The 57,671-nt window shown below is 32.0% G+C and carries 56 protein-coding genes and 1 tRNA gene (2 of these 57 only partly in view); 34 read left to right on the forward strand and 23 right to left on the reverse strand.

Annotated elements, in window-relative coordinates; genetic code table 11:
* The 7 genes from AX016_RS08200 to AX016_RS08230 all read left to right on the forward strand — a co-directional run.
* Positions 1-3,692: the 3' end of a hypothetical protein gene (locus tag AX016_RS08200; RefSeq protein ID WP_198519416.1), read on the forward strand. Its footprint begins 5,881 nt before the window's first position; 3,692 of the gene's 9,573 nt are visible here — the last part of the coding sequence; its start codon lies beyond the left edge, outside the window; the stop codon is at positions 3,690-3,692.
* 31 nt (positions 3,693-3,723) lie between these two features.
* Positions 3,724-5,742: a gliding motility-associated C-terminal domain-containing protein gene (locus AX016_RS08205; RefSeq protein WP_100895142.1), complete on the forward strand. Its 2,019-nt coding sequence runs from the start codon at positions 3,724-3,726 to the stop codon at positions 5,740-5,742.
* Between the two features lie 10 nt (positions 5,743-5,752).
* Positions 5,753-6,703 (forward strand): PorP/SprF family type IX secretion system membrane protein, encoded by a 951-nt coding sequence (locus AX016_RS08210; RefSeq protein ID WP_100895143.1) that lies wholly within the window; start codon positions 5,753-5,755, stop codon positions 6,701-6,703.
* Between the two features lie 107 nt (positions 6,704-6,810).
* The gene (idi, locus tag AX016_RS08215) at positions 6,811-7,338 is read left to right on the forward strand and encodes an isopentenyl-diphosphate Delta-isomerase (protein ID WP_100895144.1); all 528 of its coding nucleotides are present in this window, start codon (positions 6,811-6,813) and stop codon (positions 7,336-7,338) included.
* A 1-nt stretch (position 7,339) separates the two neighbouring features.
* On the forward strand, positions 7,340-7,750 hold the full coding sequence (locus AX016_RS08220; RefSeq protein WP_100895145.1) for a 6-pyruvoyl trahydropterin synthase family protein: 411 nt from the start codon (positions 7,340-7,342) through the stop codon (positions 7,748-7,750).
* A gap of 27 nt (positions 7,751-7,777) precedes the next feature.
* The gene (locus tag AX016_RS08225; protein WP_100895146.1) at positions 7,778-8,740 is read left to right on the forward strand and encodes a type I phosphomannose isomerase catalytic subunit; all 963 of its coding nucleotides are present in this window, start codon (positions 7,778-7,780) and stop codon (positions 8,738-8,740) included.
* 77 nt (positions 8,741-8,817) lie between these two features.
* The gene (locus AX016_RS08230; RefSeq protein WP_100895147.1) at positions 8,818-9,087 is read left to right on the forward strand and encodes a hypothetical protein; all 270 of its coding nucleotides are present in this window, start codon (positions 8,818-8,820) and stop codon (positions 9,085-9,087) included.
* 58 nt (positions 9,088-9,145) lie between these two features.
* Here the strand turns inward: AX016_RS08230 and AX016_RS08235 are convergent, their stop codons facing one another.
* From AX016_RS08235 to AX016_RS08260, 6 genes are all read right to left on the reverse strand, one after another.
* On the reverse strand, positions 9,146-9,856 hold the full coding sequence (locus AX016_RS08235; protein WP_100895148.1) for a DUF4369 domain-containing protein: 711 nt from the start codon (positions 9,854-9,856) through the stop codon (positions 9,146-9,148).
* Between the two features lie 84 nt (positions 9,857-9,940).
* Complete coding sequence (locus tag AX016_RS08240) at positions 9,941-11,242, reverse strand: DUF819 family protein (RefSeq protein ID WP_100895149.1); 1,302 nt, start codon at positions 11,240-11,242, stop codon at positions 9,941-9,943.
* Between the two features lie 40 nt (positions 11,243-11,282).
* A complete protein-coding gene (locus tag AX016_RS08245; protein WP_100895150.1) occupies positions 11,283-12,083 on the reverse strand; it encodes a Cof-type HAD-IIB family hydrolase in 801 nt (266 codons plus the stop codon).
* Positions 12,084-12,103: 20 nt separating this feature from the next.
* Positions 12,104-13,042 (reverse strand): alpha/beta hydrolase, encoded by a 939-nt coding sequence (locus AX016_RS08250; protein WP_100895151.1) that lies wholly within the window; start codon positions 13,040-13,042, stop codon positions 12,104-12,106.
* A 2-nt stretch (positions 13,043-13,044) separates the two neighbouring features.
* Positions 13,045-13,215, reverse strand: coding sequence for a DUF4177 domain-containing protein (locus AX016_RS08255; RefSeq protein ID WP_100895152.1), 171 nt, complete (start codon positions 13,213-13,215; stop codon positions 13,045-13,047).
* A 43-nt stretch (positions 13,216-13,258) separates the two neighbouring features.
* Positions 13,259-15,505, reverse strand: a complete 2,247-nt coding sequence (locus AX016_RS08260) for a transglycosylase domain-containing protein (protein ID WP_100895153.1) — start codon at positions 15,503-15,505, stop codon at positions 13,259-13,261.
* Positions 15,506-15,609: 104 nt separating this feature from the next.
* On the opposite strand from AX016_RS08260, the gene AX016_RS08265 reads away from it, so the two are divergent.
* A complete protein-coding gene (locus AX016_RS08265; protein WP_100896830.1) occupies positions 15,610-16,383 on the forward strand; it encodes a S1/P1 nuclease in 774 nt (257 codons plus the stop codon).
* 229 nt (positions 16,384-16,612) lie between these two features.
* Here AX016_RS08265 and AX016_RS08270 read toward each other — a convergent pair whose 3' ends face one another.
* On the reverse strand, positions 16,613-17,485 hold the full coding sequence (locus AX016_RS08270; RefSeq protein WP_100895154.1) for an AraC family transcriptional regulator: 873 nt from the start codon (positions 17,483-17,485) through the stop codon (positions 16,613-16,615).
* A gap of 238 nt (positions 17,486-17,723) precedes the next feature.
* On the opposite strand from AX016_RS08270, the gene AX016_RS08275 reads away from it, so the two are divergent.
* Complete coding sequence (locus AX016_RS08275) at positions 17,724-18,314, forward strand: hypothetical protein (protein ID WP_157811114.1); 591 nt, start codon at positions 17,724-17,726, stop codon at positions 18,312-18,314.
* Positions 18,315-18,370: 56 nt separating this feature from the next.
* Here the strand turns inward: AX016_RS08275 and AX016_RS08280 are convergent, their stop codons facing one another.
* The gene (locus tag AX016_RS08280) at positions 18,371-18,730 is read right to left on the reverse strand and encodes a DoxX family protein (protein ID WP_100895156.1); all 360 of its coding nucleotides are present in this window, start codon (positions 18,728-18,730) and stop codon (positions 18,371-18,373) included.
* Between the two features lie 5 nt (positions 18,731-18,735).
* Positions 18,736-19,368 carry an MOSC domain-containing protein gene (locus tag AX016_RS08285; protein WP_232732609.1) on the reverse strand — a complete coding sequence of 211 codons (633 nt, stop codon included), beginning with the start codon at positions 19,366-19,368 and terminating at the stop codon, positions 18,736-18,738.
* Between the two features lie 232 nt (positions 19,369-19,600).
* Between AX016_RS08285 and AX016_RS08290 the strand changes: the two genes are divergently transcribed.
* From AX016_RS08290 to AX016_RS08300, 3 genes are read left to right on the forward strand one after another with little or no spacing between them, the layout of a single operon-like run.
* Entirely contained in the window at positions 19,601-20,167 is a 567-nt protein-coding gene (locus tag AX016_RS08290; RefSeq protein WP_232732610.1) for an RNA polymerase sigma factor, read from the forward strand.
* A 5-nt stretch (positions 20,168-20,172) separates the two neighbouring features.
* A complete protein-coding gene (locus AX016_RS08295) occupies positions 20,173-20,700 on the forward strand; it encodes a hypothetical protein (protein ID WP_100895159.1) in 528 nt (175 codons plus the stop codon).
* Positions 20,684-21,736 (forward strand): hypothetical protein, encoded by a 1,053-nt coding sequence (locus tag AX016_RS08300; RefSeq protein ID WP_100895160.1) that lies wholly within the window; start codon positions 20,684-20,686, stop codon positions 21,734-21,736. Before AX016_RS08295 ends, AX016_RS08300 begins: the two co-directional genes overlap by 17 nt.
* Positions 21,737-21,813: 77 nt before the next feature.
* Here AX016_RS08300 and htpG read toward each other — a convergent pair whose 3' ends face one another.
* A complete protein-coding gene (gene htpG / locus AX016_RS08305; RefSeq protein ID WP_100895161.1) occupies positions 21,814-23,703 on the reverse strand; it encodes a molecular chaperone HtpG in 1,890 nt (629 codons plus the stop codon).
* A gap of 235 nt (positions 23,704-23,938) precedes the next feature.
* Here htpG and AX016_RS08310 point away from each other — a divergent pair, with 235 nt between their 5' ends.
* Together AX016_RS08310 and AX016_RS08315 are read left to right on the forward strand one after the other, a co-directional pair.
* Positions 23,939-24,949 carry a 3-oxoacyl-ACP synthase III family protein gene (locus tag AX016_RS08310; RefSeq protein ID WP_100895162.1) on the forward strand — a complete coding sequence of 337 codons (1,011 nt, stop codon included), beginning with the start codon at positions 23,939-23,941 and terminating at the stop codon, positions 24,947-24,949.
* A gap of 217 nt (positions 24,950-25,166) precedes the next feature.
* A complete protein-coding gene (locus tag AX016_RS08315) occupies positions 25,167-25,526 on the forward strand; it encodes a CoA-binding protein (RefSeq protein ID WP_100895163.1) in 360 nt (119 codons plus the stop codon).
* An 84-nt stretch (positions 25,527-25,610) separates the two neighbouring features.
* Here the strand turns inward: AX016_RS08315 and AX016_RS08320 are convergent, their stop codons facing one another.
* Positions 25,611-27,074 carry a sodium:solute symporter gene (locus AX016_RS08320; RefSeq protein ID WP_100895164.1) on the reverse strand — a complete coding sequence of 488 codons (1,464 nt, stop codon included), beginning with the start codon at positions 27,072-27,074 and terminating at the stop codon, positions 25,611-25,613.
* A 109-nt stretch (positions 27,075-27,183) separates the two neighbouring features.
* Here AX016_RS08320 and recR point away from each other — a divergent pair, with 109 nt between their 5' ends.
* From recR to AX016_RS08380, 12 genes are all read left to right on the forward strand, one after another.
* The gene (gene recR, locus AX016_RS08325; RefSeq protein ID WP_100895165.1) at positions 27,184-27,804 is read left to right on the forward strand and encodes a recombination mediator RecR; all 621 of its coding nucleotides are present in this window, start codon (positions 27,184-27,186) and stop codon (positions 27,802-27,804) included.
* Between the two features lie 95 nt (positions 27,805-27,899).
* Positions 27,900-29,228 carry a dihydrolipoamide acetyltransferase family protein gene (locus AX016_RS08330; RefSeq protein WP_100895166.1) on the forward strand — a complete coding sequence of 443 codons (1,329 nt, stop codon included), beginning with the start codon at positions 27,900-27,902 and terminating at the stop codon, positions 29,226-29,228.
* Between the two features lie 121 nt (positions 29,229-29,349).
* On the forward strand, positions 29,350-30,126 hold the full coding sequence (locus AX016_RS08335) for a 3'-5' exonuclease (RefSeq protein WP_100895167.1): 777 nt from the start codon (positions 29,350-29,352) through the stop codon (positions 30,124-30,126).
* A 3-nt stretch (positions 30,127-30,129) separates the two neighbouring features.
* Positions 30,130-31,044 (forward strand): carboxypeptidase-like regulatory domain-containing protein, encoded by a 915-nt coding sequence (locus AX016_RS08340; RefSeq protein ID WP_100895168.1) that lies wholly within the window; start codon positions 30,130-30,132, stop codon positions 31,042-31,044.
* Positions 31,045-31,058: 14 nt separating this feature from the next.
* Complete coding sequence (locus AX016_RS08345) at positions 31,059-31,670, forward strand: fumarylacetoacetate hydrolase family protein (protein WP_100895169.1); 612 nt, start codon at positions 31,059-31,061, stop codon at positions 31,668-31,670.
* A complete protein-coding gene (locus AX016_RS08350) occupies positions 31,671-32,009 on the forward strand; it encodes an Hpt domain-containing protein (protein WP_100895170.1) in 339 nt (112 codons plus the stop codon). It begins immediately after the preceding gene.
* On the forward strand, positions 32,009-33,256 hold the full coding sequence (locus tag AX016_RS08355) for a competence/damage-inducible protein A (RefSeq protein WP_100895171.1): 1,248 nt from the start codon (positions 32,009-32,011) through the stop codon (positions 33,254-33,256). The genes AX016_RS08350 and AX016_RS08355 overlap by 1 nt, the downstream gene beginning before the upstream one ends.
* A 118-nt stretch (positions 33,257-33,374) precedes the next feature.
* The gene (gene rpmB, locus AX016_RS08360; protein WP_077400145.1) at positions 33,375-33,611 is read left to right on the forward strand and encodes a 50S ribosomal protein L28; all 237 of its coding nucleotides are present in this window, start codon (positions 33,375-33,377) and stop codon (positions 33,609-33,611) included.
* 21 nt (positions 33,612-33,632) lie between these two features.
* Positions 33,633-33,815: a 50S ribosomal protein L33 gene (gene rpmG / locus AX016_RS08365; RefSeq protein ID WP_024481505.1), complete on the forward strand. Its 183-nt coding sequence runs from the start codon at positions 33,633-33,635 to the stop codon at positions 33,813-33,815.
* Between the two features lie 42 nt (positions 33,816-33,857).
* On the forward strand, positions 33,858-34,010 hold the full coding sequence (locus tag AX016_RS08370; protein ID WP_072304899.1) for a DUF4295 domain-containing protein: 153 nt from the start codon (positions 33,858-33,860) through the stop codon (positions 34,008-34,010).
* Positions 34,011-34,100: 90 nt separating this feature from the next.
* Positions 34,101-35,063, forward strand: a complete 963-nt coding sequence (ftsY, locus tag AX016_RS08375; protein ID WP_100895172.1) for a signal recognition particle-docking protein FtsY — start codon at positions 34,101-34,103, stop codon at positions 35,061-35,063.
* Positions 35,064-35,110: 47 nt separating this feature from the next.
* The gene (locus tag AX016_RS08380) at positions 35,111-36,781 is read left to right on the forward strand and encodes an amidase family protein (protein WP_100895173.1); all 1,671 of its coding nucleotides are present in this window, start codon (positions 35,111-35,113) and stop codon (positions 36,779-36,781) included.
* Here AX016_RS08380 and AX016_RS08385 read toward each other — a convergent pair.
* On the reverse strand, positions 36,778-37,866 hold the full coding sequence (locus tag AX016_RS08385) for a serine hydrolase domain-containing protein (protein WP_100895174.1): 1,089 nt from the start codon (positions 37,864-37,866) through the stop codon (positions 36,778-36,780). The two genes, AX016_RS08380 and AX016_RS08385, sit on opposite strands and share 4 nt — an antisense overlap.
* A 125-nt stretch (positions 37,867-37,991) precedes the next feature.
* Here AX016_RS08385 and rimO point away from each other — a divergent pair, with 125 nt between their 5' ends.
* Positions 37,992-39,293: a 30S ribosomal protein S12 methylthiotransferase RimO gene (gene rimO / locus AX016_RS08390; protein ID WP_100895175.1), complete on the forward strand. Its 1,302-nt coding sequence runs from the start codon at positions 37,992-37,994 to the stop codon at positions 39,291-39,293.
* Positions 39,294-39,362: 69 nt separating this feature from the next.
* Here rimO and aqpZ read toward each other — a convergent pair whose 3' ends face one another.
* The 5 genes from aqpZ to AX016_RS08415 form a co-directional block, all read right to left on the reverse strand.
* Positions 39,363-40,052 (reverse strand): aquaporin Z, encoded by a 690-nt coding sequence (gene aqpZ / locus AX016_RS08395; protein ID WP_100895176.1) that lies wholly within the window; start codon positions 40,050-40,052, stop codon positions 39,363-39,365.
* A 119-nt stretch (positions 40,053-40,171) separates the two neighbouring features.
* Positions 40,172-41,410 (reverse strand): DUF3999 family protein, encoded by a 1,239-nt coding sequence (locus AX016_RS08400; protein WP_100895177.1) that lies wholly within the window; start codon positions 41,408-41,410, stop codon positions 40,172-40,174.
* Complete coding sequence (locus AX016_RS08405; RefSeq protein WP_100895178.1) at positions 41,391-43,778, reverse strand: DUF2339 domain-containing protein; 2,388 nt, start codon at positions 43,776-43,778, stop codon at positions 41,391-41,393. Before AX016_RS08405 ends, AX016_RS08400 begins: the two co-directional genes overlap by 20 nt.
* A gap of 167 nt (positions 43,779-43,945) precedes the next feature.
* On the reverse strand, positions 43,946-45,085 hold the full coding sequence (locus tag AX016_RS08410; protein WP_100895179.1) for a serine hydrolase: 1,140 nt from the start codon (positions 45,083-45,085) through the stop codon (positions 43,946-43,948).
* Positions 45,082-45,324 (reverse strand): hypothetical protein, encoded by a 243-nt coding sequence (locus AX016_RS08415; RefSeq protein ID WP_100895180.1) that lies wholly within the window; start codon positions 45,322-45,324, stop codon positions 45,082-45,084. The genes AX016_RS08410 and AX016_RS08415 overlap by 4 nt, the downstream gene beginning before the upstream one ends.
* A gap of 222 nt (positions 45,325-45,546) precedes the next feature.
* Here AX016_RS08415 and AX016_RS08420 point away from each other — a divergent pair, with 222 nt between their 5' ends.
* The 6 genes from AX016_RS08420 (at position 45,547) to AX016_RS08445 (ending at position 52,491) form a co-directional block, all read left to right on the forward strand.
* Positions 45,547-46,428: a peptidyl-prolyl cis-trans isomerase gene (locus AX016_RS08420; protein WP_232732611.1), complete on the forward strand. Its 882-nt coding sequence runs from the start codon at positions 45,547-45,549 to the stop codon at positions 46,426-46,428.
* Complete coding sequence (locus AX016_RS08425) at positions 46,412-47,842, forward strand: peptidylprolyl isomerase (RefSeq protein WP_100895182.1); 1,431 nt, start codon at positions 46,412-46,414, stop codon at positions 47,840-47,842. The genes AX016_RS08420 and AX016_RS08425 overlap by 17 nt, the downstream gene beginning before the upstream one ends.
* Before the next feature lie 9 nt (positions 47,843-47,851).
* Positions 47,852-48,805, forward strand: a complete 954-nt coding sequence (locus AX016_RS08430) for an AAA family ATPase (protein ID WP_100895183.1) — start codon at positions 47,852-47,854, stop codon at positions 48,803-48,805.
* Positions 48,806-49,003: 198 nt separating this feature from the next.
* Positions 49,004-51,271 (forward strand): aconitate hydratase, encoded by a 2,268-nt coding sequence (locus AX016_RS08435; RefSeq protein WP_100895184.1) that lies wholly within the window; start codon positions 49,004-49,006, stop codon positions 51,269-51,271.
* Positions 51,272-51,373: 102 nt separating this feature from the next.
* Positions 51,374-51,928 (forward strand): TlpA family protein disulfide reductase, encoded by a 555-nt coding sequence (locus AX016_RS08440; protein WP_232732612.1) that lies wholly within the window; start codon positions 51,374-51,376, stop codon positions 51,926-51,928.
* A gap of 2 nt (positions 51,929-51,930) precedes the next feature.
* A complete protein-coding gene (locus AX016_RS08445; protein WP_100895185.1) occupies positions 51,931-52,491 on the forward strand; it encodes a TlpA family protein disulfide reductase in 561 nt (186 codons plus the stop codon).
* A gap of 48 nt (positions 52,492-52,539) precedes the next feature.
* Here the strand turns inward: AX016_RS08445 and AX016_RS08450 are convergent.
* Positions 52,540-52,623 (reverse strand) — tRNA-Leu (locus tag AX016_RS08450).
* Between the two features lie 155 nt (positions 52,624-52,778).
* Between AX016_RS08450 and AX016_RS08455 the strand changes: the two genes are divergently transcribed.
* Positions 52,779-54,068, forward strand: a complete 1,290-nt coding sequence (locus AX016_RS08455; RefSeq protein WP_100895186.1) for a cryptochrome/photolyase family protein — start codon at positions 52,779-52,781, stop codon at positions 54,066-54,068.
* Here AX016_RS08455 and AX016_RS08460 read toward each other — a convergent pair.
* The 5 genes in view from AX016_RS08460 to AX016_RS08480 are tightly spaced (at most 52 nt apart) and all read right to left on the reverse strand, a layout consistent with a single transcriptional unit that may run on beyond the window.
* The gene (locus AX016_RS08460) at positions 54,065-54,757 is read right to left on the reverse strand and encodes a lycopene cyclase domain-containing protein (RefSeq protein WP_100895187.1); all 693 of its coding nucleotides are present in this window, start codon (positions 54,755-54,757) and stop codon (positions 54,065-54,067) included. The two genes, AX016_RS08455 and AX016_RS08460, sit on opposite strands and share 4 nt — an antisense overlap.
* A complete protein-coding gene (locus tag AX016_RS08465; protein WP_100895188.1) occupies positions 54,757-55,215 on the reverse strand; it encodes a sterol desaturase family protein in 459 nt (152 codons plus the stop codon). The genes AX016_RS08460 and AX016_RS08465 overlap by 1 nt, the downstream gene beginning before the upstream one ends.
* The gene (locus tag AX016_RS08470) at positions 55,215-55,673 is read right to left on the reverse strand and encodes a hypothetical protein (RefSeq protein WP_100895189.1); all 459 of its coding nucleotides are present in this window, start codon (positions 55,671-55,673) and stop codon (positions 55,215-55,217) included. The genes AX016_RS08465 and AX016_RS08470 overlap by 1 nt, the downstream gene beginning before the upstream one ends.
* Before the next feature lie 52 nt (positions 55,674-55,725).
* Complete coding sequence (locus tag AX016_RS08475; protein WP_100895190.1) at positions 55,726-56,562, reverse strand: phytoene/squalene synthase family protein; 837 nt, start codon at positions 56,560-56,562, stop codon at positions 55,726-55,728.
* Positions 56,562-57,671, reverse strand: the 3' portion of a protein-coding gene (locus tag AX016_RS08480) for a phytoene desaturase family protein (RefSeq protein WP_100895191.1). 351 nt of this gene lie beyond the right edge of the window; only the last 1,110 of its 1,461 coding nucleotides appear in the window; its start codon lies beyond the right edge, outside the window — the gene reads right to left on this strand; the stop codon is at positions 56,562-56,564. The genes AX016_RS08475 and AX016_RS08480 overlap by 1 nt, the downstream gene beginning before the upstream one ends.

Consider the following 57,671-nt stretch of genomic DNA (forward strand, 5'->3'; position numbering starts at 1 on the left):
CAACAACATTTACAGAAACATTATCTACATTGGTAGACAATGCAGACGGTACATTTACATACACAAATGAAGATGGTATAGCTACAACTTTTGATGCAAAACGTTCTACAGTTTTAGATAATGGAGATGGAACATTTACATTAACAGATGATTCAGGAAACTCAGCAACAGTAGATACCAACAATACTATAACTACATTAGTAGACAATGGTGATGGTAGCTTTACTTATACATCAGAAAACGGAACAGCAACAACATTTACAGAAACATTATCTACATTGGTAGACAATGCAGATGGTACATTTACATATACAAATGAAGATGGTGTAGCTACAACTTTTGATGCAAAACGTTCTACAGTTTTAGATAATGGAGACGGAACATTTACATTAACAGATGATTCAGGAAACTCAGCAACAGTAGATACCAACAATACTATAACTACATTAGTAGACAATGGTGATGGTAGCTTTACTTATACATCAGAAAACGGAACAGCAACAACATTTACAGAAACATTATCTACATTGGTAGACAATGCAGATGGTACATTTACATACACAAATGAAGATGGTGTAGCGACTACTTTTGATGCAAAACGTTCTACAGTTTTAGATAATGGCGATGGAACCTTTACATTAACAGATGACTCAGGAAACTCAGCAACAGTAGATACCAACAATACTATAACTACATTGGTAGACAATGGTGATGGTAGCTTTACTTATACATCAGAAAACGGAACAGCAACAACATTTACAGAAACATTATCTACATTAGTAGACAATGCAGATGGTACATTTACATATACAAATGAAGATGGTGTAGCTACAACTTTTGATGCAAAACGTTCTACAGTTTTAGATAATGGAGACGGTACATTTACATTAACAGATGACTCAGGAAACTCAGCAACAGTAGATACCAACAATACCATAACTACATTAGTAGACAATGGTGATGGTAGCTTTACTTATACATCAGAAAACGGAACAGCAACAACATTTACAGAAACATTATCTACATTGGTAGACAATGCAGATGGTACATTTACATATACAAATGAAGATGGTGTAGCTACAACTTTTGATGCAAAACGTTCTACAGTTTTAGATAATGGAGATGGAACATATACGATTACTGATGATTCTGGCAACTCAGCAACAGTAGATACCAACAATACCATAACTACATTAGTAGATAATGGAGATGGTAGTTTTACTTATACATCAGAGAATGGTACAGTAACTAACTTTGTAGGTACAGACAGTCAAGATTTATCATTAACTGGAGATAACTTAACGTTAACTAATGATCCAACAGCTACACCAATTGATTTATCAAATTACAGGGAGACAGTAGTAGGAGCAGGAGATATTAGTGTAACTAATGATGGATCTGGTAATTATACTGTTACATATACTGATGGGGATAAAGACGATCAGAATGAAATAGAGTTACCGACTGGAGGTATAAATGGACAAGTATTATCAACTGATGGGTCAGGAGTATATACATGGGTAGATCCAGACTCTGGTCCACAAGGAGAAAAGGGAGATAAAGGAGATAAAGGAGATCAGGGTGATCAGGGTCCACAAGGATTAAAAGGAGACCAAGGAGATCAGGGAATTCAAGGTATTCAAGGAGAAACTGGAGCACAGGGTCCTCAAGGATTAAAAGGAGATCAGGGTGATCAAGGAATCCAAGGAGAAAAAGGAGACCAAGGAGAAAAAGGAGACCAAGGTGATCAGGGAATTCAAGGTATTCAAGGAGAAACTGGAGCACAAGGACTAAAAGGAGATAAAGGAGATCAGGGTGACCAAGGAATCCAAGGAGAAAAAGGAGACCAAGGTGATCAGGGAATTCAAGGTATTCAAGGAGAAACTGGAGCACAGGGTCCTCAAGGATTAAAAGGAGATCAGGGTGACCAAGGAGAAAAAGGAGATCAAGGAGATCAGGGAATTCAAGGTATTCAAGGAGAAACTGGAGCACAAGGTCCTCAAGGATTAAAAGGAGATCAGGGTGACCAGGGAATCCAAGGAGAAAAAGGGGACCAAGGTGATCAGGGAATTCAAGGAGAAACTGGAGCACAGGGTCCTCAAGGATTAAAAGGAGATCAGGGTGACCAGGGAATCCAAGGAGAAAAAGGAGACCAAGGAGATCAGGGAATTCAAGGTATTCAAGGTATTCAAGGGGAAACTGGAGCACAGGGTCCTCAAGGATTAAAAGGAGATAAAGGAGATCAGGGTGACCAGGGAATCCAGGGAGAAAAAGGAGACCAAGGTGATCAGGGAATTCAAGGTATTCAAGGAGAAACTGGAGCACAGGGTCCTCAAGGATTAAAAGGAGATAAAGGAGATCAGGGTGACCAGGGAATCCAAGGAGAAAAAGGAGACCAAGGAGATCAGGGAATTCAAGGTATTCAAGGAGAAACTGGAGCACAGGGTCCTCAAGGATTAAAAGGAGATAAAGGAGATCAGGGTGATCAAGGAATCCAGGGAGAAAAAGGAGACCAAGGTGATCAAGGTATTCAAGGAGAAACTGGAGCACAAGGTCCTCAAGGATTAAAAGGAGATCAGGGTGATCAGGGAATCCAAGGAGAAAAAGGAGATCAAGGAGACCAAGGTGATCAAGGTATTCAAGGAGAAACTGGAGCACAAGGTCCTCAAGGATTAAAAGGAGATCAGGGTGATCAGGGAATCCAAGGAGAAAAAGGAGATCAAGGAGATCAGGGAATTCAAGGTATTCAAGGACCACAGGGTCAAAAAGGAGACAAGGGAGATCAAGGTGATAGAGGAGTAACAGGAGCACAAGGCCCGCAAGGTCCACAAGGACCTCAAGGTCAACCTGGACAAAATGGTCAAAATGGTCAAAAAGGAGATAAAGGAGATCAAGGGGATAGAGGTGCAACAGGAGCACAGGGACCTCAAGGCCCAGCAGGAGCAAAAGGTGATGCAGGTGACCCAGCAACTGATGATCAGACTTTAAGTTTATCTGGTACTGATTTAACTATTTCAGGTGGTAATACTATAGATATTAGTAGTATTGATACAGATAATCAAAGTATACGTAATTTAGGTTTTTCTGGAACAACATTAACTGTAGGTATAGAAGATGGTTCTTCACAAACAGTTAGTTTAGCAGCATTAGCAGATAATCAAAGTATACGTAATTTAGGTTTGTCTGGCACAACATTAACTGTAGGTATAGAAGATGGTTCTTCTCAAACAGTTAGTTTAGCATCATTAGCAAATACAGATGATCAGTTTGATGATGAAGTTGATTTGCGTACACCAATTGATGTTGATGAAGGTGGTGAAGCATCTCCAACAGCAGAAACTAATGTGCAAGAAGTAATACAAGCAATTGCACCTATTACATCTAAAGCAGCACGTATATTTTACCCGCCTTCTGTAGAAGTAGATGTTGCAACAAATGGTACTAAGACATTAGATTTATATGATGAGTATATTAAGCAATATGGTACACCAACTATTGGTAGTGCAGGTGCACCATCAGCTTTACCAACATATACTAGAACAGAATTATACTACTATGTAACTTATGCAGATCCTACAGTATTTAACACGGCTACAATGTCTATTAATGCTAACGGAGTGTTAACATACACAGTAACTAATCAACCTACAGACTATAACACGTTAATTAACGTTGTATTTGTAGTAAAGTAAGCTAAAGCGAATAAAAACTTATCCTAGAAATTTGAAATCAATTAACACATATAAATTTTTATTCGTTCTGCTACTTGGCTTGTTCTGCGCTAATGTAGTTAGTGCTCAATTTTTATTGCAAGCACCTAATAGTACAGATGAGAATAATTACAAATGGTATAACGCGGCAGATACAAGTACTGTTTTGGGTACAGACTTCTTTTATGAGGTAAGTCAGCCTGGAGTATATTTTGCAACTTATGACGGTACGTTGTGCGGTAAAAACGCGAGTACCTACTTTATATTAACCGACTGTAACACTCCAGATAATGAGGTTACATTAGATGTTTCACCTAATGTGCCACCAGGAGCAACAGTTAGTTGGTCTCCAATTTTAACAGGAGATCAAACAGCGCCACAAGTAATAGCGACTAAAGATGTTATAAAATATGTGGCAACATTATTAAAAGCAGGTAACTCTGTTAAATTACCAAGTTTTACGGTAGTTTGTATGAGCGAGGCTAGTGATTTGCAAGACGATATTGTTTCTGTAGATGAAGACGATTCTATAGTTATAGATGTTTTTGATAACGATAATGGGCTACCTAATCCAGGAACCTTAACAACGTCAGATCCCGTAAACGGAACTGTTACCATTAATGATAACGGTACTCCTAACGACCCATCTGATGATATTGTTACCTACGCACCAAACCCAGATTACAATGGTCCAGATTCTTTTACATATACTGTGTGTAATACGTATGGAGATTGTAGTACAGCAACAGTAGATATTACAGTAGTACCTATTTTAGATACACAAGATGATGTTGTTGCAACTAATGAAGATGAAACAATTGTAATAGATAATTGGCATTTAAATGATAATGATTTACCAACAGATGGTACGTTTACAACAACAAATCCAACTAACGGAACAATTGTGGTAGATGATAATGGTACGCCTAACGATCCGTCTGATGATGTAATTACATACACACCTAACCCAGGATACATAGGTCAAGATACCTTTACATATACAATTTGTGATACACTTAGTAACTGTAGCACGTCTACAATAACAGTACTTGTTAATGAAGCTGCAATGACAGATTTAGATGCAGATAATGATGGTATTCTAGATAGTTTTGAAGATCTTAATTTAGATGGTGATAATGACCCAGCAACAGATGCAACAGACACAGATGGTGATGGTATTCCAGATTATTTAGATATAGATTCTGATGACGATGGTATCCCAGACAATGTAGAAGCACAAACAACAAACGGTTACATACAACCAAGTGGTTTAGATGAGAACGGTAATGGTTTAGATGATGCTTATGAAACTGATGGTAATTTAGGAATATTCCCTGTAGATACAGATGGTGATAGCTTACCAGATTATCTAGATGAGGATAGTGATAATGATGGTGTTCCAGATGTAATAGAAGCTAACGATACAGATAGTAATGGTATCCCAGATGATACATTTGTAGGCTCTGATAAGGATAATGATGGTCTAGATGATGGTTTTGAAGGAGCAACTACTATTGATGATGATAAAAACGATGAAATAGATGATCCTATAAACGACTTACCAAACTCAGATGGTGATGGTGAGCTAGATTATAGAGATACTGATGATGATGGTGATGGTATACCAACTATTGATGAAGATATTAATAAAGATGGTGATTTTGCAAATGATGATGCAGATGGTGATGGTATTCCAGATTATTTAGATTTTCCAGAATCAGAAGAAGATGGTATAGAAATATTTAATGTAGTAACTCCAAACGGAGATGGTATTCATGATGTACTTAAAATAACAGGGCTAGAGAGATTCCCTAATAACACTGTTAGAATTTATAACAGATGGGGAGTTCAAGTATTTGTAACTAAGTCTTATGATACTCAAAATAATAATTTTGATGGTACATCTCACGGTAGAGTTACCATAAATAAAGACAAAAAACTTCCGGTTGGTACGTATTTCTATGTATTAGATTATACTACACCAGCAGGTAAAACTAAACAGCTTAGCGGCTACATATATTTAAACAAATAGCATTAAGTTTATGAGCGCAAAAACAAAACAGTACAAACTAATAGTAGCAACTATGCTACTGTTAGCTCTTGGTACACTATCAGGTTGGGCACAGCAAGATGCGCAATACACACAGTATATGTATAACACTATAAGTATAAATCCGGCTTATGCAGGTTCTCGTGGTCATATGAGTGTTGGTTTATTGCACAGATCTCAGTGGGTTGGCTTAGACGGTGCACCAAAAACGCAAACTTTTAATTTTCACACACCTTTAGGATATAGAGGTGTTGGAGTAGGTTTTTCTGTAGTTAACGATGTTATTGGTCCAACTTCAGAAACATATTTTGATGGTGATTTTTCATACACAATATATACTTCTTTAGAAGGTAAGTTGTCATTTGGTTTAAAAGCAAGTGCACATTTATTGGATGTTCGTTTTTCAGAATTAAACCAGGATAATAGTAATGGTGTAGATCCTACTCTACAAGAAGATATTAATAATAAATTTTCTCCTAATGTAGGAGCGGGTATCTATTACCATACAGAAAAATTTTATGTTGGTTTGTCTGCGCCAAGAATTTTACAGACGAAACATTTTGATGAGTCTTCTTTTTCTACTGCTAATGAGCAAATGAATATTTACTTAATGACAGGTTATGTTTTTGACCTTAATCCCAACTTAAAATTTAAACCAACGATATTAACTAAAGGAGTAAAAGGAGCGCCGTTACAGGTAGATGTTTCTGCTAACTTTATGCTTAATGATAAGTTTATTATAGGAGGAGCTTACCGTTGGAGTGCAGCATTTAGTGGTATGTTTGGTTTTCAGGTGTCTGAGGATTTTATGATTGGTTTGGCTTATGATAAAGAAACTACAGAGTTAGGAAGTACATCTTTTAATGATGGTTCTTTTGAAATAATGTTACGTTACGACTTTATAAAAACAAAGAAAAATTTAAAATCACCTAGATTCTTTTAACACATAATCTTAGTTTAAAACATACGAAAAACACTTTTACTTGTAAAGGTGTTTTTTCTTTTTTATAGTGCTCATAAATAACATAAAGGTCTTATTTTTGTAAGACTATGATTGAAGAACAGGTAATATTAGTTAACGAGCAAGACGAGCAGGTTGGTACTATGGGTAAAATGGAAGCGCATGAAAAAGCACTTCTTCATAGAGCATTTTCTGTTTTTGTTATGAATGATAAAGGGGAAACAATGCTGCAACAACGTGCATCAGAAAAATACCATTCACCATTATTATGGACAAACACTTGTTGTAGTCACCAAAGAGTAGGTGAGTCTAACCTAGAAGCTGGAAAAAGAAGGCTACAAGAAGAAATGGGTTTTGTTACAGAGCTTAAAGAGTTATTTTCATTTATTTATAAAGCTCCTTTTGATAATGGTTTAACAGAACATGAACTAGATCATGTAATGATTGGTAAATTTAATGCAGAACCCAATATTAATAAGGAAGAGGTACAAGACTGGAAATGGATGGCTCTTGATGATATTAAAAAAGATATCAGTAATAATCCAAAAAACTATACAGAATGGTTTAAGATAATTTTTGACCGTTTTCATAAATACACCCTGCAAAACCAATACTAGTATGAAAGTAAAAGTAAGTAGAAAAGCGCATTTTAATGCAGCTCACAGGTTGCATAACAAAAAATGGGATGCAGATAAAAACAAAGCTATTTTTGGTTTGTGTAGCAATCCTAATTACCATGGCCACAACTATGAGCTTATAGTTAGTGTAGAAGGAGAAATAGATCCAGAAACTGGTTTTGTTATGGATATGAAGGTTTTAAAAGACCTTATTAAAGAGAAAGTAGAAAACGCTTTAGATCATAAAAACTTAAATGTTGAAGTGTCAGATTTTAAAGAGCTTAATCCTACAGCAGAAAACATAGCTGTGGTTATTTGGAACAAGCTTAGACCAGAGATTGATGCCTCAAAAAAATTAGAAGTAGTATTGTATGAGACACCACGTAATTACGTAACATACACAGGACAGTAAAAAATAATAAACCAAAACAACACATATATGTATCCGTTAAAATTTAATCCTATTTTAAAAGAAAGACTTTGGGGTGGTACCAAGTTAAGAGATGTTTTAAATAAATCTATAGAAAATGATATTACTGGAGAAAGCTGGGAGCTGTCTACGGTAAAAGGAGATGTTTCTGTGGTTTCTAACGGAGATTTAGCAGGTACATCTTTACAAGAATTGATAAATACGAAAACTGATGACCTTTTAGGAAAAAGTGTTGCAGAACGTTTTGGAACAGAATTTCCTATACTAATTAAGTTTATAGACGCAAAACAAGACCTATCTATACAGCTACATCCTAATGATGAGTTAGCTAAAAAAAGACATAACTCTTTTGGTAAAACGGAGATGTGGTACGTTATGGATGCAGACAAAGACGCTGAGCTTATTGTTGGTTTTAATAAAGATGTAGCTAAAGAAGAGTACGCTGCAAGTATTAAAAATGATACGTTGCTAAATTTATTAAATTACGAAAAGGTAAAAGAAGGTGATACTTTTTTTATTAATACAGGAAAAATACACGCAATTGGTGCAGGGGTTCTATTAGCAGAAATTCAGCAAACATCTGATGTTACTTATAGAGTATTTGATTTTAACCGTAAAGATAAAAACGGCAATCTAAGAGAGCTACATACAGAACAAGCTTTAGATGCTATAGATTATACTAAAAAGGACGATTTTAAAGTGGCATACAATACACAGTCAAACGCTGTAAATACAATGGTAGATTGCCCTTACTTTAAAACTAATTTTATAGAGTTAACAGATAATATTAAGCAAGATGTAATAAATAGAGATTCTTTTACTATTTATATGTGTGTTGGTGGTTCTGCAACTGTAAAAAACGAATTTGGAGAAGCTGATTTAGTAAAAGGGGAAACTATTTTAGTGCCAGCACTTTCAAAATCTATAGAAATAATTTCTAGTGGGGCTAAGTTATTAGAAGTTACAATTTAATACTTAATCTAATATATTAAGGGTAAGAAACTCTTTGTATAAGTTAAATATGTATTTTTGCATAAAAATAAATACAAATGGCAAGCATTAAAGATTTAAAAAAAGATATCAATTTTGTTTTAGGAGATATTATTGAAGCAGTTTACTTTTGGGAAGCAACTTCAAACTCTAAAGATTCTAAAGAAGGTTCTAAAGTTATAGATTCTGCAATTGCTACTTTTGATGAGTTAATCGCAAAGGTAAATAAGAAAGACGTAGATAACAGAAGTAAGCATTTAAATGCTGTACGTAAAGAACTAGAAACTAAAGCTACAGAGTTAGTAGCAGAGGTTAACAAATTAGGTTAATTTTTACGATACTTATAGAATAAAAAAACATCCGCCATTGGCGGATGTTTTTTTATGTTTATTTGTTAGCAGCTTTTACTTTGCTAATATGTTCCTTTAGCTCTTTACCGTATTTGGATACAGACACACTATCTGCCAGTGAATTGTAAATAGAGTCTAAATATTTTACGTTAACATCTGGTACTTCTGTTAATGCTAAATATGGTGCTACGTAAGACTCTTTATGGTTTAATGAGTAGTTTAAAGCATATAAATAACCACGCAAATTATTTTTAGATAACATTTTGTTTAAAGAATCTATAGCTTGTTCATTACCTTGTATATTTGGTAATTGTGCAGTTTGCGCTAAACGTAAAGCTTCTGCATTAAACTTAGATGCATTTTTTCTAAACTCTTCTAATTTTTCTTGTGACTTAGATCCTTCTATTTTAGCTTTTAAAGCAAAAGTATTCCAAGCAGTATTTATTGTAATATTTCCTGGTTCTCCAAAAAATGTAATTCTATCATTAAATTCAGAGTTGTCAGACTTGTCTAGATACAAGTAAAATATTTCAGGACTTTCTAACTCAGTTGTAAGCGTATAATTACCGTCGCCTTTAATTTGTAAAGAATCAACTGTAACTAAAACAGTATCATTCACTTTTTGCAAATACAATGTTCCTTTCTTAAGGCCTTTTACATTACCAGAAACAGTCATAGTGTTTTTAGTTGTAGAATTACAAGCAACAATGCTTATGCCAAGAAGAAACAGAAGAAAAAATCTATTCATTTTATAATTATTTAAGTGCAGCAAATATCACTAATTTTTCTTAAAAAAAGGTTAATGCTTTTTGTTTTGTGTATAACTTTTTAATTATAGGGCAGAGGCAACTTCCATAAGGTATGCACATAATAATGCACCTCCAGTACCAACTACATAACCAAAAACAGCAAGTAATACGCCAACAGATGTTAAAGATGGGTGAAACTCTGCAGCTACAATTGGTGCAGAAGCAGCACCACCAACATTTGCTTGGCTACCCACTGCCAAAAAGAAGTAAGGAGCTCTAATAAGTTTAGCTACTAAAATTAATAAACCAGCGTGTATGGCAATCCATATTAGGCCAATAACAATAAGTCCTGGGTTCTCTAATACTTTACCTAAATCCATTTTCATACCAATAGTGGCAACTAAAATATATATAAAAACACCACCTATTTTACTAGCGCCAGCACCTTCTAAATTTTTAGCTTTTGTAAAAGATAGTGCTATACCTGCTATTGTTGCCAATACTACCATCCAGAAAAAGCTAGAACCTAAAAAGGATAAAAAACTTTTTTTATCTGCTACAGCAGCAACATTATTTTCTAAATAAGAACTTATGTTACCACCTAAAAAATGAGCTAAACCTACTGCAGTAAATGCAAAGAAAAGCAACATCATATAATCTTGTGTGGTTGGCGTTCTTGTTATTTTTTCTGTAAAAGCAGTCACTTTTACTTTTAGTGTTTCTATGGCAGATGCATCTGCCTTTAACCATTTATCAATTTTTGTGGTTTTGCCTACACCTAATAAAATAATGGCCATCCAAATGTTAGCTACTACAACATCTATAAGCACCATACCACCGTATTTTTCTGGGTTATACTGAAAAATTTCTAGCATAGCAGCTTGGTTTGCACCACCACCTATCCAACTACCAGCAATAGTAGATAGTCCTCTCCAAATGGCATCAAAATCGTTGCCGCCAACAGTTTCTGGAGAAAAAACTGATACAATTAATATAGCTATTGGCCCGCCAATAATAATGCCAACAGAACCTGTTAAAAACATAATTAAAGCTTTGGAACCTAGGTTGGTAATAGCTTTTAAATCTATACTCAATGTCATTAAAACTAAAGCTGCAGGTAACAAATACCTACTTGCCATATGGTAAAGTCCAGACTCGTGTTCTGTTATAACACCAGCATCATCTACTGTTTTCCAAGTTTCTGCAATAATACCTGTAGAAGTTAAAATTGCAGGTAGTAAATAACAAAGTAAAATACCAGGAACAATGGTGTAAAATTTACTCCAAAAGCCTGTTTTTTTAGCTGAGGTGTAAAAAACAAAACCTAAGCAAAGAGTTAATAATCCAAAAACAACTTTATCATCTGTAATAAGTGGTTCTAACATAAATAGTCTAGTTCTAAAAGGTGAGTTTTCTCAAATATACTTAAATTAAGATGTTTTGCTTTATAAAATGCGCAACTCCGTTCTCTGTGTTTTTAAGCGTTACGTGCTTAGCAATTGCCTTAACTTCTGATCTTCCGTTTTCTACAGCAACACCACAACCTACGTGGGTTAGCATTTCCATATCATTATAATTATCACCAAAAGCAATTACCTCTTCTAAAGTTTCATTCTGTAATAGCAATTTTATAGCAGATAGTTTAGATATAGTTTTAGGAGCAACTTCTATTAAAGTATCATTAGATCTGTAAAAATGTAGACTTTCTCCTAAGGTAGACGTTAAAACACTAAAAATAGCATCTGTAGTCTCTTTAGTACCCATTAGCATAATTTTATGTGCGCCAACTTTTCTTTTACTCCAGTTGCTTAAGGTTACTTTTGTATCTTCAAAAATAGGTTCTGCTTTGGTATGGTGAATTTCTTTTTGCACACGTTCAGAGTCTTCTGGTACGTACCATTCATCCATATAATACAAGCCCATTTTTACAATGTGTTCTTCTGCAATTTTGTGTATGGTTTGCAATTCTTTGCTACTTATAAAAGTAGAAAACAGTTGTTTGTCATTATCTAAAACCAAAGCACCATTATAGCAAATAATAGGCAAATTTTCTATACCCAATCTTTCTTGTAAATAGCGCATAGATTTTGGCATTCTGGCAGAAACTAAAATTACTTTAAGGTGGTTTTTTATTCTGTTTATTTCTGATATGGTTACGTCAGAAACATCATTTTTTGTGGTAAGTAAGGTTCCGTCTAAATCAGAACACAAAATTTTATAAGTCATTATTATTGGTTCTCAAGTTTTTATTTAGATACAAATTTATCTATGGTATTAATAAGTTCGTTAGATATTTTATAGTCTTTTGATGTATAAGCTTCTTGGTTTTCAACTATAGAATTTACAACTTTTAAAACGTGATTCATTTTAGGAATAATTTTTAAAGTAGCTTTAGGGTGTGCGTCTTTTAATAATTGTGCATCGTCTGTACTAACTTGAAGGTCCGAATCGCCATTTAAAAGTAATACAGGAATCTGTAATTTTTTAATTTCAGTAGCAGGGTTTACTGTAGCCCATTCTTTTATAAATTTTTGATAAATTGGTTGAAAAACACTCATTAAGAGCGGGTTAACCTCTTTAATAGTATCAGTTTGTACTAACTCTTCAAATTGTTCTTTTGCTGCTTGGCCTAAACTTGGGTTTTGTGCTGTTAATTGTTCTACAATTGTTTTGTCAAAAGTTTTTCCTGGTCCGGCTAATGATATGTAAGAAGTAACAGCTTTATCATTACGAGAATTGATGGCCAACATACCAACCAAAGAACCTTGACTATGCCCAATTATAGTAATGCTACTAAAGCGTTTGTCGTTTTTAAAATAATCTATAGCTACGTTAGCATCATCTACAAAACCTTTAAAGCTAATATCTTTTATGCTTTTTAAATTGTTAATGTTAGCAGATCTTTTATCATAACTATAAAATGAAATTCCTTTAGTATTTAAACTATCTCTAAGGGTTTTTATGTAACCAATTTGCATTGCTGTACCGGCTTGGTTGCCATTGCGGTCTCCATTACCAGAACCTTGAATAAAAATTAGAAGAGGTGTTTTCTTTTTAGATGGTGCTACTGTTAAAGTACCAGGTAAACTAATGTCTCCGTTTTTTAAATCTAGTTCTTCAGTTTTTACTTCTTGAGCAAAAATTAGAATTGGGAATACCAGACACAGTATTAGTAGTTTTTTCATAATTACCTGTTTTTATCGCGTTCTAAAATTACTTTAAATAAACTAGAGCCATTTATAGCAATAGAAGATTTTACTACCCAACCTTGTTTAGCTAATGTGTTTAATTCATTTTCAAAATCACTATCTGTATTGCGAAATTTGGTTCTTTGTCTAATAATTTTGTATTCTTTCATTTTGTTAGTGTTTACTATAGTTTATAAATATATTAATAACACACTAACTACGTTTAAACTCTTTCCTTTTTTTCTTGTTAGGATTTTTAAATAAACGTTTAAAAAAACCATCTTTTTTGGTAGGATCACAGTCCAACGACTGTAAAACGGCATCTGTAGGTTTTTTAAATTTTGCTTTAGTAATATAATTAAAATCACTGTCTTTATTCATTTTTTGCAGAAATAAGGCAAAAGCTGGTAGTGCAGCATTTGCACCTTGACCAAGAGCTGTACTTTTAAACCCTATTTCATGGTTGTCTAATCCAACCCAAGTAACACTTACCAATTTTGGAGTTACACCTACAAACCAAGCATCTTTATTGTTTTGTGTAGTACCCGTTTTACCAGCAATATCATTAGTTAATTTGTAACTATTGCGTATTCTAGAAGCGGTACCAGAGTTAATTGTTGCTTTCATTAACTCTAACATAATCATATTAGTTTCATTAGAAAACGCAGCTTGCTTAGCAATTTTAGGTTCAAAGGTTTCTATAATAGAGTCTTTGCTAGTAGTAATTTGTTTAATTAAAAACGGAGTGCTGTGTTTGCCATTATTTGCAAAAGTGGTGTATGCTTTTGCAAGCTCGTTAATTTTAACTTCTGCTGTACCTAAAGCCAAAGAAGGTTGGTTAGGTAGTTCTGTAGAAATACCCATTTTTTTAGCTTGTTCAATTGTATTTTTTATTCCTGCTTTTTCTAAAACTTTTACAGCAACAGTGTTTACAGAGTTACTTAAAGCCTCTTCCATAGAGTAGTTTAGGAAAGTCTCATCTTTAGAGCCAGAGTTAGACGGGCTCCATTGCTTTAAATTTTTATATTCTACCTCTTGAGCAGAAAAGTAGGTGCAAGGGCCAATACCTTGTTCTAATGCTGTAGTGTATACAATTGGTTTAAAAGTAGAGCCAACTTGCCTTTTACTTTGTGATATATGATCGTACTTAAAGTGTTTAAAGTTAACACCTCCAATCCATACTTTCACTTCTCCGGTAGCAGGGTCTACAGCCAAAGAGCCAATATTTAAAAATTTACTATAATGTTTAATACTATCTATAGTACTTGCTTGTATTGTAATGTCTTTATCCCAAGTGGCTAAAGTCATTGTCTTTTTTTTATTTAAAGAGTCTAATATTTGTTTTTTTGGTAAGTCTAATGCTATTAATTTTTTATAGGGTAATGATTGCTTTACGGCCTTATTAATACTATTTTTATTGGTTAGCCAAGGAGCATTTTTGCCATAACTTTTTTCAAAGTCAGACTGTAATTTTTTCATATGCTCTTGCATTGCTTCTTCAGCCAATACCTGCATTTTATAATTTAAAGTAGTGTATATTTTTAACCCAGATGTATAAATATTTAAATCGCTACCAGCATTATTCTTTTCTTTTGCCCATTTTAACAATTGTTTTCTAACTTCCTCTCTAAAGTAAGGGGCAATACCATCATTATAATTAAAGTCTCTATAGTTTAACTTTAAAGGTGTATTAATAAGACTATCTTTTTGTTTTTCCTTTAAAAAACTATTATTGTACATAGCTTGCATAACTAAATTTCTACGGTTAGTACTTTTTTTAGGAAAAATTCTTGGGTTGTAACCATATGTTGCTTTTAGCATACCAATTAAAGTTGCTGCCTCTGCAATACTTAGTTCTTTAGTATGTTTATTAAAAAATTTTAATGATGCACTTTCAATGCCGTGTGTATTATCTCCAAAAGAAACCTGATTTAAATAATGGTACAGTATTTCTTCTTTACTGTAAATACTCTCTAATCTACGAGCAACAAACATTTCTTTAAGTTTAGTAACAACTAAATTAAGCTTGCCACGTTTGGTTCTTGGATATAAGTTTTTTGCTAATTGCTGACTTATAGTACTGCCACCACCAGAAGATTTATCTTGCAATAGAATACTTTTAAAAGCTACCCTAAACATACTTTTATAGTCTATACCGCTATGACTGTAAAAACGCTCGTCTTCAATAGAAACTAATGCTTCTGTTAAGTGTTTTGGAAAATCAGTAAAAGGAATTGGTTGCCTGTCTTGTAAATAATATTTGCCAATTAAAACACTGTCTGCAGAATAAACTTCTGATGCTTGTTGGTATTTTAAAGATGTTAACTCTTTTTTACTTGGTATTTTGCCCCAAACACCAATATAAACACTTGTTATAAATAGTAGAATAACTACTGTAAGAGCAAGTAATGCTATAATAGTATACCTTAAATATGGACTCTTTATTTTCTTTAATATCAAAATAGGATGTTTTTGTGTATAAGGATAAGTTAAAAAATTAAATGGAACTAAAAAATAACATTACTTTAAGTTACATTTTTTACTTTTGCCAAAAATTTAGAAGAATGAAAAAGATATGTATTTTGCTTTTTTTAGCAGTTCAGGTTTCCTTTGCTAATAATGTATTTTGGGGCAAAACAGGACATAGAACAGTGGGTGAGGTAGCACAAAAAGAATTGAGTAGAAAAGCTAAAAAAGCAATAAAAGAATTGCTAGAAGGTCAGGATTTGGCCTTTGTATCTAACTATGCAGATGAAATAAAATCTGATCGTGAGTTTAGAGCATATTTTCCTTGGCATTATGTAAATTTTCCTGCAGATAAAAAATACTCAGACATTACTCCGCCAGAGGAAGGAGACTTAATGGTTGGTATAGAAAAATGTGTATCGGTTTTAAAGGATGAAAAAAGTTCTAAAAAAGATAAATCTTTTCATTTAAGAATGTTGGTACATTTAATAGGAGATATGCACCAACCATTGCACGCAGGTCATGCAGAAGATAAAGGAGGTAATGATATACAAGTACGTTGGTTTAATGAAGGATCTAATTTACACCGTGTTTGGGATTCTGATATGATAGACTCTTACGGTATGAGTTATACTGAACTGGCTAATGCTTTACCTAAGTTAGATAAAAAGCAAAAAGCAAAAGTACAAGAAGGTACTATTTATGATTGGATAGAGGAAACTCAAGATTTAGCTGAAGAAGTATATAAAACAGCTGAAGTTGGAGAAAAATTAGGATACAGGTATAGTTACCTTCATATGGCTACATTACGCAGTCAGTTAAATAAAGGCGGACTACGTTTGGCTAAGGTGTTAAACGAAATTTATAAATAATTTTAACGATTATTTAGTAGATATAACTATCTTTTTTTGACTTTTGGCATAACTGTTGCATTTTACTTATTGTAGTTGTGTATGAGGACATTAGTAAGATCATCCAAACTTAGTAAAGGCAGTATATAACTCAGATTAAACAAGGATAACCATAAAAAAAATCGGTTTTAATATATTTAAAACCGATTTTTTTTGTGCCTTATATATAAGGTATAAACATATAATTATTTTAAGCTACAACCGTTTTAAGCTCATTTCTATATTCAGACGGATTTTGTCCTGTGAATTTTTTAAATGATTTATTAAAGTGAGAAAAATTATTAAACCCGCATTCAAAACAAACCTCTGTAATACTCATCTTTTGTTCGGCTAGTAATTTAGATGCGTGTACCAACCTATATTCATTAGTAAATTGAATAAACGTTTTATTGGTAATTTTTTTAAAGTACCTGCAGAATGATGGTACCGTCATATTAACTAAATCTGCAATGCTATCTAAAGTAATTTCTTCTCTAAAGTTTGTTTTTACATAATTAAATATAACATTTATTCGGTCGTTGTCTTTTACTTCTGTCTTCATAGAAAAGCCCTCGGCATTTAAAAGAGTGTATTCTTTAGACTTGCCAAGTTCGTTTAATATGTTTAAAATAGATATTAAACGCTGAAAATCTGTTTGGTACTCTAGTACCTCAATCTTATCTCCTATTTTTAATTTAGTATTACCATGAAAAGCAATACCACCTTTACAGGTATCTAATAAAGATTTAATGTTTCTAAGCTCTGGTAAGTTAAAAAAGTTATCTCCTAAAAAATTGGGTAGCATTTGTACAACAGTTTCGCTCTTGTTTTTTGTAAGTACATCTGTAAGTCCACAATGTGGTAAATTACCATCTATTAAAATTAAATCACCATCTGTGTAATAAGATATATGACTACCTATTTGTCTTTTGCCAGAACCACCATTTACATATACTAATTCTATTTCTGGGTGGTAATGCCACGTATTGTTCTTATTATTAGTTGCTTCATCAAACTTTTGGTATGTAAAAGAATGCCCAAAATCTGGTGCAATAGATTCAAAAATAGGTTTCTGGTTAGTCATATGTAAAAGTTTAAATGCAAAAATAGAATATCTATTTGTTTAAAAACACCTTTTAATTAAGTTTTAAGTGTTCTTGTATGTTAAATTAACGTCAATATACGGTTTATTTTTTATTATGGTTAAAATAGCATAGATATTGGAGAAAATAGAGGTAAAATAAACGGAATACCGCACATATATTTGCAGTGTAATTAATTACCAATCAAAACAAAAAGAATAATCCTAAAAAAGTAAACCTATGAAAACAATTTTTAAAATTTCCGCGTTAGTTCTGTTTTTGTTTGTGTCAACAGCAAGTTTTGCAGCAGAAGAATCTTCACTAGAATTAGTGACAAGAAAAGACTCTAAAGATTTAGTATTCAAATTTGAAGCAAGAAATCTTCAAACAGTTATAAAATTTGTAGATCAGAATTCTGCAGTATTTTATTCTGAACAAATAAGCGATAAGCCGGTTTACTCTAAAAAGTTTAATGTAGAGAGTTTAGAAGATGGAAATTACTTTTTAAATGTAGAGAATATGTTAAAAAAGGTTTCATACGCTATACACATCAAAAACGGAGAAGTTGTAGTAGATGATAAAAAAGAAGTTACTAAGCCAATTTTTCAGAAAAGAGGAGATTTAGTAGTAATGAGCTTTTTAAATAAAAATAAAGGTAAAGTTTTAGTTTCTGTATTTGATTTAGAAGGAAACGAAGTTTATACAGAAGTTTTTAATAACAAATTAAGAGTTGAAAAAGCTTTTAGATTTACTAATTTTTCTGAAGATGAATTTAGATTTGTTGTAGAAGTAAACAAAGATAGATACAGTAAATTAGTTAGCTTAGACTAATTATAATTAAGTATTGTTGTGATAGATTAGGAGGCCTTAGAGCCTCCTTTTTTTGTTTATAGTTTTAAGTAGCAATATGCCCAATACATTAAAACAAACTGTAAAGGTATGCGCAATAATAATATATACCTTGGTATACCTGCAGCAGCTTTTTTGCTAGATAGCATATAAAAGTGTACCAACAAAAAAACACTAAGCATTGCAATTAAAGCATAAATAGCTATGTTTTTTGTAACATTATAAAACAGACCTACGCCAATTAAAAATTCTATTATACCACTAATATATACTAGTTGTAAATGCTTTGGTAAATACCTAGGCATTATGCGCATATACATTTTAGGTTTTATAAAATGCATAAAACCCGCGAGTATGTATAGGAGTCCCATTAAGTACAAATGCCAAGGATAAATCATAAATTTTAAAGGTATTTAGATAAACGTATTCTTTTTTTCTCTGGCAAAGCCATATTGCTAACGGCTAGTTTAATGGTTTCTTTGTTTTTTTCTTTAGCATACAGTAGCTTATAAAAATCTTGTATGGTAAGTTTGTTTGTAGACTGTTCTATTAACTTAAAAACATCACCAGTTTGCACACTACCTTCTTTTAGAATCCTAATGTAGGTGCCAGGTCTATTATGGTCTATAAATTGTTTTAAAATTTGTTGATTTCCAAAACGTATTCCTAATTTATAACACGGTTCTCTAGGTTGTGATACTTGTACAAGTGCAGTGCCAATTATATATATATCACCAATTCTAAGTGTAGTTTCATCTAAACCTTCTACAGTAAGGTTTTCACCAAACATTCCCCAGTTCCAGTCTAAATTAGGGTATATGTTTTTCCAATAATCGTAAACATCTGCAGAAAATAAATAACAAGCCTTGTCTATACCACCGTGGTGTTTGCGGTCTATTACAGTGTCGTTAATAACATCTGTACTCAGTAATTGCAAGGGCGTAGTAGTTGGGTATTTATAAATTCCGGTTACTTCTTCTTTACCGTTCCATTGTATTTTGGTTGGTTTACCAAGGTTGGTTGCTACTACTTTCATCCTATAAAGATAAAAAACCATTGCATATAAATACTATGGTTTTTGTTAAGTAGTTGTAGTTGATGTAAAATTGAAGCTTATAAAAATTATTACAAAAATAAATTTCGGGTATAAATACTTTAAAACTTACTTATTTTTAAACCATCACTTAATAATAGTGATGTTTTTTTTGTTAAAAATGAAACCCTTTAAAAAGACAATCGTTTTTAAGATAGAATACTTACAAACATTTATGCAACAAACCACAAACCAATTAATTGCCGGCTGTAAAAAAAGAGATAGAAAATCTCAGCTACAGTTATATACAAATTATTGTGATGCAATGTTTGCTATTGCTTGTAGGTATTTAAAGAACCAAGAAGATGCAAAAGATGCAATGCAAGAAAGTTTTATAAAAGCCTTTAAAAATATTAACAGTTACGAGTCAACATACACAATAGGAGCTTGGTTAAAACGAATTGTAATTAACCAATGTTTAGATGTGTTAAAAAAGCAAAAGTTAATTTTTGAAGATATAGATGATGTAGTATATGAGTTTGAAGAAGAATCTGATTGGTATTTTAATGATGAAATAACAAAAAAAGACGTGCTTAAAGCAATAGAGTCTTTAACAGTTAAATACAAGCTTGTAGTGCAGTTGTATTTAATAGAGGGTTATGATCATGAAGAAATATCACAAATTTTACAATTGCCAATAAAAACATCTAGAACACATTTGCGTAGAGGAAGATTGCAGTTGCAAGAATTGTTAAGTGAGACAAAAATAAAAACGAATAAAGAAATTATTCAGCAAAAATAAAGGAGATGAAAAATTTAAGAAACAGTTTTACTGAAGATGATTTTCCTAAAAAAGAATTACCAGTAACACATAGAGCCGAGTTTTTAGAGAAGTTAGGTAATATGCCATCTGTAAAAAAGTATAATTATAGGTTTATGAAGATTGCGGCAGTATTTGTTTTACTTGTAGGATTGGCATTTGTGTTTGTGAAACAGAATGCTACAGATGATGAAGAAGAGATAAATACAATACAAATTACGGAAGAACTTAAAAAAGTAGAAACAGAGTATTTAGCTAATATAGATACAGAATGGAAGAATTTTTTAGCTGTGGCCACAGATGAAAAACTAATACGCAGGTATAAACAAAAGCTGACACAGTTAGACTTGGATTACAAACAAATTTCCAAAGAATTTAAAGCCGATAAAAATAACCTTTTTGTGGTAGAAGATTTAATTAGAAATCTGCAAACGCGTCTAAGTCTGCTTAAAGACATACAAGAACATATAAAAATATTAAACGCAAAAAAAGATCAAAATGAAACAGCCATATAAAATTTTACTATTATTAATTTTAATTACAACAGGAGTAGTTAGTGCACAAGAGGTAGTTGTGTATAAAAAGGATTTTAATGCAGACAAGATTATGGATGTTATTGTGAACCTAACTGGCTCTGGAATTAAAATACAACAATCTGACGATGATTTAATACATATTAAATACTCTATTTACTTTGTAAATTATAGTAAAAGATTACAGAATAAAATTTTAGAAATGGGAAATTTCAAAATAAATGTAGAAGAAAAAAACTATCGCTTACTGATTAACAATAGAGGGAAAATAGGTGGTTGGGGGGGCTTTGCTTTTTATGATTTAGAAAGTTTTGTGAAAAGAGATACGAATAACAAGGACTTAAATATTTCTCGGAAGACAAAAGAAGATATTGTATCAGAAATTAAAATGAGGAATTCAAGAATAAGTCATTACTTTAATCAAGACGGGACTTTAAAAAAAAATATAAAGAGAGCTAAATTTTTTAAGGCATCATTGGTATTACATTTACCTAAAAAAGTAATCTTAAGATTAAGAACAGAATCTTCTGGTGTTTTTATAGATGGAATAAGTAACGTAGTAAAAATGAGAGTAAAAAGAGGAGATTTTAGGATGAGTTCTTTTGTAGATTCTGAAAGTAATTTAGAGATTGACGACGCTAATCTTTTTATAAATGAAGTTGTTGGAGGTAAGTATACATTTAATAATATAAGAAGGGGATTAATAGGTTCTATTGCTGAAGCAACTATTATATCTGAGTTTTCTAATTTAGAAATAGGGGAGTTGCAAAAAGGAAATACAATTAAAGATTTTAGTAGTGAGTTTAAATTTTACCATATATCTCCTAATAATAACAACTTTAATCTAGATTCAGATTACTCTAAATTAAACATATATGGTAAAAACGAGAATAATAATCTTATAAATGCTTTTAAAACTAAGGTTAAGGACGGTTTAAGTCCTGCAGCAAACTTTACGTTAGAGGACCAGAATATAAATTTAAAAGTGGCTAACGGTTTAATTTACTACGATAACTAAAAATAGAGTAGTAGTATAAAAAAATCCGCATTAAGTAATTAATGCGGATTTTTTATTTTTAAGCTTAGTGGTACATATTACTTTACCATCTCATAACTTCTTTTAATAAAGTTAGTAAGCTCTTCACCTTTTAATAATCCTTTAGACAAACGTGCTAAGTCTAAAGATTGGTTTATTAAACGTGTTTTTGTTTCTGGTGCGTCTGCAGTTAAAATTTCAGAAACCAATGCGTGGTTTGTGTTTACAATAAGGTTGTACATTTCTGGCATATTACCCATACCAAACATACCACCGCCACCACCGGTTTGTTGCATTTCTTTCATTCTACGCATAAACTCTGGCTCTGTAATTGTAAAAGGAGCAGCGTTGCTATCCATAGCTTCTAACTGTACAGTAAAGCTTTTATTGGTAATAGTTTCTTCTAACTCTTTTTTAAGCGTTTCTTTTTCTTCTTCAGATAGTTTAGAGATTTGCTCTTCATCTTTCTTAATAAGATTGTCTATGTGGTCTGCATCTACTCTTGCAAAAGAAATATTCTCTTTAGAAGTTTCTAATTTTTGCATTAAGTGGCTAATAATAGGAGAATCTAGTAATAAAACCTCGTAACCTTTAGCTTTTGCAGCTTCAATATAACTGTGTTGTGCTTCTTTATCAGATGCGTAAAGAACAACAAGTTTGTTGTCTTTATCAGTCTGTGTAGCTTTTAATTTTTCTTGTAATTCTTCAAACGTATAAAAAGAACCATCTACCGTTGGGTACAATGCAAATTTGTCAGCCTTGTCAAAGAATTTATCATCAGAAAGCATTCCGTATTCAATAACAATTTTAATGTCATTCCATTTAGCTTCAAAATCTTCTCTATTATTTTTAAATAAAGACGATAGTTTATCTGCTACTTTTCTAGAAATGTAAGATGATATTTTTTTAACAGCACCATCAGCCTGTAAGTAAGATCTAGAAACATTTAACGGAATGTCTGGTGAGTCTATAACACCACGTAACATTGTTAAAAATTCTGGTACAATACCTTCTACATTATCGGTAACAAAAACTTGGTTTTGGTACAGTTGTATACGGTCTTTTTGTACGTTTAAATCGTTTGTTAATTTAGGGAAATATAAAATACCTGTTAAGTTAAACGGGTAATCTACATTAAGGTGTATATGAAACAAAGGCTCCTCAAACTGCATTGGGTAAAGCTCTCTGTAAAACCCTTTATAATCCTCTTCTTGTAAATCTGCCGGGGCTTTTGTCCAAGCTGGGTTTGGGTTGTTTATAATATTGTCTACCTCTTGTGTTGGTGCAGCATCTTCTTCCTTAGCATCTTCTGGCTTAGGTAAAGTTTCTGTACGCATACCAAACTTAATTGGTACAGGCATAAACTTATTGTACTTAGTTAAAAGTTCACTAATCTTATTGTCTTCTAAAAACTCAGTAGAGTCATCTGCAACGTGTAAAATAATTTCTGTACCACGTTCTGTTTTATCTGCAGCTTCTAAAGTAAAGTTAGGAGAACCATCACAAGTCCAATGTGCAGCTGGCTCGTCTTTAAAACTTTTAGTTATAATTTCTACTTTATCTGCAACCATAAAGGCAGAGTAAAAACCAAGACCAAAATGACCAATAATACCAGAATCTTTAGCAGAGTCTTTGTATTTGTCTAAAAACTCTTCAGCACCAGAAAAAGCAACTTGGTTAATATACTTTTCAACCTCGTCTGCTGTCATACCAAGACCTTGGTCTATAATATGTATTTTTTTTCCTTCTTTATCAACCTTAATTTCTATAACAGGGTTGCCATATTCTACTGTAGCTTCACCTATAGAAGTTAAGTGTTTAAGTTTTAAAGTTGCATCTGTAGCATTAGATATTAACTCACGTAAAAATATCTCGTGGTCGCTATATAAGAACTTTTTAATAAGCGGAAAAATATTCTCAACGGATACATTAATTTTACCTGTCGCCATAATTAAATTGTATTTTTTATCCCTTTAAGGAAAACTGATTATTAATTTTTTATTCTGATATTGGTATGGCAAATAAAATACCAATTAGGTTAATTATGACAAACTGACACACTAGCTGTTAGATTTCAGTTTTTTTGGTTATCTTCAATTATTGCAAGTATAAATTATCATTATTTATATATTGCAGCCTTAAATATGGGTTTTACCCCTAAAAACTAGTTTTAAAGTAAAAGTTATGTACAATTCAAAAATAATTGGCCTAGGTCATTATGTGCCAGAAAATGTAGTTACCAATGATGATTTATCTAAGGTAATGGATACTAATGATGCTTGGATACAAGAGCGTACTGGTATAAAAGAAAGAAGACATGTAGTTAAAGGAGACGGAGATACAACTACAACAATGGGCGTAAAGGCTGCTAAAGTAGCTATAGAACGTGCAGGTATAGATAAAGATGATATAGATTTTATAGTTTTTGCGACACTAAGTCCAGATTACTATTTTCCAGGACCTGGAGTTTTAGTACAAAGAGACTTGGGTATTAAAACTGTTGGGGCTTTAGATGTTAGGAACCAATGTTCTGGTTTTGTTTACGGTATTTCTGTTGCAGATCAATATATTAAGAGCGGAATGTATAAAAATGTTCTTGTAATTGGCTCTGAGTTACATTCTCACGGTTTAGATATGACAACACGTGGTAGAAGTGTTTCTGTAATTTTTGGTGATGGTGCAGGTGCGGCAGTACTAAGTAGGGCAGAGGATAACGATACAGGTATATTATCTACTCATTTACATTCTGAAGGGCAACATGCAGAGGAGTTATCTTTAATAGCACCAGGTATGGGTAAACGTTGGGTAACAGATATTATTGAAGATGCAGATCCTAATGATGAGTCTTACTACCCATATATGAACGGGCAATTTGTATTTAAAAATGCTGTAGTTCGTTTTAGTGAGGTTATAATGGAAGGCTTACAAGCTAATAATTTAGAAGTTTCTGATATTGATATGTTGGTGCCACACCAAGCAAATCTTAGAATATCTCAATTTATACAGAAAAAGTTTAAGTTGAATGATGACCAAGTGTTTAATAATATTATGAAATATGGTAACACAACGGCAGCATCTATTCCTATTGCATTAACTGAAGCTTGGGAACAAGGCAAGGTTAAAAAAGGAGATTTGGTGGTGTTAGCAGCTTTTGGTAGTGGATTTACTTGGGGTAGTGTAATTATTAAATGGTAATAATTACGTTAAGTATATAAAAACATAAAGCCCAGAGCAGAACTCTGGGCTTCTTTGTCATCGATAGGCTATACTAAACACTAACCATTAACTATAAAAATACAGCGTTATCAATGACCTTATCTTAAATGTCTTTTAATAACTATTTAGTTATAAGACGTTTATTTTACAATAAAGTTACATTCGTTAACAATATTTAACATTAAATTTTCAAAAAATGTCTAAAACCCTTGTTTTTGGTGCTTCGTTGAATCCGAATCGGTACAGTTTTCTTGCAGTGAAGAAATTAGTAGAAAAGAACATAACAACAGTAGCTTTTGGTAAAAATTTAGGGACTATTTTACGTGTTCAAATTAAAGATAATTTAACGGATTTTCAAAATGTTTTTACAGTTACTTTATATTTAAATCCATCTAGACAGGTAGAATATTACAACGATATCGTAAAATTACAACCAAAACGTGTCATATTTAACCCTGGAACAGAGAATCCTGAATTCTATAAAATACTGAAAATGAATAACATAGAGGTTATTGAAGGGTGTACTTTAGTAATGCTGGCTACAAATCAGTATTAATTTATTAATTTTTATTTTTTTGTAAATAAAAATTACAAATAATATAAAATAGTTACTCTTCTCTATGATGGTTTTTTTTAATATCTATTTTTTACGTATTAACCATAGTCCAAAAAAGGTAAGTAGACCATTTAGTGGAAGCATTTCATAACCAACAACATACCCTCCAAATTGCTCTGCAGGAATGTTAGAAATTACTAAAATTAGTAAAACAGGTACAATTGCAACTAGCCAAGACCATTTATCTTTGATTTTGTGCTTTGTAAAAATCCCAAATGCAAATAAGCCTAATAAAGGACCATAAGTATATGTTGCTACAGTAAGTAAGCTATCTATTACATTACGGTCTAATATGTTTTTAAATATTATAATTACTATAATAAGTAAAACACTCATACCTACGTGTGTAACTTTACGTAGCTTTTTTTGTTGCAATTCTGGTTTTTTATCAATTCCTAAGAAATCTACGCAAAAAGATGTTGTTAAAGAGGTTAGTGCACTATCTGCACTACTATATGCAGCAGCTATTAAACCCAGCATAAATGTTATGGCTATTGTAATTCCTAATCCGCTATTTAAGGCAATTTCAGGAAAAAGTAAATCTGTTTTAGGTTCGCCTACGCCTCCAAGAGCAGGAGTTGTAATATTAAATTTATTGGCATATATAAATAAAAGGGCTCCTAGTAATAAAAAAATAAAGTTTACAACTACTAGTACCAGGCTAAAAGAAATCATATTTTTTTGTGCATCTTTTAGTGTTTTGCAACTTAAATTTTTTTGCATCATATCTTGGTCTAAACCCGTCATACAAATAGCAATAAACATACCGCCAAAGAACGATTTTACAAAGTGACTTTTAGCTAAAAAACTATCCGTAAAAAATATCTTATTGTACTGTTGTAGTTCGTTTGAGGATAATAAACTGCCAATGCTCATATCTAATTTATCAGTAATAAAATAAATAGATAAACCAACCGAGGTTAGCATAAACAATGTCTGCAAGGTGTCTGTCCAAACAATAGTCTTTATTCCTCCTTTAAAAGTATAGATCCATATAAGTAGTATAGACAGTATTACGGTAACCTCAAAAGGAATATTTAAATCATCAAAAACAAATTGTTGCAATACTAAAGCAACTAAAAATAACCTAAATGAAGCACCTAATACTCTAGATACAAAGAAAAAGAAAGCACCAGTTTTGTAACTAACCATACCAAAACGTTCTTTTAAATACTCGTAAATAGAGGTTACATTAAGTTTGTAATAAATGGGCATTAATAGGTATGCTATAACAAAGTACCCAACTAAATAACCAAAAACTACTTGCATATAGCTAAACTGTGAGCCTTGTACCCAGCCAGGAACAGATATAAAAGTTACACCAGATAAAGATGCACCTACCATACCAAAAGCTACAACATACCAAGGGGATTGTTTGCCAGCTTTAAAAAAGTCTTCATTAGAATCGTTTTTACCGGTTAAGTAAGATATAAGTAGTAAAACTAAAAAGTAACAACCTATTAGTAGTAATATGTGCGTAGATGTCATAAGTAGTAATTTGTGATTGCAAAGTACAAAAAGAAAAAATATCATCATAGCTATTAATGACACCTGAAAAACAAGAATAAATTGTAAATTTGTATAGAAAAATAACAGTATGGAATTCTCTTCTAAATTGCTAGAAAATGCAGTATATGAAATATCTCAGTTGCCAGGAATAGGCAAACGTACTGCTTTGCGCTTAGCTTTACATTTATTAAAACAGCCTAAAGATCAAACTAGTGCCTTGTCTAGCAGTTTATTAAAATTAAGAGAAGAAATCAAGTTTTGTTCTAATTGCCACAATATATCTGATGTTGAGTTGTGTGAAATTTGTGCAAACCCAAAGCGAGACGAATCTATTGTATGTGTTGTAGAGGATATTAGAGATGTAATGGCTATAGAGAATACAGGGCAATACAGAGGCTTGTATCACGTTTTAGGGGGTAGGATATCTCCAATGGAAGGTGTGGGGCCGCAAAATTTAACAATTGGTTCTTTGGTTAATAAATCTAAAGATGGTATTATAAAAGAGTTAATTTTTGCTTTAAGTTCTACTATGGAAGGTGATACTACAAACTTTTATATTTACAAACAAATAGAAGGTATGGGCTTAAAAACTTCTACTATAGCACGTGGTATTGCGGTTGGTGATGAGCTAGAATACGCAGATGAAGTTACCTTGGGTAGAAGTATATTAAACAGGGTTCCTTTTGAGAATTCTTTAAAATTGGGATAGTTTAAATTAAAATAAATGCACAAAATTTAATTAAATGACGTTTTAATTAGTATTTTTGCAAAATTAAGTATATAAATTGCTTTTAAAATAGTAATATGTCAAAATTTGAATTAAAATTACCTCAAATGGGTGAAAGTGTTGCAGAAGCAACATTAACTACTTGGTTAAAAGAAGTAGGAGATACCATAGAGATGGATGAGGCTGTTTTTGAAATTGCCACAGATAAAGTAGATTCTGAAGTTCCTTCTGAAGTAGAGGGTGTCTTAGTTGAAAAACTTTTTAACGTAGATGATATAGTGCAAGTTGGACAAACTGTAGCTATTATAGAAATTTCTGGAGAAGCAGAAGTTACTACTACAACAGAAACTAGTGCAGCTGCGGTTGAAGAAAAAGTTGAAGATACACCAGAGGTTGCGGCTATAGAGAGTTCTATTGCTGTAGCTAAAGAAACTGTTGCAACATCACAAGATTTTAGCGATTCAGATAAATTTTATTCTCCTTTAGTTAAAAACATAGCAAAAGAAGAGGGTATTGCTATTGCAGAGTTAGATGCAATTACTGGTACAGGTAAAGAAGGTAGAGTTACCAAAACTGACATATTAAATTATGTAGAAAACAGAACAGCGCCTAGTAGTAATGGTAGTGCTGCTCCAAAAAGTGCGCCAGCACCACAGGCTACTCCGGCAGCAAAAGCAGCACCAGTTGTTGCATCTGCAGGAGATGAGGTTGTTCCTTTATCTCGTATGGGTAAATTAATTGCACAGCATATGACGGCTAGTATTGCTACATCTGCACACGTGCAAAGTTTTATAGAGGTAGATGTTACTAACCTTGTAAACTGGAGAAACAAAAATAAAAATGCTTTTCAGCAAAGAGAAGGGGAGAAACTAACGTTTACTCCAATATTTATGGAAGCAGTAGCATTTGCTATTAAAAAGTTCCCATTAATAAATATTTCTTTTGATGGTGAATCTGTAATAAAAAAGAAAAACATAAATATAGGTATGGCAGCAGCTTTACCAGATGGTAATTTAATTGTACCTGTAATTAAAAATGCAGATCAATTAAACCTAGTTGGTATGGCAAAAGTTGTAAATGATTTGGCAAACAGATCTAGAAGCAATGCTTTAAAGCCAGACGATATTCAAGGTGGTACATATACGGTAACAAATGTTGGTACATTTGGTAGTGTATTTGGAACACCAATTATTAACCAGCCACAAGTAGCTATTTTAGCTTTAGGAGCCATACGTAAAGTGCCATCTGTAATAGAAACTCCAGAAGGAGATTTTATAGGCATACGTTCTAAAATGTTCTTATCTCATAGTTATGATCACCGTGTTGTAAATGGTGCGTTAGGTGGTATGTTTATAAAAGCAGTAGCAGATTACCTAGAGGCTTGGGATGTAAATAGAGAAATCTAAACCAGCCACAAGCAATATAATACTATAAAATGCCCTGTTTTTTACAGGGCATTTTTTTTATACCTATTTTATTTTTTGTAAAAGTAGCTATTCATTTATCTTTGTGTTAAAACACAGTAAAATGGATTTAAAGTTAACACGCCCAATTTGTTTTTTCGATTTAGAAACAACAGGAATAAACGTGGCTAAAGATAGAGTGGTAGAGATTTCCATTTTAAAAATATATCCTAACGGAAATAAGGAAAGTAAAACGTGGTTGGTTAATCCAGAAATGGTAATTCCAGATGAGGTAATAGCAGTACACGGTATTTCTAATGAAAAAGTGGCAAACGAGCCTACTTTTGCAGCATTGTCTAAAGAAATTTATGCAATGATAAAAGATTGTGATTTAGGAGGGTATAATTCAGACAGGTTTGATATACCTCTGTTAGCGGAGGAAATGTTGCGTGCAGGTGTAGATTTTGATATGAAAAATACAGTTTCTGTAGATGTGCAAACTATTTTCTTTAAAATGGAGAAAAGAACTCTAGAGGCGGCTTATAAATTTTATTGCGATAAAGAGCTTACTAATGCCCATAGTGCAGCGGCAGATACCAATGCTACTTTTGAGGTTTTAAAATCGCAATTAGACCGTTATCCAGAATTGGAAAACGATATCAAAAAATTATCAGAATTTACAACACGTAAAAAGTTTGCAGATTTTGCAGGCTTTATTATTATAGACCAAGATGGTGATGCTGCTTTTTCTTTTGGTAAACATAAAGGTAAAAAGGTAGATGAGGTTTTAGAAAAAGAACCAGGTTATTTTGGTTGGATATTAAATGCAGATTTTCCATTGTATACAAAAAAGGTACTTACTCAAATTAAACTTAGTAAGTTAAATAATAAGTTAAGTTAAATAATGAGATTATTTTTTTTGCTCTTTTTTAGTGTTGTTAGCTTATCTGCACAAGAAATTTTAATAGATGGCACCATTTACAATGCTAAAACACAAGAGCCAATTCCTTATGTAAATGTTAGTTTTTTAAATACCTTAAAAGGTGCCTCTACAGATGAAAAAGGGTATTTTTTTGTTGATGTTCCTAACTCTTTTTTAGAAAAGCAAGTACACTTATCTTCATTAGGTTTTAAAGATACTATTGTAGCTGTTAAACAACTTGTAGCAGATAAAAAGTTTGGTATGGTAGAAGAATCTTTTGAATTAGATGAGGTTGTTGTTGCTAAATCAATTGGAGATTCTTTTGTTTTAAACCCTATTGGTAGTTATGACTTAAAAAGTGGGTTTGCGTCTTCTTCTACACCGTGGGTATTGGCAACTTACTACCCAAATATTGGAGCTTCAAAAAAATATATAAACAAGGTTACTGTATTTTTTCAGCAAGACGAGGGCTTTAAAAGAAGAGCATCTAAATTTAGAATTCGTGTTTATGCTGTAGACCCAGAAACTAAAAAGCCAACTAACGATTTATTGCATAAAAGCATTATTTTAGAAACTTTTGCAGAAAACGATTTTGTTTCTATAGATTTATCAGCCTTTACTATAAAAATGCCAAGAGAAGGTGTTTATATTGGTTTAGAGTGGTTGTTTGTGCCATATAATTGGTATGCTATAAAGGGTAAAGATGCAATTAGTAATGAGTTAACTATAGAAGATAGGTTTGCTCCTACCTTTGGAGGTGTTTACAATAAAAACCAAAATTTTAAAGTTATGGTATATGGTATGGGTGAGTGGACAGATTTTAAAGTGAAATCTAAAGATAATACTAAGCATTTAATACCAGCTGTAAGTCTAAAACTCTCTAAAGAGAAGCAATAAAAAAAGAAATTAAAATGAAGATAATTTGCATTGGTCGTAATTACACAGATCATATAAAAGAGTTGGCTAATGAAAAGCCTACAGATCCTGTCGTTTTTATTAAGCCAGACTCAGCTGTATTGCCTAAGGAGCAAGATTTTTATATTCCAGAATTTTCTAATAATATTCATTATGAAGTAGAGGTTTTGGTTAAAATTAAAAAGGTAGGTAAGCATATAGAGTCTCAATTTGCACCCAACTATTATGATGAAATTGGGCTAGGAATAGATTTTACGGCTCGTGATCTTCAATCTAAGTTAAAGGAAAAAGGATTACCTTGGGAAAAAGCAAAGGGTTTTGATGGTGCAGCGGTAATAGGTAAATGGCTTTCAAAAAGTAAGTTTTCTTCTGTAGATGATATAAATTTTTCTTTACTAAAAAATGATAAAATCGTACAAAAAGGAAATACAAATTTAATGTTGTGGAAAGTAGATGAGTTAATCTCATATGTTTCTCAGTATTTTATGTTAAAAAAAGGAGATATCATATTTACGGGTACACCAGCAGGTGTAGGAAGAGTAGATGCTAATGATTATCTTTGTGGCACGTTGGAAGGAGAAGAAATGTTTACATTAAATATTAAATAAATGATTTATAGTCTTGATAAGTTGAATGAAATGGCGGAAGGTGATATGGATTTTATCAATTCTGTAGTATCTGTTTTTTTAGAAGAAGTGCCTGAAGATTTGGGTCTTCTTGAAAAAGCAATTGAAAGTAGAGACTATGAGCCAACCTACCAGTTGGCACATAAAATTAAACCTAATGTAGATTTGTTAGGTATGGAGCAGACTAGAGCTGCTGCTTTTGAAATAGAATCATTAGGGAAGCAACAAGGCGATTTTAATAAAATTGAAGAAGTTTTTAAAACGTTAAAGATTGATGTTTTACAAGTTGTAACAGAATTAAAAAACGACTTTAGTTTGTAATGCTTGCCGAAATAATAACCATAGGAGATGAGCTACTTATTGGTCAGGTTATAGATACTAATTCGGCCTTTATAGGTAAAGAATTAAATAAAATTGGTGTTACAGTTTATCAAATAACGTCAATACAAGATAATAAGGAGCAAATTCTTTCTGCTTTAAAAGATGCTTCAAAAAGAGTAGATATTGTCTTAATTACAGGAGGTTTAGGCCCTACTAAAGATGATATTACCAAACATACATTGTGCGAGTATTTTAATGATACTTTGGTTCAAAATAACCAAGTATTGGCACACGTTGAAGAGTTGTTTAAGAAATTTTCTGACAAGCCAATTTTAGAAGTAAATAAGCAACAGGCAAAAGTACTGTCTAAAGCTACAGTATTGCACAATTTAAAAGGTACAGCACCTGGAATGTGGATAAAAGACAATGATACTGTTTTTGTGTCTATGCCTGGTGTTCCTTTTGAAATGCGATATCTTATTACAGAAGAAGTTGTGCCGCGCGTCATAAAAGAGTATAAAAGGCCGCATATAATACATAAAACATTTATAACCTACGGTGTGGGTGAAAGTGCTTTGGCAGAGCAAATAGAGGCTTGGGAAGACCAGTTACCTGTATTTATAAAACTCGCATATTTGCCAAGTTTGGGTTCTGTACGCTTGCGTTTGTCTGGTACTGGAAAAAATAAAGATATTTTAGAACAGGCAATAAAAGATGAGAGTCAAAAATTAATAGCTTTAATTGGCGATATAGTTTATGGCGAAGAAGGAGAGGATGTTTTAGAGGTTGCTACTGCAAAACTACTAACAGAAAAAGGAAAAACTTTAGCTACTGCAGAGAGTTTTACGGGAGGTAAAATATCAGAAATATTTACTTCTATACCAGGGGCATCAGCTTATTTTAAGGGAAGTGTGGTTTGTTATGCAACAGAAGTTAAAATTAATGTTTTAGGAGTTTCAGAGGCTTTAATTAAAGAGTATTCTGTGGTTAGTGAGCAAGTTGCAATAGCTATGGCTACAAATGTGCAAAAAGCGCTTAAAACCGATTTTGCAATTGCAACAACAGGTAATGCAGGACCAACAAAGGGAGATTCTAATGCAGAGGTGGGTACTGTTTATATTGGTATAGCAACTCCAACAAAAATATTTGCTATTAAAGAGCAATTAGGAGGTCAAAGAGAAAGAGTGGTAAATAAGGCTATTAATAAGGCTTTAGAGCTATTATATAAAGAAATATTAGGTTGTTAAATAGCAACATTTTAAGAGGTGGTAAAATAATTTTAAAAATTTGATGAAAAGAATTTTGTCTACCCAAAAAAAAGCTATAAATTTGCAGCCTGTTTAAAATAACACAAAATCTAGCATAATGTCAAAAGTTTGTGAAATCACTGGAAAGAAAGCAATGTTTGGAAATAACGTGTCTTTCTCTATTAATAAGACAAGAAGAAGGTTTGATGTAAATCTTTCCAAAAAACGTTTTTACATTCCAGAGGAAGATCGTTGGATAACTTTAAAAGTATCTACAAGAGCTCTTAAGAGTATCAACAAAAAAGGAATCTCTGAAGTATTAAAAGAGGCTAAAGCACAGGGGGTTATTAAATAATCTCTTTAAAAAATAATAAAGATGGCAAAGAAAGGTAACAGAATACAAGTTATTTTAGAGTGTACAGAGCACAAAGAGTCTGGGCAACCAGGTACTTCTAGGTACATTACCACTAAAAACAAAAAGAACACTCCGGATAGAATTGAGTTAAAGAAATTTAACCCAATTTTAAAGAAGATGACTGTTCATAAAGAAATAAAATAATTTAAATTTCCTTTAGTAAGGAAGTTGTTAAACTATAAAGTTATGGCAAAGAAAACAGTAGCAAGTTTACAGACCAGCTCAAAGAGATTAACTAAAGCCATTAAAATGGTAAAGTCTCCTAAATCAGGAGCTTACACTTTTGTGGAATCAGTTATGGCTCCAGAATTAGTAAGCGAGTGGTTAGCTAAAAAATAATATCAATATACAGTATTGATAATAAAGCTACTTTCATTAGAAAGTGGCTTTTTTTATTTTTATATCTTTGGTAAAATTACAGGATAAAAAATGAGTCTATTTAAAAATATATTTTCTTCAAAAAAGAAGGAAAGCCTTGATAAAGGTTTAGAGAAAAGTAAAAGTAGCTTTTTTTCTAAGTTAAGTAAAGCTGTAGCTGGTAAAACTAAGGTAGATGATGATGTATTAGATAATCTAGAAGAAATTCTAGTAACTTCTGATGTTGGAGTAGAGACTACCTTGAAAATTATAGATCGTATAGAGGCACGTGTTTCTAAAGATAAATATTTAGGTACAGATGAGCTTAATGTAATTTTGCGAGAAGAAATTGCATCACTTTTATCAGAAACTAATACTGGTAATGATACAGAGTTTACGGTTCCTAAAGGTGTAAAACCATATGTAATAATGGTTGTTGGTGTTAATGGTGTTGGTAAAACTACAACCATTGGTAAAATGGCTTATCAGTTTAAAAAACAAGGGTTAAAAGTTGTTTTAGGTGCGGCAGATACTTTTAGAGCCGCTGCTATAGATCAACTACAGGTTTGGGCAGATCGTGTAGATATTCCTATTGTAAAGCAAAAAATGGGTAGTGACCCCGCTTCTGTTGCTTTTGATACGCTAAGCTCTGCTGTAACACAAAATGCAGATGTTGTAATTATAGATACAGCTGGGCGTTTACATAATAAGGTAAATTTAATGAATGAACTTACCAAAGTAAAACGTGTAATGCACAAGGTGGTAGAAGATACTCCGCATGATGTAATGTTGGTTTTAGATGGTTCTACAGGGCAAAACGCTTTTGAGCAAGCTAAACAGTTTACTAAAGCAACAGAGGTTACATCATTGGCGGTTACTAAATTAGATGGCACAGCTAAAGGAGGAGTGGTAATTGGTATCTCAGATCAATTTCAAATCCCTGTGAAGTATATAGGAGTAGGAGAAGGTATAGAGGACTTACAAGTTTTTAATAAGTTCGAGTTTGTAGATTCTTTCTTCAATTTAAAAAAGTAATGTAAAAACCTCCATTTGGAGGTTTTTTTATTTTAATACTGTTTGTAATGAAAAAGTATGTTTTAGTTGTTTTAGTGTTGTTGGTTATTTCTTGTAAAAATAAAGTAGAAGATGCTAAAAAGGAGCTTGTTTTATGGCAGCCTTATAATGATTCTTTAGAAGTTGCAGAAAATGCAGAGCATACTAATCCTAGAATGCGTTACAAATTAATACAGTCTAAAGTAATAGACAAGAATGAAATATTTCTTCCTCTTTATCCTGAGGTTCAAAAATTATCTAACGAAGAATATAAAGCCTTAAAACCGCTTATTTTAGAACAAAATATCTACACGCTACGCAAGCATATAAATAATGGTGAGTTAACTTATGAGAAATTGGTTCTCTTTTATTTGTATCGTATATATAAGTATGAGTTGGATAATGCTACAACATTAAACACTATTGTAGCTTTAAATAAAGATGTAGTAATGCAAGCTCGCAAATTAGATGAGCTAAAGAAGAAAGGTGATGAGTCTAATGTTGTGCACCCTATTTATGGTATGCCTATTTTGTTAAAAGATAATATAAATACTAAAGGAATGTTTACTACAGCTGGTTCTATAGCTTTTAAAAATAATGTCACAGATGATGCCTTTGTGGTAAAAAGATTAAAAGAAAACGGAGCTTTAATTTTAGGCAAGGTTAATTTAAGTGAGTGGGCCTATTTTTTATGTACAGGTTGTCCGGTTGGGTATAGTGCTGTAGGTGGACAAACATTAAATCCTTACGGTAGAAAAATTTTTGAAACAGGTGGTTCTAGTGCTGGTAGTGGCACGGCAGTGGCGGCAAATTACGCTGTGGCTGCTGTAGGTACAGAAACATCGGGCTCTATATTGTCTCCTTCTAGTCAAAACTCGGTTGTTGGTTTAAAGCCTACAATAGGTTTTTTAAGTAGAACTGGTATTGTACCAATTTCTAGCACCTTAGATACTCCTGGCCCAATGGCTAAAAATGTGCCTGATGCTGCTATTTTATTAGATGCAATGAAGGGTAAAGATGCTGCAGATAGTAAATCTGTTGAAAAAGAATTAGGAGTGCTTTCTGCACCTTTAACGGATAATAGCTTAAAAGGGAAGCGTTTTGGGGTGATTAAAAACTTGTTAGCTACAGATTCTATTTACAGAGCATCGGTAGATAAACTAAGAGAGCACGGAAGTATTATTGTAGAAATTACGCCTCCAGAAGTTTCAATGAGTGGTTTTTTAAGTATTTTGAATATTGATATGAAGCACGATTTGCCAACTTACATAAAAAATCAAACTAAAAATAAACTACCAATACAGGATATAAAATCTGCAGTAGCGTTTAATGCTAAAGACTCTGTTATAAAAATACCTTATGGGCAATCCTTATTTAGAGGTATTTTAGCAGATACCACTACAGTTGAAGAATTGGCTGTTATTGTAAGTAATTTAGAGCAAAGCGGAAGGCGTTATTTTAATGAGGCTATGGATGCTCATAATTTAAATGCAATTTTATCTATTAATAATTACCACGCTGGTTATGCGGCAGTAGCTAAATACCCTGCAATTACAGTGCCAATGGGGTATAAAAAAACAGGAGAGCCAATTAGTTTAACTTTTATAGCTAAACAATTTAATGAGGCAGAATTGTTACGATATGCTGCTGGTTTTGAGTCAGCTTTTAAGGCGAGGCAAATACCAGAAAATTACAATTAGTTAATTAAATTATTTATTTTCTCCCACAGTATATTATCAAAACTAGATGGACCAAGTAATTCGTCATTAGCGGCATCACCCATACGTACAATAACTAAGTTTTTGCTTGGTATAACATATAATTTTTGATCGTCTTTGCCTAAACCGGCAATTAAATCATTTGGTGCATTAGGAATTAGTTTGCCAGTATACTCTTGTTCGGATGTTGGTAGTCTGTAAGAATCTTTTCCGTTTAACCACCAAAAATAGCCATAGGCTTTATTTGAGTTTTGAGATGTATTAGTCATTTCGTTAAAATATGTTTCAGATTTTAAAACAGAAGTTCCATTCCAATTTCCTTTGTTTAGATTTAAAAGACCAAATCTGGCCATACTTCTGGCGTTGCTATAGTATAATTTAAAATAACCAAAAGGTAGCCAAGAGCCTTGCATACCAGTCATATTTTTTAGTTTGTTATTAAAATAAGTATTAAAATTTTGCTGTGTGGCTCCTTCTATAATATTATGTGTAATAGTGTATGCTCCATTATGATAGTACCAAAATGTGCCTGGTAAATTTTTAAAAGTAAAACACTCTGGGTCTGTGCAGTTGTTGTTAGTTACAGTATAATCTAAACCAGTAGTCATTGTTAAATGATTTTTAACTGTAATGCTTTGTTCTTGAGTAGTTGTTAAAGAAGACCAGCCTGTACCTAAATAATTGCTAGATGGCAAATTAACATCTAAAAAACCTTCTTCAATAGCAATTCCGGCAGTAAAAGAAACTAATGTTTTTGCAGCAGAGTTCCATGCTAAATTAGAATTTGCATCGGTATTATTACCATACCATTCAACTACAATTTTTCCATTTTCAAGTATTAAAAAAGCTTTAGTCTTATTGGTTTCTATAAAATCTAAAAGAGGTTGTAGGGCGTCTTCATTCCAATTTAAATTAGAAATAGAATTTGTTTGCCATTCATCAGAATTTATAGGAGGAAAGTATAGTTTATTAGAATCTATATTTTCAATAGCGGTGTCACTGTCTGTAGAACAGCCAAAAAGAAAACAAAATAATATTACTGTAACAAAGTATTTGCTGTTTTTCATTTACTGTATTTTTTGTTTTAGATAACATTAAAGGCTAATGGTTTAACGTAAAAATCATAAAATTAGTTCTATATAGGTGTCATTCCTTAAGCAAGTTGTATTTTTGCAGCCAATTTTAATAGATTATGCGCACAAAATCACTCAAAACAAATAAAATTAACGTAGTTACTTTAGGTTGCTCTAAAAACGTGTACGATTCTGAAGTACTAATGGGGCAGTTAAAAGCTAACGGTAAAGAGGTGGCTCATGAAGATGAAGGTAATATTGTTGTAATTAATACGTGTGGCTTTATTGATAATGCAAAAGAAGAGAGTGTTAACACTATTTTAGATTTTGTACAGAAAAAAGAAGCAGGTGAAGTAGATAAGGTTTTTGTAACAGGATGTTTAAGTGAGCGTTACAAGCCAGATCTAGTAAAAGAAATTCCTAATGTAGATGAGTATTTTGGAACTAGTCAGTTGCCTAGTTTATTAAAAGCTTTAGGTGCAGATTATAAGCATGAGCTAATAGGTGAGCGTATAACTACAACACCAAAAAACTATGCTTATTTAAAAATTGCAGAAGGTTGTGATAGACCTTGTTCTTTTTGTGCAATACCGTTAATGCGTGGTAAGCATAAGAGTACGCCTATTGAAGATTTAGTTACTGAAGCAGAAAAATTGGCGGCTAAAGGTGTTAAGGAATTGATACTTATAGCACAAGATTTAACATACTACGGTTTAGATTTATATAAGAAAAGAAACTTGGCAGAGCTTTTAGAGGCTTTGGTAAAAGTAGAAGGTATAGAGTGGATACGCTTGCACTATGCGTTTCCTACTGGTTTTCCAATGGATGTGTTAGATTTAATGAATAAGGAGCCTAAAATTTGTAATTATTTAGATATTCCTTTACAGCATATTTCTGATGCTATTTTAAAAAGTATGCGTCGTGGAACCACGCAGGCAAAAACAACAAAATTACTAAAAGATTTTAGGGCTACAGTTCCTAATATGACTATTAGAACTACTTTAATTGTTGGTTATCCTGGAGAAACAGAAGAGGATTTTGAAACCTTAAAACAGTGGGTAATAGATATGCGTTTTGAGCGCTTAGGTTGTTTTACTTATAGTCATGAGGAAAATACACATGCTTACAATTTGGAAGATAATGTGCCAGAAGAGGTAAAGCAAGATAGAGCTAACCAGATAATGGAAATACAGTCACAGATTTCTTGGGAGCTAAATCAGGAAAAGATAGGAGAAACTTTTAAGTGTATTATTGATAGAAAAGAGGGGAATTACTTTGTTGGTAGAACAGAATTTGATTCGCCAGACGTAGATAACGAGGTTTTAATTGATGCTACAAAGCACTATTTGAAACAAGGTGAATATGCAAATATAAAAATTACGGAAGCGGCAGATTTTGATTTATACGGAGAGCCAGCTTAATTTTAGCTTTATAGTATAAAAAAAGCCCTAGAAAATTAATTTTCTAGGGCTTTTGCTTTTTTTTAAGTCTTATTTTTCTTCAGGAGAGATTAATTTGTAAACCAAGCCTGCTAAAATAGCCCCTATTATAGGAGCTACCCAAAATAGCCATAATTGTGGTAAAGCACCATCTGTTTGTGCAAATAATGCCTGACTGGTACTACGTGCAGGGTTTACAGATGTGTTAGTTACAGGAATGCTAATTAAGTGTATTAGTGTAAGTCCAAGCCCAATAGCTAAACCAGCCATACCTTTAGGAGCTTTAGAGTGCGTTGCGCCAAGTATAATTATTAGAAACATAAACGTCATTACAATTTCTGTAATTAATGCTGATGTCATATTGTATCCGCCAGGAGAAAACTCCCCAAAACCATTAGAGGCAAAGCCGCCAATATTAAAGCCTTCTTTACCGCTAACAATAGCGTATAAAATTGCTGCTCCTGCAATACCGCCCATTACTTGAGCAATTATGTATGGGAAGAGATCTTTTTTATCAAACCTGCCTCCAACACATAACCCAATAGAAACCGCCGGATTTAAGTGGCAACCAGATATATGGCCAATTGCATATGCCATAGTTACTACTGTTAATCCAAAAGCAAGTGCAACACCTGCAAATCCAATTCCTAATTCTGGGTATGCAGCTGCTAATACCGCGCTACCACATCCGCCAAGGACAAGCCAAAGCGTACCAATAAATTCTGCTACTAATTTTTTCATTTTTGTTTGTTAATGGTTAATAAGTGTTTAATACCATAACAAAGCGTAAGAAAGTAAGTTGTAAAATATGGGGGGATTCACAAGTTACAAAAAAACGGAGCTAGTTGTATGTTAAGTTTTTATTCTGGTTTTTTACTTAACATTTTATAAGAAAACCAGCCAATTACAAGCATAACTATTCCCATAATAAGCCAAAGCCATATTTTATTTGTAAATAATGGTTCTTGAATTTTTTCTTCTTTTTTTGCAATTTCTGTTACTGAACCAATAGTTAAGCCTTTAATGTCTTCTGGCATTTTTATGTTTAGCTGTGCAATATCGTAATTTGGTGCGTAGGCACTTTTGTTACCATAGGTTAAATAATACGTAGCTGGTTCGGTAAACCTAGCTGTTAGTTGGTATTTGTAACCCTTGGCGTTTATATTATCTATTTTTAAAGGTTGATTATCAAAATTTAAAATAGTAACTCTTATTTTTTTTGAAAAAGTATTATCAAAAGTAAATGCGTTATTTTCAATAGATGATAATGTGCCAATTCTTAGGGTATTGTAGTTGTAAACGTACCCTTTTTCTGTTTTAACACTGTCTATTAGTTCTTCAATTTTTATAGGTCTGTAGTAGTCTATTTTATTGTTAACCTTTACGGTGATTTGATGTGTAGGTGCTTTTCTATCAAACGCAATATTTACTATTGTTTTTTTATTTTTTTTATCTTCAACTACATTAAAAGATTTTACTGTTCTGTCTGTAATATTAGCTGCTGTCTGTTGTTGGTGTTCTAATGTAGCTTTTTCTAATATTGGTTCTTCATCACTCTTAATGCCTATTCTAAAATAACTGAATTCCGCAGCAGGAAAAGTAATGTCTGTAAAGCTGTAATTGGTTTGACTATTTTTTATGGCAACAATTCTATAGTCATCATATATTTTAAACCATTTTTTTTGGTGATGACTAGCTTCTACCAAAACTTTCCAATCAAAATTAGAATTCTCAAAATTTAGTTTTATGTGGTTAATAGCATCTTTAGAAGGTACTTTAAGTGTAAAATAATATACGCCATCTTTAGTGCTAGCATTTAGTAATTTATAATCTACCGTTTTTGTTTTTAGCTTAGGAGATGTGTAGTTTAACAGGTAGGGCGCTTCAATAGTATCATTTTTGGCTGTTATACCATAAATACGAATATCACTTAAGCGTTCCTGTGTATTAGAGAAAACAACGTCTGGCAGTGTAATTGTATGCCAGGTGCCTTTAATATTTTTAAGCTCAATTTTAGCATCATAATTTTGCATTTGACCGTAAAATGCAACTGTGATCAGTAAAAAAAATAGTGTGAATTTATTCTGCTTTTGTCTCATCAAAAATTTTGTTTTTGTACTTATTGTATAAAAATGAAACTCCTAAAATTAATAGCCCTAATATAACTAGGACAAGAGTTTTTGATATAGTGTTTAAAGATGCCAAATCTAAAAAGAATAGCTTAATTATGGTGATTCCAAATAAAATAATACCTCCAATACGTAAGTATTTAATTTTTTTCCAGATGCCTTTAGCTACCAAGAAGAAAGAATATAGCCCCCATAAAATGGTTAGCTCTAGTCCGTATGTTTGTTCTGCACCAGACAAGTCTATCCAATTAATAAGTTCACTGCTTAAAATCCAAAGTACAGTAATGTTAAGTAGTATAGAAAACGCAATTTTAAAGTTTATGCGCATAAAACTTTGCTTAGTGTAGCTGTAAGTACAGTATACTATTAGTGCTATAAACGCATAAAGTATATACCTTACTGCAAGGTGCATACTTCCAGAGTTGTAATATTCAGACGGATCTAAATAGCTATCTCTTAAGTCACTTACAATAAGTAGACCAATTGTTAAAGAAATAAATAAAACAAGACTGTTAATACTAATGTTTGCAATACCTAATGCTCTGATTTTTATCTTTTTAATATTTATAATACTTAGTATAGAAAAGAATAACAAGGTGTAGTATACAAGTGTTAGTATGCTAAAGCTATTAATGTCATAATTAATAGGGTTGCTATAAATGTCTGTTTTGTCTATTATAATTTTAGACTTATCTAGAGCTAAATTAAAGTAGTGTATTATTTCTACAAAGAAACTACTAAATGTTACTAATATTAATACTATTGGGGCAATGTAAGATAAAACGTTGTTTTTGGTATTGTGTTTTTTATTGGTTGTATAAATGAAATACAAAGAAGCAATACTAAGTAAAGATCCTAATAAATTTACGTTCAATAGTGGAGTAACATTACCTACGTAATCACTATAATAACTATGATCTAAGTAGTAAGTGCCCCAATCTTGAAACAAGCTTAGTAGAGATAATATTATTAATGGATAAGAGATTTGCTTTAATATAGGCGCGCCTTTTGATGAGCCAATCCAGAAAAGTAAAGCGGCAATAGTAATCCATAAAATAGTAACGTAATTACCGTCTAGTTGTACAGGTACAGCAATGGTGATAAAAACAAACACCATACCTAATATAAAATATAAAAGCTTACTATCTGCTAATTTTTGTTTGTATAAAATAGTGCCAGCAATAAAATGCAACAACGCATTTGCAACCGTAAATAAGCCTAAATAGCTATCATAATCTTTTGTATAGCTTAAAATGTAAAAGCCAAAGCCAAAAAAGAAGAAAGAGTTTACTAGTAATATTATAATAGAACTAGCATTAAATGCTTGGTTCTTTTTTACCTTATTTACAATAAAAGTTGTGTAGAATATGGCAAAGAAAATAAATAAGAAGGTAAAAGCCTCTGTAAAGTAGTAGTCTTCATATTTAGATACAAACCAAGAGCTATAAATTAACCAAGTAAATATAAAAGCAGAGTAGAATAAGCCCTTCCAATCTTTTTTAAATGACAATGTTAAAATGCCTATGTTAATTATAGACATATATGTAAATAAAATTCCAACTTGTCCAGATCCACTACTAAGTAAAAAAGGAACAGCGTATGCGCCAACCAAGCCAATATGTGCAATTGCTTGTTTGTTGTAGTTAATAGCGGCAATAACTGTAAATACGGTGAGTAATACCATTATTGCAAAAGCGGGTATTTGCGAAAATATATCGTAAAAACTATAGGCAGCAAACGTTATAAAGTAGAGTATGGCAATAGAGCCACTTACTAAAACAGCACTGTAACTAGTGTATTTTTCTTTTAATTTAATTCCAAGACCAAGTAAACCTAGACCGGTTAAGTATCCTAAAATTATTCTTGTTAACGGACTAATTAAATTGTTTTCTATAGAGTATTTAGCACCGATTGCAACGCCTATAACAACTATTAGAATACCTATTTTGTTTAAAAGGTTTTCTCCAATAAATTTTTCAATATTAGATTTGCCTTTAGGTTTAGAGATTCTTTTTTCTCTAGGTTTTATATTTTGTTTAGGTTGTGTAGTTGCATTTTGCGGGGCAGTAATAGGGTCTTTATAAACATCTTTTGTCACTTCTATAACAGGTTCTTTTACTGTAGGCTTTTCTACTGTAGGTTCTGTAATAGGGGTAACTTCTGGTGTTGTAATAGTTGCAGGCTTTACACTACTTTTTTGTTTAGGAATACCATCTTTTTTAAGTCGCTCTATTTCTTTGTGTAGAACCATTAGTTCTTTAGCAAAGTGCTCTTGCTTGCTTAAAAGAATTTCAAACTGCTTGGTTAGGTTATTTAAATATTCTTGGTCGTTTGCCATAAGCTGGTTCCTAAAAATTACGTGTTGTTATAGTAGCACGCAATGTAGCGATAACTATAGGTTGGTTTGTACCCCGTAAACAGTGAAATATAACAGTTTACAAAATTAATTGGTTATATACTATAACAAGTTTAAGTGTTAAATAGTATAATAGGTTAATTTTAGTTCTACTTTTTTTGCAGGTTGTAATTGTAAAATTCTCTACCTAATTCTGCTAAAAATGGAATTCCCACAGTTTCATACTCGTAGTTATTGTCATTAAAAACGCCATTTTTATTTACTAGAATAGTTGCTGTTAGCATAAAACTAATATCGTTTTCTGTGTCTTCAATAAAAGCACAATCTGTTAGTGTACCATATGCGTAACCAACCTTATTGTATATCTTTATATTGTTTGGTATAGGGTCTTTTGTGTTGCCAAACATAAAAAACTTTACATAACTGTCATAATAAGAATCACTAGTATAGCCAGCGTCTTTAGGAGTATTGCTCATTGCGTTTTTTAAAAATGCTATATCATCCAAATACAAATTAAACTGTTGTTCTTTTGTAAATGATTCTGGGTAAATAACGCGTTGCAAAACTTGTTGCTGAGCTTCAATACTGTAAAAATTCTTCAAGCTAAAATTAAAAGCCTCTTTTTGTAATATATTTTCTTCATCAATATAACCAATGCCTTTTTTAATCTTATTGAGGTTTAAAGGTAAAATAGGGCTGTTAATTATGGCTTTACTGTTTGTTGTAGTGCTATCATTTAAATAAATAACCAAAGGTTTTGTGGTAACATTATCAGCATCTTCTGTAGCTAATCTATGAGCTATTCTAACATTTTTAATGCCCTTTTCTTTTAATTTTTTATTAATGTAATCCTGACCTAAAAACTCAAATAACCTGTTATAGGCGTCATTATCGCTAACAGCAAATATTTTAATTATTTCTTTGGCAAATGTTGTTTTAATAGAGTCTCCTTCAATAAAAAATTCGGTATCCTTAGTAAGATTATCACTTTCAAATATTTTTTCTAAAGTTAAAATGGCAATCGGTAATTTAACAGAGCTAGCAGGGTAAAAATAGTTTTTAGGATTAGTATTAAAATCATAGTTTCTGGCTATATACAATCCGTTTTTTTTATTTATCTCGGTATATCTAAATTGTACTTCGTGTTTAGAAATACTGTCCAGAACCTTTTTTATATTATCACTTTTAGATGCTAAAAAATAGTCAATAGGGTGGTTTATTTTTTGCTGTTTTTCTTTGCAAGAAAAAAGTAGCACTAGCGTACATATAATGAGTGTAAAATGTTTCATTCTGCAGTGTATAATTCTCCTCTATGTGGTTTTAAAGCATCTCTAACAGTAATCATTTCTGCCTCGTTAACAACTAAATAAGCAATACTATGCATATCTGTTAAAGCATTAAAGCCCGTAATGTTTAATTGTAAATTCTCTGCGGTAATAAATTCTTTTAAATGTATTTCATGGTGCTCTGCAGTTTTCTCTGCTGCGGGACCTCTAAAATCCCAAATAAGTTTTATTTTTTTAGACATTTAGTAGTAGTTAATTTGGTGTAATAAGGGTAAAACTACTATTTCTTTATGAAAACAATGTAGTGTAAATCACATAAAAAAATACTTTTTTAAGGTCTAAAGGAGTTTTTTGATGTTAAAAATTAACTTTTTTTATTGTTTGATGCTAAAAAGTGTTAATCATTTTACAATAAATCTTGTATCGCAACATCTAATTGTTATTTTTGCGTGATGCACCAATTTATGCAACATACAAATAAGTTAGTTTTCTTGTTAGGAATACTTTATGGCACGTTAACACTTAGCTCTTGCCAAGGTGTTTTTGTTAGTGATAAAGATAAAGAAGCAGTAGCAAGAGTAGGAGAGAACTTTTTATACAAAGAAGACTTAGTAGATTTAGTACCTAAAGGCACAGCTAAAGAAGATAGTATAACCTTAGTTACCAATTATATTAATAATTGGGCATCTAAGCAATTGCTTATGTCTAAATCTAAAGTAAATCTGTCTGAAGAGCAGTTAACAGAGTTTGATAGGCTTGTGGCTAATTACAAAACAGATTTGTATACAGGAGCTTACAAAGAAGCTTTGGTACAGAAAAAGCAAGATACGGTAATTAGCAAGGAGGAGTTAAATACTTTTTACCAAAAAGAGAAAGAAAATTTTAAACTAAACGAAAAAATTCTACGTGTACGTTATGTAGAGTTACCACCACAGTTTATAAATAAGTCTGCGGTAATAGATAAATTAAAAGGTTTTACTGAAAAAGACCGAATGTATTTAGACTCTATTAGTGTACAGTTTAGAAAAGTTAACTTTAATGATTCTGTTTGGGTAGAGGCATCTAGGTTAACTAGCGAAATACCTCCTTTAACATCAGAAAATGAGAAGCAGTATTTAAAAAAATCACAATTTTTTGAAATGCAAGATTCATTAGGGGTATATTTGACAAAGGTTGTAGATATGTTAGATAAAAACGAACCTGCACCTTTACAGTATATTACACCTACAATTAAACGTGTTTTGCTTAACCGTAGAAGAATAGAATACTTAAGGAAACTAGAAGTAGATATTATAGATGAAGCTATTAAAAATAAGGAATTTGAGACATATGAAAAACAAGAATAACAACATTACTTTTTTACTAGCAATGTTATTAACTGTAAGCTTTACAGCTAATGCAATGCAAGAACAAGAGCAGGTAGAAGATGTTGTGCAAATAGCGCAAGACACTATAAAATCTAACTTTAAAAGAATAAAATTAGATGGTGTTTCTGCAGTTGTAGGAGATCATGTAATATTAGATTCTGATATTGAAAAAACATTGATAGATTTACGTAGTCAAGGTGTGTCTGAAGATGATGTAACTAAATGTGGTTTGTTAGGTAAATTAATGGAAGACCGTTTGTACGCACACCAAGCAGTACAAGATAGTTTGTTAGTTTCTGATGATGAGGTAAATGCAACAAGTGAAAGACAAATACAAAGTTTAGTGGGGCAAATTGGTTCTATGGACAAATTGCTTAAGTATTACAAAAAAGATTCTCAGGAAGCATTAAGAGAAGATCTTTTTAAAATAAATAAGCTAAGAATGTTGTCTGAAAAAATGCAACAAAAAATTGTAGCAGAAATAGAAATTACTCCAGAAGAAGTTAGACAATTTTACAAGAAAATACCAAAGGATGAGAGACCAGTTTTTGGTGCACAGTTAGAGATAGCACAAATTGTAAAACAACCAGAAGCTAGTGATGAAGAAAAACAAAAAGTAATAGACAAGCTTAATAAAATAAGAGAAGATGTTTTAGAAGGTGGTTCTAGTTTTAAAATTAAAGCAATTATTTCATCTGAGGATGAAGGATCTAGGTCTAATGGTGGTTTTTATCCAGGTATATCTAAAGAGTCTGGATTTGTAAAGGAATTTAAAGATGTAACTTTTAGTCTAAAAGAGGGCGAAGTTTCTGAACCTTTTGAAACACAGTTTGGATATCACATTATATACTTAGAAAAAATTAAAGGTCAAGAAAGAGATGTAAGGCATATTCTTATGGCGCCTAAAGTATCTGATGAAAGACTAGAAGCAGCTAGGATAGAATTAGAGAAAATAAGACAGAGAATTTTAGATGGAGAATTAACATTTGCAGAAGCTGCTTTAAATTTTTCTGATCAAAAGGAAACAAAATTTGAAGGCGGACAGTTAAGAAACCCACAAGATTTTAGTACTAAGTTTGAGCTTACTAAAATGCAACCAGAGTTGTACAACCAAGTTAGAGATATTAAAGATAATGAAATCTCTATGCCAATTTTAGAGGTAGAGCAAAAAGGTGGTGCAAAAAAGTATAAGATAATGAAGATTACCAATAGGTATGATGAGCACGTAGCGGATTTTGCACAAGATTATATTAAAATTCAGGAATTAGCATTAACGCAAAAAAGAGTAGATGCTATACAAAAATGGATGGTAGAACATATTAATGATACCTACGTTAGTATTAATAAAGACAATAAAGATTGCGAGTTTAAAAATAACTGGTTTAAAAAATAGTAGAACTATATGTCTGATGTAACTGCTGTTAAAAATCTAGTTGAAAAACACCACGCATTAAAGCAAGAAATTGCCAAAGTAATTGTGGGCCAAGATGTGGTAATAGATCAAATTTTATTATCTATTTATACAGGTGGTCACTCTTTGTTAGTAGGTGTGCCCGGTTTGGCAAAAACCTTAATGGTTAATACAATAGCCCAAACTTTAGGTTTAGATTTTAAACGGATACAGTTTACACCAGATTTAATGCCTAGTGATATTTTAGGTAGTGAAATATTAGATGAAAAAAGAAACTTTAAATTTATTAAAGGACCAATTTTTTCTAATATTATATTGGCTGATGAAATAAATAGGACTCCGCCTAAAACACAGGCAGCACTTTTAGAGGCAATGCAAGAGAGGTCTGTTACAATAGCAGGTCAAAACTATAAGCTAGAGCTACCTTATTTTGTTTTAGCTACGCAAAACCCAATAGAGCAAGAAGGTACTTATCCTTTGCCAGAAGCACAGCTAGATAGGTTTATGTTTGCTATAGAATTACAATACCCATCTGTAGCAGAAGAAGTTGAGGTTGTAAAGCGTACAACATCAGATAATAAACCAACAATTAACGCTTTGTTTAGTGCAGAAGAAATTGTTGCTGTACAACATCTAGTACGTAGAATTCCTGTGCCAGATAATGTTGTAGAATATGCTGTAAAATTGGTAAATAAAACTAGACCAAATCTAGACACAGCAGAAGATTATGTAAAACAATATATAGATTGGGGAGCAGGACCAAGAGCATCACAAAATTTAATATTAGCAGCTAAAGCACACGCTGCTATAAACGGTAAGTTTTCTCCAGATATAGAAGATGTACAAGCTGTAGCAATTGGTATATTAAGACATAGAATAATTAAAAACTACAAAGCAGAGGCAGAAGGTATCTCTGAAGAGCAAATTATTGCTAAATTGTTCTAATAAAGAAAAATCAATTTCAAACGTTTTCGTAAACAATTTGATAAAATTTTAAGTAAAAAATGATGCATTCATTTTTACAAGTACTTTTTTTTGATTTTTCAGCAAAATAATAGTAATCGTTGCCAAATTTCTTCGTTTACCCTTTAGATTTTATTAATTTTGTGGAATTGCAATAAATTAAACTCAAAACTAAAAGGAATGGCATTTGACATTGATATGATAAAAGGGGTTTATGCCCGTATGGCTGAACGAGTAGATAAGGCTCGTGAAATAGTAGGAAAGCCACTTACACTTTCAGAAAAAATATTGTATTCTCACTTATGGGATGGTAATCCAAATACTAAATTTACAAGAGGTAAAGATTATGTAGATTTTGCACCAGACCGTATTGCTTGTCAAGATGCCACCGCACAAATGGCATTACTACAGTTTATGCAAGCTGGTAAGCCAAAAGTTGCAGTTCCTACAACAGTACACTGTGATCACTTAATACAAGCAAAAAGTGGTGCTGCACCAGATTTAAAGGTTGCTAATTCTACAAGTGCTGAAGTATTTAACTTTTTAGAGTCTGTTTCTAACAAATACGGTATTGGTTTCTGGAAACCAGGAGCAGGTATTATTCACCAAGTAGTTTTAGAAAATTATGCATTTCCAGGCGGAATGATGATTGGTACAGATTCTCATACAGTTAACGCTGGTGGTTTAGGTATGGTTGCTATTGGTGTTGGTGGTGCAGATGCTGTAGATGTTATGGCAGGTATGGCTTGGGAGCTTAAGTTTCCTAAATTAATAGGTGTTAAATTAACAGGTAATATTTCTGGTTGGACTTCAGCTAAAGATGTTATTTTAAAAGTTGCTGGTATCTTAACTGTAAAAGGTGGTACAGGTGCAATTGTAGAATATTTTGGAGAAGGTGCTAAAAACCTTTCTTGTACAGGTAAAGGTACAATTTGTAATATGGGTGCAGAAGTAGGTGCAACTACTTCTACATTTGGTTATGATGAGTCTATGGAACGTTATTTACGTGCTACAGACCGTAGTGACGTTGCAGATGCTGCTAACCAAGTAAAAGAGCATTTAACAGCAGATCCAGAAGTATATGCTAATCCAGAGCAATATTTTGATGAAATTATAGAAATAAACTTAGATGAATTAAGACCTCATTTAAACGGACCTTTTACTCCAGATTTAGCTACGCCAGTAGGTCAGTTAGGAGAAAAAGCAAAAGAAAATGATTGGCCTTTAAAAGTAGATTGGGGATTAATTGGTTCTTGTACTAACTCTTCATACGAAGATTTAACTAGAGCAGCTTCTATTGCTAAACAAGCTGTAGATAAAAAAATTAAGCCTAAATCAGATTTTGGTATCAACCCTGGTTCAGAACAAATTCGTTTTACTGCAGAAAGAGACGGTATTTTAGATATTTTTGAAAACCTAGGAGCAACAGTATTTACTAACGCTTGTGGACCTTGTATAGGTCAATGGGATAGAAGTGATGCTAAAGGAGATGAGAAAAACACAATTGTACACTCATTTAACCGTAACTTCTCTAAAAGAGCAGATGGTAACCCTAATACACACGCATTTGTTGGTTCACCAGAAATGGTTGCTGCAATAGCAATATCTGGTCGTTTAGATTTTGACCCAATGAACGATACATTAATTAACGAAGATGGTGAGGAAGTAAAATTAGATATGCCTTTAGGTATAGAATTACCTCCACAAGGTTTTGATGTAGAAGATGCTGGTTACTTAGCTCCAGATGCAGATGGTTCTGGTGTAGAAGTTAAAGTTTCTCCAGATTCTGAAAGATTACAATTGTTAGAGCCATTTACTCCAATAAAAGACGAAAGTTTAATGGGAGCTAAATTGCTTATCAAAGCTTTTGGTAAATGTACAACTGACCACATTTCTATGGCTGGTCCTTGGTTACGTTTCCGTGGTCACTTAGATAATATTTCTAATAACTGTTTAATTGGTGCTGTTAACGCTTTTGGTAAAAAGACCAATTTTGTTAAAAATCAATTAACAGGTGAGTTTGCAGGCGTACCAGACACGGCACGTGCATACAAAGCAGCAGGTGTTAGATCTGTAGTTGTGGGTGATCATAACTATGGAGAAGGATCTTCTCGTGAACACGCAGCTATGGAGCCAAGACATTTAGGTGTTGCAGCTGTAATAGTAAAATCTTTTGCGCGTATTCATGAAACAAACCTTAAAAAGCAAGGTATGTTAGGATTAACGTTTGCTAATGAAGCAGATTATGATCTTGTACAAGAAGATGATACATTTAACTTTGTAGATATAGCAGATTTTGCACCAGAAAAGCAATTAACTTTAGAGTTAGTGCATGCAGATGGTAGTAAAGATGTTATTAAGCTAAACCATACGTATAACCAACCTCAAATAGATTGGTATAGAGAAGGTTCTGCTTTAAATGTAATTAAAAAAGAAAACGCGGCATAAGCCAAGTTTGTTTTAATAAAAGGAAACTCCCGAAGTAATTCGGGAGTTTTTATTTTTATATGAATTTATCTTCATATTTTAGAGGTAACTATACAATATAAAATGAAAAAGAAAACAGTTTTTACTCTTTTAATAATGCTTCTTGTAGCAGCATTTTTTTGGACTCCCTTAGGGCATATGGGAAAAATTTTTTTAAATAAAATGGTAGCTACTGCACCATCTGTAATAGCAAAAGAAAATCAGAAAACAGTAACAGATTATGACTGGGTTTTAAAAGATGAAAATCACAACTTGTTTAATTTTAAAAAGTCTAAAGGAAATGTGATTTTTATAAACAATTGGGCATCATGGAAAGTACATTGTGAAGCAGAACTACAATCTATTCAGAATTTTTATAATGCTTATAAAGGCAAAGTAGATTTTTATATTATTACTAATGAAGAAAAAGACGTTGTAGAAGAATTTATGGCGTTAAAGAAATTTACTTTTCCAGTTACCTATTTAATTATTGATGCTAAGCACGCTGTAAATACAGAAAAAGTACCATCTAGTTATGTAGTAGATAAACAAGGCAATATTGTTATTTATGAAGAAGGAATCTCTAACTGGGATAATAATACGGTATACGAGACTATAGATAGACTTATAGCGGAATAGTAATGGCGATTACAAGAAAGAGAATATTCAATATTGTTTTTTATGTACTTATAGTTGCAATAGTATTTACACCATTGGGTTTTAAAGTTAAGGTGTTTGCAAACAGAATTTTTTCTGGCAGCGCAGCTAAAATAGAAGCCAAAGAGCAAGTTACATTGCAAAATTACAATTGGAAATTTACAAACGCTAAAGGAGATGTTTATAATTTACAAGACTATAAAGGTAAAGTAGTTTTAATTAATTTTTGGGCTACATGGTGTCCGCCTTGTGTAGCAGAAATGCCAAGCTTACAAAAATTATACACAGATTATCAGGATAAGGTTGTTTTTGTGTTTCTAGCAAGTGATAAAGTGGCAAAGGTAAATGCTTATTTAAAAGAAAATAACTTCAGTTTTAATGTGTATTACTCTAATTATAAATTACCCAAAGAGCTAAACTATGATGTAATTCCCACTACATACATTTTAAGCAAGTCAGGGGAAATTGTAGTACAAGAAACAGGAGCAAAAGATTGGAACAGTACAAAAACAAGAGAAATATTAAATGAGTTATTAAACAATTAATTTAAAAACATAAAAATAAAAAGCGCTCTACTAGAAGCGCTTTTTTTGTGACCACGACTGGAGTCGAACCAGCACGTTCATAAGAACACTACCCCCTCAAGGTAGCACGTCTACCAATTCCGCCACGTGGCCAAATTTTGCAGGATACAAATATAACTATGTGGTATGTATAAATAAACTTTTTCATTTTATATTTTCAAGGCTATTTTTCTTGTATTTACACTATGTTAAGTAGTATTTTTAATGAATAGGCCTTATTTTTGAAATGAAGCTTTAATATAGTTTTTATGAGTGATAAAATATCGGTTTTTTGGTTTAGAAGAGATTTAAGAATAGAGGATAATACAGCATTACATTATGCTTTAAAATCTGGAAAACGAGTGCTGCCTATTTTTATTTTCGATAAAAAAATTCTAAACGAATTGGATAATGACGATGCAAGAGTCACTTTTATTCACAAAACGCTTTCAGATGTTAATTCAAGTTTAAAAAAGCATAATGGTGGGGTATTTTGTCTACATACAACGCCAGAAGATGCGTGGAAAAAATTAACAGAAGATTACACTATTGAGAATGTTTTTTTTAATAAGGATTATGAGCCTTATGCTAAAGACAGGGATAGTAAAATTATATCCTTTCTAGAAGAAAAAAATATAAATGTATCTGTATATAAAGACAGTGTTATTTTTGAAGAAAACGATGTTCTAAAAAACGATGGAGATCCTTACACCGTATATACACCGTTTAAAAATAAGTGGAAATCTTTATTTAAGCCTAGCTTAATAGAAGAGAAAGTATGTGATTTTAAAGATAATTTATTAAAAATAGACCATAGTTTTCCTTCTTTAGAAGATTTAGGCTTTACAACTTCTTCTATAGAGGTACAACCTTATAATTTAGGTCATTTAAGCATATATGCAGATAAAAGAGATTTTCCTTCTGATGATATAACAACGTACCTAGGCCCGCATTTACGTTTTGGAACCGTAAGTGTACGTAAACTAATTAGAGGCTTAGATGGTTTAGAAAGTGTATTTTTGAGTGAATTGGTTTGGAGAGAATTTTTTACTCAAATTTTATATCATTTTCCAAAAGTTGTCACTCAAAATTTTAGGTCTAAGTATGATGGTATAAAATGGCGTAACAATAAAGACGATTTTGAAAAATGGTGTTCTGGTAATACTGGCTATCCTATGGTAGATGCTGGTATGAGGCAACTTAACCAAACAGGTTATATGCACAATAGAGTACGTATGATAACGGCTGGCTTTTTATGTAAGCATTTGTTAATAGACTGGCAATGGGGAGAAGCTTACTTTGCTAAAAAGCTTTTAGATTATGAGTTAGCATCTAATAACGGCAATTGGCAATGGGCTGCAGGTACCGGTTGTGATGCTGCTCCTTATTTTAGAATATTTAATCCTATAACACAACTTAAAAAGTTTGATAAAGATTTTAAATATGTTAGACAATGGATACCAGAGTTAGAAGGTTTTAATTACCCAGAACCAATGGTAGAGCATAAATCTGCTAGAGAAAGAGCTTTAAAAGTTTATAAAGAAGGTATTGAAAATTAAGCGTTTAATTGTTTCTTTTTGTTAAAAAAGCGAAACAATTCAATATTCATAAAAATAAGTATTAGACCGTAAAATGAATCTTCTACAGGAATGGTACCCATTCTAAAACCAATAGTTTCTGCATTGTTATACCAAACTATGGGAGACTCTAAAAAACTACCTGTTAGTATACCGTTACTAGCCATAAAAAAAGGAATAATTAATAAGTATGTTAGGTAATGGTAACTTAAGTTTATTTTTTTATAACTTAAATATGAAAGAAAAACAGCTCCTAAAACTGCTGTTGTAAATGTATAAAGTTTGTTGTAAAATAAAACAGCTATTAGTATTGATACAACAGTTAGTATAAAAGTAATATACTTTTCAGCTTTTTGTAGTGGATTATTTTTAACTAAGTGCAGAAGTGCAAAATAAGTAAATACACATGCATATGGTATAGCTATAAAAAAAAGTATTTCTTCAATTGGTAATTCTCCTAAAAAAAGTCCAGTTAAATAACTTTTGTTAAATCCCCAAACTCCAATTGCAGTAAACCAATAATCCCATATAATAAAAAATAAAGCAACAGGTATAGACGCTTTAAAAAAAGAACCCCATTTTTTATAAAACGCGTGTTTTGGGTAAAAACTAGCAATAAATGGTATGCTTATACAGGCAATATTTATAAGTAGGTAGTAATAGGGTTTCATTAAGCTTTGTATTGTTTGTGATATTTTTTTGGAACATATAACATTCCAAAGCACTCTCCGTGTGCTTTACCTAAGTGTTTATGATGTACTTTATGCGCTTTGCGTAAACCTATTAAATACTTGTTTTTTGTTTTTTTAAACCATTTAAAACGTTGGTGTATAAGAACATCATGAATAAGAAAATATGCTATGCCGTAAAAAAGAATTCCAAGACCAATGAAGAACATAAAGTTTAGTTGTGGTCTAATACCAAAGAAAAATAAGGCAATACTAGGGATTGCGAATATTACAAAAAACAAATCATTTTTTTCAAAAGGGTGTGGGTATTTAGGTTGATGATGATCTGCGTGTAAAATCCATAAAAAGCCATGCATTACATATTTGTGGGTTAGCCAAGTTATAACTTCCATAACAGCAAATGTAACAACCGTAATTAGTATAAAAAGTACTATTTTCATTAATTGGGACTTATTGTATTTATATTTTTTAAAATTATTTTTTTATAGTTTACTGGTAATTTTGATGTTTCTAAATTATCCGTGATAAACTTTTTGTCTGCAGCAATTCTTGTGTTGTAGCCTAAGAAACTAGGAATGTTACTTTGTACTAAATACCTAACGTACCTTGCTTCTAGGTCATTTGGATATTTTTTAATGTAGCTCTCTAGTTCTTTTTTTCCTTCATTAAAGTAAGCTAGTTTTTTAAATGGCCAAATTGTAAATTCTGCTTTCTTCATTATGCATGATGCAACGTACGGTGTAGCTAATTCACAATTTAAATCTTCGCAAGTTTTAATAAATTTTTTTAAATCATCATTGGTTTTAATTGTATGAAACTGACTTCTTACGCTATCTAAATTAGAACAATTTGTTGTTGTATTAAAAAGTAAAATCCAAAAGCAAAATAATAATTTCATCAACTAAGTTTTAAAGTACATCTAATAACCTATAAAGTTATAAGAATTTACTTTAAATAATATTAAATTTAAATCTAATATATGCCTTAGTTAATATTAAAAATTTTAGAGGGTTAGAGATGCGTATTCTACTATTCATAATACTACTAGTATCTGCTTTTTTAAGTTTTTTAAGTAGTTTAGAATAGTACTTGTAAGCTACAAAAACACCTAATCTGCTTTCTAAGGGTAGTTGAACTATGCCTTTGTAAGCTTCGGCAAAGTCGTTTTCTATATCTAATAAAATATGTTCTTTAGCAGTATGTGTAAGTGTATTTGTGTCTAACTCTGGAAAATAAGACCTTCCTAATTCGTTTATATCATCTTTAAAGTCTCTTAAAAAATTTACTTTCTGAAAAGCAGATCCTAAGTACTGAGCAGATTCTTTTAAGTGATTAAACCTTGCGTTATCATTATTAACAAAAACGCGCAAGCACATTAAGCCTACTACATCTGCAGAACCGTAAATATACTCGTTGTACTCTTCTCTAGTGCTGTATTCTGTCTTGTTAAGGTCAAAACGCATACTGGTTAAAAATGCATCTACATATTCTTGTAACTCATATTTTAAAACCACTTCTTGAAAAGAATTTATTATTGGGTTTAAACTTATTTTACGAGTAAGCGACTTTCTGTATTCTTCTTCAAACTCATTTAAAAGTGTTTCTTGCTCATAGTCATGAAACGTGTCTACAATCTCATCTGCATACCTAACAAAACCATATATAGAATATATAGCGGGTCTAATAGAAGGTGCAAAAAGCTTAATACCTATAGAGAATGATGTACTATAGGTTGTGGTTATTAATTTACTACAATTAACGCTAGAGGAATCAAACAGAGCTTTCATTATTTACTGTGTTTTAAAATTAGTTCACTTACTACTTTGCCAGAAATTAATGATGGTGGCACACCTGGTCCTGGAACAGTTAATTGTCCGCAGAAATATAAATTATCTACTTTTTTACTCTTTAATTTAGGTCTTAAAATATGGGTTTGCATTAACGTATTTGCTAAACCATATGCATTTCCTTTATAGGAGTTGTAATCATCTTTAAAGTTATCTACACAATAAGATTCTTTAAATAGAATATCTTCTTTAAGACTTTGGTCTGTAAGTTTTTCTACTCTTTCTATAATCTGATTAAAGTAATGTTCTCTTAACTCTTTTGTGTCTTCTATATCTGGTGCAATTGGCACTAAAAATATTGCAGCTTCTTTGCCATTAGGAGCACTAGTAGCATCTGTTTTACTAGGGAAACTAGCATAGAACAAAGGCTTATTTGGCCATTCTTTAGTGTCATAAATTGTTTTAGCGTGCTCTTCAAAATCAGTATCAAAAAATAATGTATGATGGTTTACCGCTTCAATTTTTTTATTAAAACCTACAAAAAACAATAGGGCAGAAGGAGCAAATATTTTCTTGTCCCAATAACTTTCTGTGTATTGTCTGTATTGTTTTGGTAATAATGTTTCTGTATGGTGGTAGTCTGCGCCACTTAAAAGAATGTCACATTCTAAATAACCACTTTTACTATCTACACCTTTAACTTTTCCGTTCTCTATATTAATTTTTAAAACAGGACTATCTGTAATAGTTTTTACGCCTAAACTTTGTGCTAATTTTTGCATACCCTCTACAACTTTGTACATACCACCTTGTGGGTGCCAAGTACCTAATTTAAGGTCGGCATAATTCATAAAGTTATAAAATGAGGGCGTATTGCTTGGTTTTGCACCTAAAAACAATACTGGAAACTCTAAAACTTTACGAAGCTTATCATTTTTTACGTAACCAGAAACCTGATTTTTTATAGTAAGTATAAACTCGTATAGCTTAGTAATTGTTTTACTATTTATTATTTCAAATAAATTTTCACCAGGGTTATATACAAGTTTCTTTATGGCAATATCATAATTAATACGCGCTTTGTTTATAAAACGCTCTAGTTGTTTACC

Source organism: Cellulophaga sp. RHA19, assembly GCF_002813425.1.
In the GTDB taxonomy this organism is placed as follows: Bacteria; Bacteroidota; Bacteroidia; order Flavobacteriales; family Flavobacteriaceae; genus Cellulophaga.

Bases quoted from the DNA above. Each gene is read 5' to 3' on its own strand.
- AX016_RS08400 (WP_100895177.1), bottom strand. From the start codon at position 41,410: ATGAGACAAAAGCAGAATAAATTCACACTATTTTTTTTACTGATCACA.
- AX016_RS08475 (WP_100895190.1), bottom strand. From the start codon at position 56,562: ATGAAAGCTCTGTTTGATTCCTCTAGCGTTAATTGTAGTAAATTAATA.
- AX016_RS08315 (WP_100895163.1), top strand. From the start codon at position 25,167: ATGTCTAAAACCCTTGTTTTTGGTGCTTCGTTGAATCCGAATCGGTAC.
- AX016_RS08370 (WP_072304899.1), top strand. From the start codon at position 33,858: ATGGCAAAGAAAACAGTAGCAAGTTTACAGACCAGCTCAAAGAGATTA.
- AX016_RS08430 (WP_100895183.1), top strand. From the start codon at position 47,852: ATGTCTGATGTAACTGCTGTTAAAAATCTAGTTGAAAAACACCACGCA.
- rpmB (WP_077400145.1), top strand. From the start codon at position 33,375: ATGTCAAAAGTTTGTGAAATCACTGGAAAGAAAGCAATGTTTGGAAAT.
- AX016_RS08410 (WP_100895179.1), bottom strand. From the start codon at position 45,085: ATGAAACATTTTACACTCATTATATGTACGCTAGTGCTACTTTTTTCT.
- rimO (WP_100895175.1), top strand. From the start codon at position 37,992: ATGCGCACAAAATCACTCAAAACAAATAAAATTAACGTAGTTACTTTA.
- AX016_RS08300 (WP_100895160.1), top strand. From the start codon at position 20,684: ATGAAACAGCCATATAAAATTTTACTATTATTAATTTTAATTACAACA.
- ftsY (WP_100895172.1), top strand. From the start codon at position 34,101: ATGAGTCTATTTAAAAATATATTTTCTTCAAAAAAGAAGGAAAGCCTT.
- AX016_RS08250 (WP_100895151.1), bottom strand. From the start codon at position 13,042: ATGAAAAAACTACTAATACTGTGTCTGGTATTCCCAATTCTAATTTTT.
- AX016_RS08210 (WP_100895143.1), top strand. From the start codon at position 5,753: ATGAGCGCAAAAACAAAACAGTACAAACTAATAGTAGCAACTATGCTA.
- AX016_RS08270 (WP_100895154.1), bottom strand. From the start codon at position 17,485: ATGACTAACCAGAAACCTATTTTTGAATCTATTGCACCAGATTTTGGG.
- AX016_RS08245 (WP_100895150.1), bottom strand. From the start codon at position 12,083: ATGACTTATAAAATTTTGTGTTCTGATTTAGACGGAACCTTACTTACC.
- AX016_RS08420 (WP_232732611.1), top strand. From the start codon at position 45,547: ATGCAACATACAAATAAGTTAGTTTTCTTGTTAGGAATACTTTATGGC.
- AX016_RS08405 (WP_100895178.1), bottom strand. From the start codon at position 43,778: ATGGCAAACGACCAAGAATATTTAAATAACCTAACCAAGCAGTTTGAA.
- AX016_RS08235 (WP_100895148.1), bottom strand. From the start codon at position 9,856: ATGAATAGATTTTTTCTTCTGTTTCTTCTTGGCATAAGCATTGTTGCT.
- AX016_RS08445 (WP_100895185.1), top strand. From the start codon at position 51,931: ATGGCGATTACAAGAAAGAGAATATTCAATATTGTTTTTTATGTACTT.
- AX016_RS08285 (WP_232732609.1), bottom strand. From the start codon at position 19,368: ATGAAAGTAGTAGCAACCAACCTTGGTAAACCAACCAAAATACAATGG.
- AX016_RS08295 (WP_100895159.1), top strand. From the start codon at position 20,173: ATGAAAAATTTAAGAAACAGTTTTACTGAAGATGATTTTCCTAAAAAA.
- AX016_RS08255 (WP_100895152.1), bottom strand. From the start codon at position 13,215: ATGAAAGAATACAAAATTATTAGACAAAGAACCAAATTTCGCAATACA.
- AX016_RS08340 (WP_100895168.1), top strand. From the start codon at position 30,130: ATGAGATTATTTTTTTTGCTCTTTTTTAGTGTTGTTAGCTTATCTGCA.
- idi (WP_100895144.1), top strand. From the start codon at position 6,811: ATGATTGAAGAACAGGTAATATTAGTTAACGAGCAAGACGAGCAGGTT.
- AX016_RS08380 (WP_100895173.1), top strand. From the start codon at position 35,111: ATGAAAAAGTATGTTTTAGTTGTTTTAGTGTTGTTGGTTATTTCTTGT.
- AX016_RS08280 (WP_100895156.1), bottom strand. From the start codon at position 18,730: ATGATTTATCCTTGGCATTTGTACTTAATGGGACTCCTATACATACTC.
- AX016_RS08240 (WP_100895149.1), bottom strand. From the start codon at position 11,242: ATGTTAGAACCACTTATTACAGATGATAAAGTTGTTTTTGGATTATTA.
- AX016_RS08415 (WP_100895180.1), bottom strand. From the start codon at position 45,324: ATGTCTAAAAAAATAAAACTTATTTGGGATTTTAGAGGTCCCGCAGCA.
- AX016_RS08465 (WP_100895188.1), bottom strand. From the start codon at position 55,215: ATGAAAATAGTACTTTTTATACTAATTACGGTTGTTACATTTGCTGTT.
- AX016_RS08460 (WP_100895187.1), bottom strand. From the start codon at position 54,757: ATGAAACCCTATTACTACCTACTTATAAATATTGCCTGTATAAGCATA.
- AX016_RS08455 (WP_100895186.1), top strand. From the start codon at position 52,779: ATGAGTGATAAAATATCGGTTTTTTGGTTTAGAAGAGATTTAAGAATA.
- AX016_RS08385 (WP_100895174.1), bottom strand. From the start codon at position 37,866: ATGAAAAACAGCAAATACTTTGTTACAGTAATATTATTTTGTTTTCTT.
- aqpZ (WP_100895176.1), bottom strand. From the start codon at position 40,052: ATGAAAAAATTAGTAGCAGAATTTATTGGTACGCTTTGGCTTGTCCTT.
- AX016_RS08310 (WP_100895162.1), top strand. From the start codon at position 23,939: ATGTACAATTCAAAAATAATTGGCCTAGGTCATTATGTGCCAGAAAAT.
- AX016_RS08435 (WP_100895184.1), top strand. From the start codon at position 49,004: ATGGCATTTGACATTGATATGATAAAAGGGGTTTATGCCCGTATGGCT.
- AX016_RS08350 (WP_100895170.1), top strand. From the start codon at position 31,671: ATGATTTATAGTCTTGATAAGTTGAATGAAATGGCGGAAGGTGATATG.
- AX016_RS08330 (WP_100895166.1), top strand. From the start codon at position 27,900: ATGTCAAAATTTGAATTAAAATTACCTCAAATGGGTGAAAGTGTTGCA.
- AX016_RS08470 (WP_100895189.1), bottom strand. From the start codon at position 55,673: ATGAAATTATTATTTTGCTTTTGGATTTTACTTTTTAATACAACAACA.
- AX016_RS08265 (WP_100896830.1), top strand. From the start codon at position 15,610: ATGAAAAAGATATGTATTTTGCTTTTTTTAGCAGTTCAGGTTTCCTTT.
- rpmG (WP_024481505.1), top strand. From the start codon at position 33,633: ATGGCAAAGAAAGGTAACAGAATACAAGTTATTTTAGAGTGTACAGAG.
- AX016_RS08345 (WP_100895169.1), top strand. From the start codon at position 31,059: ATGAAGATAATTTGCATTGGTCGTAATTACACAGATCATATAAAAGAG.
- AX016_RS08225 (WP_100895146.1), top strand. From the start codon at position 7,778: ATGTATCCGTTAAAATTTAATCCTATTTTAAAAGAAAGACTTTGGGGT.
- AX016_RS08425 (WP_100895182.1), top strand. From the start codon at position 46,412: ATGAAAAACAAGAATAACAACATTACTTTTTTACTAGCAATGTTATTA.
- AX016_RS08275 (WP_157811114.1), top strand. From the start codon at position 17,724: ATGAAAACAATTTTTAAAATTTCCGCGTTAGTTCTGTTTTTGTTTGTG.
- AX016_RS08230 (WP_100895147.1), top strand. From the start codon at position 8,818: ATGGCAAGCATTAAAGATTTAAAAAAAGATATCAATTTTGTTTTAGGA.
- AX016_RS08320 (WP_100895164.1), bottom strand. From the start codon at position 27,074: ATGACATCTACGCACATATTACTACTAATAGGTTGTTACTTTTTAGTT.
- AX016_RS08440 (WP_232732612.1), top strand. From the start codon at position 51,374: ATGAAAAAGAAAACAGTTTTTACTCTTTTAATAATGCTTCTTGTAGCA.
- AX016_RS08335 (WP_100895167.1), top strand. From the start codon at position 29,350: ATGGATTTAAAGTTAACACGCCCAATTTGTTTTTTCGATTTAGAAACA.
- htpG (WP_100895161.1), bottom strand. From the start codon at position 23,703: ATGGCGACAGGTAAAATTAATGTATCCGTTGAGAATATTTTTCCGCTT.
- AX016_RS08290 (WP_232732610.1), top strand. From the start codon at position 19,601: ATGCAACAAACCACAAACCAATTAATTGCCGGCTGTAAAAAAAGAGAT.
- AX016_RS08355 (WP_100895171.1), top strand. From the start codon at position 32,009: ATGCTTGCCGAAATAATAACCATAGGAGATGAGCTACTTATTGGTCAG.
- AX016_RS08220 (WP_100895145.1), top strand. From the start codon at position 7,340: ATGAAAGTAAAAGTAAGTAGAAAAGCGCATTTTAATGCAGCTCACAGG.
- recR (WP_100895165.1), top strand. From the start codon at position 27,184: ATGGAATTCTCTTCTAAATTGCTAGAAAATGCAGTATATGAAATATCT.